Source organism: Bacteroides sp. 1001302B_160321_D4 (assembly GCF_015667765.1).
GTDB classification, from domain to species: Bacteria; Bacteroidota; Bacteroidia; order Bacteroidales; family Bacteroidaceae; genus Bacteroides; species Bacteroides xylanisolvens.
In genome coordinates this window covers 57,672-115,342 of record NZ_JADPLO010000005.1, presented here as the reverse complement: position 1 = coordinate 115,342, position 57,671 = coordinate 57,672, and the positions used below count along the sequence as shown (strand labels likewise).

Below are 57,671 nucleotides of genomic sequence, written 5' to 3'. Positions count from 1 at the left end.
TTATGCGTTTCTGCGTTGATGGAACGGAGGGCGGAAGTTGCCAGCATTTTCAACAACCGTAAAAACGTCATCAAGGGGATTGAAGCGCGAAATGAACTATTCAAGGATGATTTCCCCCGTGAATATCAAACTTGGACGGAAACTGCAAAGACTGACTTTGAAAGCGAATTTAATGGGAATATAGCTGTGGATGCCTTGGAAAAACGTCCTGAAATGGTGATTCTATGGGCGGGATACGCTTTCTCTAAAGATTATTCTACTCCACGGGGGCACATGCATGCTATTGAGGATATTACGGCATCGTTACGTACCGGTGCACCTGTGAACCCGACGGATGGTCCGCAACCGTCTACTTGCTGGACTTGTAAAAGTCCGGATGTTCCCCGTATGATGGAAGCATTGGGTGTCGATTCTTTCTATAATAATAAATGGGGAGCTATGGGGGCCGAAATCGTAAATCCGATTGGCTGCTCTGATTGCCACGACCCGGAAACAATGAATCTTCATATCAGCCGTCCGGCTTTGATTGAAGCTTTCCAACGCCAAGGTAAAGACATCACCAAAGCTACTCCGCAAGAAATGCGTTCATTGGTATGTGCGCAATGTCACGTTGAATATTTCTTCAAAGGTGATGGCAAATACCTGACTTTCCCATGGGATAAAGGTTTCACGGTAGAAGATATGGAGGCTTATTATGATGAGGCCGGGTTCTATGATTATATCCACAAATTGAGTCGTACTCCGATTTTGAAAGCACAGCATCCTGATTATGAGATTGCTCAAATGGGTATTCATGGGCAAAGAGGTGTTTCTTGTGCCGATTGTCACATGCCGTATAAGAGTGAAGGTGGTGTGAAATTCAGCGATCACCATATTCAGAGCCCATTGGCTATGATTGATCGTACCTGTCAGGTTTGCCATCGCGAGAGCGAAGAGACTTTGCGCAATAACGTTTACGAACGCCAACGCAAAGCGAACGAAATTCGTAACCGCTTGGAACAGGAATTGGCGAAAGCGCATATCGAAGCTAAATTTGCTTGGGATAATGGAGCGACAGAAGCTCAAATGAAAGATGTTCTCGCATTGATTCGTCAGGCACAATGGCGTTGGGATTTCGGAGTGGCTTCACACGGCGGCTCTTTCCATGCACCGCAGGAAATTCAGAGAATCCTTTCTCACGGACTCGATCGTGCTATGCAAGCCCGTCTTGCCGTATCCAAAGTATTGGCGAAGAACGGATACACTGGTGATGTTCCGATGCCGGACATCTCGACGAAGGCAAAGGCACAGGAATATATCGGCTTGGATATGGACGCTGAAAGAGCTGCGAAAGAGAAATTCTTGAAAACAACGGTTCCCGCCTGGTTGGAGAAAGCGAAAGAAAATGGACGTTTGGCGCAGATATAAAACAAATATAAGCATAGATATATATGTGGAGCAAACCGTGGAGTTATAAAGAAGGGTTGGCGATTGGCGCAGGATTACTGATAATAGGCATATTGCTGCAAATGACAGTGGGTGCTATTAACTGGGATTTGTTTGCCTGTCCGGTCAACGTGATTGTGCTGCTGGTTTATATCGTTGCCTTGATAGCCATGCACCTTCTTCGTAAACGTGTGTATTTATTCAGTTGGTTAAGCCATTATTCCGCTGCCGTCTCCGCTTTGTTGTGGGTGGTCGGCATGACAGTAGTTATGGGACTTATCCGGCAAGCTCCTTCCGGTCATGCTCCAAATGCTTCAACGGATTTGCTGGGATTCTCACAGATGATTGCATCCTGGCCTTTCGTTCTGCTTTACTTTTGGATGGTCACTGCATTGGGACTGACGATACTTCGTGCCAGCTTTCCTTTTAAGTGGAGACGACTTTCGTTCCTTCTCAATCATATCGGATTATTCGTCGCGTTGATAGCGGCCACTTTAGGAAACGCCGATATGCAACGGTTGAAAATGACAACCCGCATGGGCAATGCCGAATGGCGGGCTACTGACGATAAAGGTCAACTGATTGAACTTCCATTGGCTATCGAACTGAAGGATTTTACTATCGACGAATATCCTCCAAAACTGATGCTGATTGACAACGAAACCGGGCGTACGCTTCCCGAAAAATCTCCTGAACATGTATTGCTGGAAGAGGGAGTGATAAAGGGAACATTACAAGACTGGCAATTGACAATCGAACAATCTATCCCGATGGCAGCTTCTGTGGCTACTGAAGATACCTTGAAGTTTACAGAATTTCATTCGATGGGAGCAACTTATGCTGTTTATCTGAAAGCAGTCAATCAGAAGAATCAAACAACCAAAGAAGGCTGGGTAAGCTGTGGCAGTTTTCTTTTTCCTTATAAGGCAATCCGGCTGGATTCTTTGACCAGTCTTGTGATGCCGGAACGGGAACCGCAGCGATTTGCGTCGGAAGTGAAAATCTATACACAAGAAGGAACGATAACGGAAGGCACCATTGAAGTGAACCGTCCGATGGAGATAGAAGGATGGAAAATCTATCAACTTAGCTACGATGAGACAAAAGGACGATGGAGTGATGTCAGTGTCTTCGAACTGGTTCGCGATCCGTGGCTACCGTTCGTTTACGCAGGAATTATAATGATGATGGCAGGAGCTGTCTGCTTGTTCGTCAGTGCACAAAAGAGAAAAGAGGAGGACAAAGCATGAATTGGGAGTACTTTATATTATTTGCAATAGCTGCACTGGTTTGTTGGGCTTTAGGAGCTTTTGCTGCCTGGAAAGGAACAAAACCGGGATGGGCTTATGGATTTACTTTCTTAGGGTTGGCTATTTTTTTCAGCTTCATTATCGGAATGTGGATTTCATTGGAACGTCCTCCGATGCGAACTATGGGAGAGACCCGGCTGTGGTATTCTTTCTTCCTTCCGTTGGCGGGATTGATAACCTACGTACGTTGGAAGTATAAATGGATTCTTAGTTTCAGTTGCATCCTTTCGTTCGTCTTTATCTGTATCAATATCTTCAAACCGGAGATTCACAATAAAACGTTGATGCCTGCTTTGCAAAGTCCGTGGTTTGCTCCTCATGTCATTGTGTATATGTTTGCTTACGCTATGTTGGGAGCGGCGACGGTGATGGCTGTTTATCTGCTTTGGTTCAAGAAGAAAAAGATTGAACGGAAAGAAATGGATTTGTGCGATAACCTCACTTATGTAGGTCTGGCATTTATGACATTAGGTATGCTTACAGGAGCTATCTGGGCGAAAGAAGCTTGGGGACACTACTGGGCTTGGGACCCGAAAGAAACATGGGCGGCAGCGACTTGGTTTGCTTATCTGGCATATATTCATTTCAGATTGGGAAAGCCATTAAAGGCACGTCCGGCATTGGTTATTTTATTGGTCTCTTTTGTCTTATTACAAATGTGTTGGTATGGAATCAATTATCTTCCGTCCGCACAAGGAGTCAGTGTACATACGTATAATTTAAATTGAAATATCAAATCATTTAAACTGCACTATCAATGAAAACATTTTATTGGTCATTCTTGCTTATGCTATTGCCAAGCATGGCATACACACAAAACACGGAGAAAGAGAATGAATTTACGATGTCTATGCAAATCAGACCTCGTGCAGAGTATCGGAACGGTGCCTTGACTCCACGGGATGAAGGGGTGGCTCCTACGTCCTTCATCAATAACCGCGCGCGTTTGTCGATGGATTATAAACGTTCGGATCTGGAACTGAAGATGTCGGCACAGCATGTAGGTGTCTGGGGACAGGACCCGCAGATTGAAAAGAACGGGCGTTTTATGCTGAATGAGGCTTGGGCAAAGATGAACTTTGGCGAAGGATTCTTTGCCCAACTGGGACGTCAGTCGTTGATTTATGATGATGAACGTATTTTGGGAGGATTGGACTGGAATGTAGCGGGTCGTTACCACGATGCGTTGAAGCTGGGGTATGCCAACAAAAATAATGAAGTGCATTTGATTCTTGCTTTTAATCAGAATAATGACAATAGAACAAGCGGAGGCACTTACTATGATTCTTCTACGGGACAGCCTTATAAGAATATGCAAACCGTTTGGTATCACTATAAGGCGGACAATGTTCCGTTCGGGGCTTCTTTATTGTTTATGAACTTGGGATTGGAAACGGGCGATAAAGCTACGGATGATTCTCACACCCGTTACTTACAAACAATGGGAACCTACCTCACTTATAAGAACAGTAACTGGAATCTGGATGGTGCTTTCTACTATCAGATGGGTAAGAATAAAACTGCTGATAAAGTTTCAGCTTTGATGGGAAGCATACAGGCTGCTTATACGTTTGACCATACATGGGGAGCTGTGGCTAGCTTTGATTATCTAAGTGGTGATAAGGGAAATGGCGGTAAGTACAAAGCTTTCGATCCTCTTTATGGAACTCATCATAAATTCTATGGAGCAATGGATTATTTTTATGCTTCTACCTTTGCGAACGGTTATGCCCCTGGATTGATGGATGCCCGTATCGGAGGCCGTTTCCGTGCTTCTGACAAAGTGGATATGGAACTTAATTATCACTACTTTAGCACAGCCGTAAAGGTTCAGGACTTGAAGAAATATTTAGGTTCGGAAGTCGATTATCAGATAAACTGGTCGATCATGAAAGATGTGAAACTCTCTGCCGGATATTCTTTTATGCGTGGCACGAAGACGATGGACGCTGTGAAAACCGGCAATCATAAAAGCTGGCAGGATTGGGGTTGGCTATCGTTGAATATTAATCCGAAGATATTGTTTGTGAAGTGGTAAATCCAAGGGAATAGATAGAATTTAAATAAAGAGAGAGTTTTTGAAAGTTTTTGAATTTATAAAATCATCCTTACTACAGTATATCTGAAGTGAGGATGATTTTTTGTTTTAACCACTTCTTGATAGCTACACTCTTATTGTTACGTCTGTTGTTACGGATATTTTTCTAAATACGTCGTTACAGGTACTTCTCCAAAGTTGTTTTATCTAAAATCTCGATTCGTTTTCCTTCCATGATGACGAGTCTTTCTTTCATCATCTTATTGATTTCTTTAGATAGAGCAGGGCGTGACACATTTAAATATTCGGCGAGCTGGGATTGGGTGTGCATGATATCTACTACTAATGAGTCTTTTTTCTTATGTTCGTATAGATAGACAATGAACCTTTCCCGTACGGTTTTGCGTGAAAGAGGTTTCAGGCGGGATACAGTACAGATGTTACAATTACCTGCGATACAAAGAAAATTATGAAGAACTTGTGGGTCCTGACTAATTACTTTGAAGGTTGAATCTTTGGTTGCCATAAGTATCACACTGTCCTCAAGAGCAGTGAAAGTAGCCGGCAAAGTATTGTTCGAATTAAAAAGATGAGGAGTGGCGAAGGTACGTGGAGCGATAATGTATTCAATCATCACCTCATTACCTAATCCGTCAATAATATCTGTACGTAGTTTTCCTTCCAAAAGTACAAATAACTTGTTGCAGGGTGTTCCTTGTGTAACGACTATCTCTTTTTTATTAGCCGCATAGATTACAAAATCCAGCTTTTCCAATAAGGACTCTTTGATGTTTAAAGGTAAATCCCTGAATAAGGGGATTTGAAACAGCTTTTCTTTATGTGAGTCGGTCAGTTGTATTTTTTTCATTGTATCATGTTGTCTGTATCACGGGCAAAGATATAAATTATATATTAGTGAAAGAAACTTTCAGAACTATTTGTAGAATAACTATATACAAGAAAGTTGTTAAAACGAATGCAAAATATAGAATCTGTAATTATGGTATCTTTCTCTGTAATTTATCTACATGCAGGATACCTTTATTTGTCTATTTTTGCAACATGAATCATTGATAAAAAGAATTCTGAAAATAAAAAGTAATAAAAGAAAGTTATGGCTAAAAAAGTTTTGATAATTTCGTCCAGTCCACGTAAAGGTGGTAATTCGGATTTGCTTTGTGATGAATTTATGAAAGGTGCTATCGAGGCGGGCAATGAAGTAGAGAAGATTTTTCTGAAAGACAAAACGGTTCATCCTTGTACGGGATGCAGTGTTTGCAGTATGTACGGTAAACCCTGTCCACAGAAAGATGATGCAGCGGAAATCGTGGAGAAGATGATTGCTGCCGATGTGATTGTAATGGCAACCCCGGTTTATTTCTATACTATGTCCGGGCAGATGAAGATTATGATTGACCGCTGTTGCGCACGTTATACGGAAATAACTAATAAGGAATTTTATTTCATTATTGCGGCAGCAGAAAACGATAAAGCAATGATGGAGCGTACTATCGACGGCTTCCGTGGCTTCCTCGATTGCTTGGAAGGACCACAGGAAAAAGGGACGGTCTATGGAATCGGTGCATGGAAAGTAGGAGAGATTAAAGATACTCCCTACATGCAGGAAGCATATAATATGGGAAAGATGGTGTAACTGTTTGTTTTCCATATTAAAGATATTCATAAAGAATATGATAAATGGATTTGTTCGAATATTTGAGATATAGTTTTGAACTTAACTTTTAAAACCTGACGGGAAATCTGGAAAAGACGGTTATGTTTTCCAGATTTTCCCCTTTTTACGATTACTTAATTGACTGGATTGCTTGTTCTGCCACAGAATTATTATAATTTTGTGGCAGAACTTTTTATTTTGTATAATTCGTTTGATAACTAACTAAGTATCATGGGCTATAAAATAACGACTCTTGTGGAGAATTGTGTCTATGGACGTAAATTGCAGGCAGAACATGGTCTTTCTCTATATATCGAGACTCAAGAACATAGATTACTTTTCGATACGGGAGCATCCGACTTGTTTATCCGTAACGCCCGCTTGTTGCATATTGACTTGCAAAAAGTAGATTATTTGATATTATCTCATGGTCACAGCGATCATACGGGCGGACTACGTTATTTTTTGGAATTGAATACGCGGGCAACCGTTGTCTGTAAGCGTGAGGTTTTTTCTCCTAAATTCAAGGATGAACGTGAGAACGGGATGATGCATACACAAAACCTCGATCGTTCCCGTTTCCGCTTTATTACAGAGCAGACCGAACTGCTTCCCGGAGTTTTCCTTTTTCCCTCTATTGATATTATAAATCAGGCAGATACCCATTTTGAACGTTTTTGGGTTCAGCAAGAAGATGGATGCAAAATACCGGATACTTTTCAGGATGAATTGGCGATGGTATTGGTGGAACCGGAAGGATTTTCCGTATTAAGTGCCTGTTCTCATCGGGGAATAACCAATATTTTGCGTACGGTTCAGGCTGCCTTTCCTGAATCTCCTTGTAAGTTACTTCTGGGAGGTTTTCATATCCATAACGCGGAAAAACAAAAATATCAGGTCATTGCAGATTATTTACAGGAATATCTTCCCCGACAGATTGGCGTTTGTCATTGTACGGGAGTGGATAAATATGCCTTCTTTTACAAAGACTTTGGTGACAGCACATTTTATAATTACACGGGAAAACTAATTCAAACCGATTTATCGGAATAAATTTATAATAATTTGATATGAAGAAACTAATAACTTCTTTAGCGCTGGTATTATTAGTATTATCCAGCTATGCAATTACTCCTTTGTGGATGCGTGATGCACGTATTTCACCGGATGGATCAGAAATTGTTTTTTGTTACAAGGGTGACATTTATAAAGTCCCTGCACAAGGAGGAACAGCTGTTCAACTCACCACACAAACCTCTTATGAAGCCAATCCGGTTTGGTCGCCCGATGGCAAGCAAATTGCGTTTGCCAGTGACCGGAATGGAAATTTTGACTTATTTATTATGCCTGCTGACGGAGGTGCCGCCCGGCGATTGACCTATCATTCTGCATCAGAAATACCGTCGGCTTTTACTCCGGATGGAAAGTATGTCTTTTTCTCTGCTTCTATACAGGATCCGGCAAGCAGTGCCCTGTTTCCTACAGGAGCAATGACGGAATTATATAAAGTTCCTGTTGCCGGCGGACGTACCGAGCAAGTGCTGGGCACTCCTGCAGAACTGGTCTGTTTTGATAAAACAGGGAAGAATTTTCTTTATCAGGATCGTAAAGGGTTTGAGGATGAATGGAGAAAGCATCATACTTCTTCCATTACGAGAGATATTTGGTTATATAATACCCAAACGGGAAAACATACGAACCTGACAAACCGGGGAGGAGAGGACCGTAATCCTGTGTATGCACCTGATGGTAATGCTGTCTATTTTTTAAGTGAGCGTGATGGAGGTTCCTTCAATGTGTATACTTTCTCTTTGAATACTCCACAGGAAGTGAAAGCTGTGACTACTTTCAAAACTCACCCGGTACGTTTTTTGTCTGTCAGCGATAAAGGTACCTTATGTTATACCTATGATGGTGAGTTATACACACAGAAGTCTGGTGCACGTCCGGAAAAAGTAAAAGTAGAACTGGTCCGTGATGATGAGCAGCAGCTTGCTACACTTAAATTCTCACAGGGAGCAACTTCCGCTTCTGTATCTCCGGACGGTAAGCAAATTGCTTTTATTGTACGTGGTGATGTGTTTGTGACTTCAACTGATTATGCTACAACCAAGCAAATCACAAATACTCCGGCAAAAGAAGCTGCCGTTTCTTTTGCTCCGGACAACCGGACACTGGTTTATGCCAGTGAGCGAACCGGTAACTGGCAACTTTATACCGCTAAAATAAGTCGTAAGGAAGACCCGAATTTCCCTAATGCCACTCTTATTGAAGAGGAAGTATTACTACCGTCCAAAACGGTAGAACGTGCTTATCCGCAATATTCACCGGATGGCAAAGAATTGGCTTTTATCGAAGACCGTAATCGTTTGATGGTACTCAATTTGAAAACAAAAAAGGTACGTCAGGTAACGGATGGTTCTACATGGTATAACACCGGAGGAGGATTTGATTACGAATGGTCGCCTGATGGTAAATGGTTCACTCTTGAATTTATAGGCAACCGCCACGATCCTTATTCGGATGTAGGCATTGTCAGCGCACAGGGAGGGGCAATTACTAATCTGACAAATAGTGGATATATCAGTGGTGCTCCGCGTTGGGTACTCGATGGGAATGCTATTCTTTTCCAAACCGAACGCTATGGTATGCGTGCGCACGCTTCCTGGGGATCGCAGCAAGATGTGATGTTGGTGTTTCTCAATCAGGATGCTTATGATCGTTACCGTTTGAGTAAGGAAGATTTCGAATTACTCAAGGAATTTGAAAAGGAACAGAAGAAGGCAAAGGAGAAAGACGATGAGAAGACGAAAGACGGAAAGAAGTCTAAGGCGGAAAAAGCAGATAAAGGAAATGTTAACAAGGGAAAGGCTGACAAAGGCAAGTCCGACAAGGAAAAGAGCAAGGTAGATAGCAGCAAAGATAGCGATCAGGAAGAGTCCGCCGAGGATAAGGCAGACCAAAAAGAGATACTTGTCGAGCTGAACGGCATTGAAGACCGTATCGTACGTCTGACTCCCAATTCATCCGACTTGGGTAGTGCCATACTTTCAAAAGACGGGGAAGATCTTTACTATTTCTGTGCGTTCGAAGATGGATATGACCTTTGGAAAATGAATCTCCGTGAAAAAGATACGAAGCGTCTGCACAAACTCAATACCGGTTGGGCATCGTTGATGTTGGACAAAAAAGGAGATATCTTTTTGTTGGGAAGCCGGATTATGCAAAAGATGGATGCCAAGTCGGATGCGTTGAAGCCCATCAGCTATCAGGCTGAAATGAAAATGGATTTGGCTGCCGAACGTGAAACGATGTTTGACCATGTGTACAAACAGCATCAAAAACGCTTCTACAATGTCAATATGCACGGGGTTGACTGGGATGCTATGACTAATGCTTATCGTAAGTTCTTGCCTCATATTGATAACAATTATGACTTTGCAGAATTATTGAGTGAGTGGTTGGGTGAGCTGAATGTTTCACATACCGGAGGACGTTATTCTCCCAAAGGAAAAGGAGATGTCACTTCTAATCTCGGACTCTTGTTCGACTGGGATTATCAGGGAAAAGGAATGCAGATTGCCGAAGTAATAGAAAAAGGTCCGTTCGATCATTCACGTACCAAAGTAAAGGCTGGTTGCATCATTGAAAAGATTAATGGAGAAGAGATAACTCTCGATAATGACATAACCTGCTTGCTGAATAATAAAGCAGGGAAGAAAACATTGATTTCAATCTACAATCCACAAAGTAAAGAGCGTTGGGAAGAAGTGGTGATGCCGGTCACTAACGGGCAACTGAATGGATTGTTATACAAACGTTGGGTAAAACAACGTGCGGCAGATGTTGAAAAATGGTCGAAAGGACGTTTGGGATATGTTCATATTCAGTCGATGGGAGATGACAGCTTCCGTACTGTATACTCGGACATTCTTGGAAAATATAACAACTGCGAAGGCATTGTGATTGATACCCGTTTCAATGGTGGTGGCCGTCTGCATGAAGATATTGAAATACTGTTCAGTGGTCAGAAATACTTCACACAAGTGGTACGCGGACGTGAAGCATGTGATATGCCGAGCCGTCGTTGGAACAAACCTTCCATTATGCTGCAATGTGAAGCTAACTACTCGAATGCACACGGAACTCCGTGGGTATATAAACATCAAAAGATTGGCAAACTTGTCGGTATGCCTGTTCCGGGTACTATGACAAGTGTGTCTTGGGAAACTTTACAAGATCCTTCACTGGTTTTTGGTATTCCTATCGTCGGTTATCGTTTGCCTGACGGCAGTTATTTGGAAAATACCCAATTGGAACCGGATGTAAAGGTTGCCAATAATCCGGAAACAGTAGTCAAAGGAGAGGATACCCAACTAAAGGTGGCTGTGGATGAACTTCTGAAAGAGATAGATAGTCAGAAGAAGTAAATACGAGTATAATTATATCTAAAATAAAGAATCGCTTCTTTGAAAGAATCAATTAGATTCTTACAGAGAAGCGACTTTCTTTTATAGCGATTTTCTTATATTGATCTTTTTATATGACTCCTTTTATAAGGCGTTTATTTTAAATAGATATAGGGCTTACTTCCAGACCGGCAGTAATCTATGGAGGGTTTTTCTAGTCATTATCTTCTGATTCAGGAAGCTGACGATATACCCCGTTATACAAGCGGCAATGAGTGATCCTTCGCGTACTCCCTGAATACCTTGAGTCAGCAGGAGCGAGAGAATCACGGCTAATGTAACCAAAGTAATATCAAAATAAACTTTGAACTTTCCAAATTCCTTGTTATAATGGCGGGATGCATATTTCACAAATGCTTCTGCGCTCATCATGGCTACTCTTGGTTTCAGTTCAAGCACTACTCCGATAGACTGCACCATGCATCCTGTAAGTAATAAAGCAATCGACATACCATAATTAGCGGGATGCAGTTCGCTTGTCAGCATCATATTGAAATCAATGAATGCCGAAAAGATAAAAGAGAACGGTAGTTGAAGAAGAATTTCAATAAGATCCTGTCGGGTTCTATTCTTTCGGATTAACCAGAACTGTCCCAGGATAAGCACCATGTTGATGATAAATGTGCAAGTACCCAACGATAAAGGACTATTCAGGCTTAATACATAATTGATGCTCGATATGGGAGTAGTTCCCAATGCCGAGCGTATAATCAACACGATACCTGCCGCTAAAAAATAGAGTCCGATAACAAACACTAAATACCTCTTAAAAATCTCTTTCATTTCCATGTCTTTTTAACCTCTTTCTATTGATTCCTTTCTCATGTATTGAAAAGGATATGCAAAGGTCTTGTTTTTTACTCTGAAATAGATTATCTAATTCCATACAGTTTTTGTCATATCCGAAACAAATCGTATTTTTACGTCATAAAATAAAGGTGTAAATGGTAAAATCTCGTATATTTGATAATACGCAACTATTGAAGGAGCATCCTGAACTTCCTCATTATAAAGAGGAGGTAGTCTGTTTCCGGAGTGAATATAAAGACAGAAGTTATCCGGCAAATGAATGTTATTTCAATCGGGAGCTTTATATGATATTCGTTCTTGAAGGCCGTTCGGAAATTCTACTGAATGGAGAGTTTATTGCGATAGAACCGAATATGTTACTTATTCATGGAGCAAATTATCTCACAGAACATCTTTATTCAAGTCGGGATATTAAATTTATCACTCTCGCCCTTTCCGAATCTATGCGGACGGACGATTCTTATCTGACACAAATCACGGCAATCCTGTTGGCAACCATGAGGCGGAATAAGCAATATACGATTCAGTTGACAGAGTATGAAGCTCAAATCATCCATAAGGAGCTGGAAGTATTGATGCATCTGATGAATATTGAACATCATTTCCTTTTCCGGCGTATACAGGCAGCCTGCAATTCTCTGTTTTTGGATATAGCAGATTTTCTTTCCCGAAAGACCGTTATCAAAAAAGAGATCAGTCGTAAAGATCATGTTCTGCAAGAATTTCATGCACTCGTTACTCGTAATTTTAGGGAAGAACATTTCGTGAGCTTTTATGCGGATAAACTGGCTATTAGTGAACAGTACCTGGCACGTATTGTACGTCTTGGAACAGGTAAGACTATCAATAGCCTTATTAATGAATTGTTAGTAATGGAAGCGCGTACTTTATTGAGCTCTACCAAATTTACGGTTGGCGAGATTGCTACTAAACTGGGGTTTAGTGATGCAGCCGGTTTTTGTAAGTTCTTTAAAAGAAATGCGGGACAGACTCCGTTGAATTATCGGAAAGGATTATTGATTTGAACGGAAAGGATTGCTGAACTGAATGGGGAATTACTGAACTGAATAGGGAATATAATGAATTTAAATAATAAGTTGGCTGATTTGAATGAAAATGGAAGTAGGTTGATGCAACTGTCCTTAAAGACCGTATACATCAACCTACCTGAATATATAGTGAATGGATTTGATTTTAACCGATCACTGCTGTGATATCTTCTACAATCTGTTCATCCGTCAGATGATTGGCACGGAGAAACTCCTGTATATCATATCGGTCAACAAATTCTTTTTTAGCTCCAAAGTTCAGAACTTTCATGTTTGTAGCACCATAATAACGGGCAATCTTTTCACCGAAACCGCCATCCAATACACCGTCTTCCAACGTAATCACTAATTCGTGATCTGCTTTCAGTTCATCCATCAGTTCGTTGTCTACACCGGTGATGTAACGTGGATTGATGAGTGTTGCATCAATATTGGCTTTTTCTTTCAGAAGTGATGCAACCGACTGTCCCAATCCATAGAACGAACCTAAAGCAAGAATGGCTACTTTCGATCCACGATGCGTCACTTTATAGCGATTGAGAACACTATAATCAGTCTCCACCGGTTCCCCACAAGTAATTACATCTGTTGCCGGCACACGGATAGCAACCGGGTGTTCATTTTGGCGGATACTCCATTCTAGCATAGCAAGATATTCCTCTTTGCAAGTCGGTGCCAGATAAACCATATTAGGAATATTGCTGATGAGCGGAATATCGAAGAAGCAGAGGTGAGTTACATCATTCATTCCGGACAGTGTTCCCCAGAATACCAACAAAACAGCCGGGTTATTATTGATACAGAGGTCTTGCGAAAGTTGATCGTATGAACGTTGGATAAATGTACTATACACTCCGTAAACAGGTTTTCCGCCATTGGCTGCGATACCCGAAGCAAGAGCTACTGCGTGTTCTTCTGCAATACCGACATCTACAAACTGTTTGCCAGCTTCCTTGCGGCGGTCCGGAGTGAATCCGAGAACGGCAGGAGTACCCGAAGTGATTGTCACCACACGAGAATCTTCTTTCATCTTTTTCAGCAGATATTGAGCGGTTACTTCGCTGTAATCTTCTTCCTCATAACTGACTTTTGCTTCTCCGGTTTCCGGATTGAATGGAGTGCGCCAGTGATAAGTCTCTTTATCTTGTTCGGCATGTGCATAACCTTTACCTTTTAAGGTATTAATATGCACTACTATCGGATGCTGAATATCTTTCACTTTGGAGAATGCTTCAATCAACGCCTGTACATCGTTACCGTCATTTACATATATATAGTCCAGTCCCATCGCCTTGAAGAAGTTACATTCGCACTGACCGTTACTGTCACGCAATTCTTTCAGGTTCTTATATAGTCCACCGTGATTTTCGGCAATAGACATCTGATTGTCATTGACAATAATAATCATGTTTGTACCAAGCTCCGCCATATAGTCCAATCCTTCAAATGCTTCGCCGCCACTTAAGGAACCGTCGCCTATCACAGCTATGATATTCTCATTGCCACCGATCAGGTCGCGTCCTTTTGCCAATCCGCTAGCCAGGCTGACGGAAGTGGAAGTATGACCGATAACAAAAAAATCATGCTTACTTTCTTGTGGTTCGGAATAACCGGATACGTTGTCATACTCTGCCGGATAGAGAAAAGCATCTTTCCGTCCGGTCAGCATCTTATGTACATAACTCTGATGCGATACATCAAAAACAATCTTGTCTTCTGGTGAGTTGAATACATAATGTAAAGCGATAGTCGCTTCCACCATTCCGAAATTAGGGCCGAAATGCCCGCCGTGTTCACTCAACTTTTGCAGGAGTGATGCACGGATTTCATTACTTAAATCATTGAGTTCTTTAAACGATAACTTCTTTACGTCTGCAGGAGAGTAAATATTTTCTAAATACATATCAATTTGTTTTTTACGTTTATACCTATTATCTTTATCACACTGCAAAGATACTGCTGATTTTAGATTCGGTTTGTATATAGATTACGGATTATTTTACCTATATTACCGACCTTGGAAAATAGGACTGACGATAAACATAAAAATAGTAGATAATATATATTGGAGGACAACATATATGAATAGTGATTATAAAGTGGGCGATTTAATTTATGATGCAAATATTTATGATGCGATGAATACTAATCTAGATGATTGGTACTTTTATAAGCGATGGCTGCCGGAAAACAAGGATGCCCGGATACTTGAACTTTGTTGTGGTACGGGCAGGCTCACTCTGCCCATTGCAAAGGAAGGATATGATATTACTGGGATTGATTATACCCCTTCAATGCTTGCCCAGGCAAAAATTAAAGCTTCCGAAGCAGGATTAGAAATAAGTTTTATCGAGGCAGATATCAGAACTTTGAATTTGCCGGAAAAATACGACTTTATCTTTATTCCGTTTAATTCAATTCATCATTTATATAAGAATGAAGATTTATTTAAGGTATTTAATGTCGTTAAGAATCACCTCAAAGACGGTGGCTTATTTCTGTTTGATTGTTTTAATCCGAATATCCAATATATAGTTGAAGGTGGAAAAGAGCAGAAAGAAATTGCTGCATATACAACCGATGACGGTAGAGAAGTATTGATAAAGCAGACTATGCGATATGAAAATAAAACTCAGATTAACCGTATCGAATGGCATTATTTTATCAATGGCAAGTTCAACTCTATTCAAAATCTGGATATGAGAATGTTCTTCCCTCAAGAGTTAGATTCATATTTGGAATGGAATGGTTTTCATATTAATCATAAGTATGGCGGATTTGAAGAAGAGGCATTTGACGATAATTCGGCAAAACAGATATTTATTTGTCAATGTGATTTAGTGTATTGAGATTTTATTAATAAATAAGTGAAAATGTAATTTGTCGGCAATCAGTATGGTAGCGTGGTTGCCTAAAGGCCTTTTGGGGCTGTCTTTATCCTTTTGAACTGGAAGTACTCATCAGAATTCTTTTTCAGTTTCGACTTTTCTCATTTTGTTTAATGATTCTTTAGTTACTTCTCGTAATAAATTTGGCGTTCGCTAAAGTAGGAAGTCTGACTTTGGCTTCCTTGGTTTTGATACTTACTTCATTTCCTTAAATAGGTTAGAATAGATATTATAGCAGATTGATAAAAAATAGAATCTGTAATTCGGGTAATAATGTCAGTAATTCATCTACATACAGTCTCTTTATTTCACCCTATTTTTGCAACGTAGAAAATAGATAATCAATTCTTTAATTATTAAAACACAAGAGATATGAAACGGATTTTATTATTAACAACTGTATTTATGATGATGCTTGGAACTAGTTTTTCTTCTGCACAGACAGATGCAGATAACTTTTATAAAAGTGATTTGGTAAGTGTGGAGAAAGTTTCTTTTTCCAACCAGTATAAAATGAAGGTAGCCGGAAATTTGTTTCTGCCTAAGAATATGAAAGAAGGGGACAAATACCCTGCAATCATTGTCGGACATCCAATGGGAGCTGTCAAGGAACAGAGCGCGAATCTTTACGCAACGAAAATGGCCGAACGGGGTTTTGTAACACTCTCCATAGACCTGTCTTTTTGGGGTGAGAGTGAAGGCGAACCGCGTAATGCTGTTCTGCCGGAAGTTTATGCGGAAGACTTTAGTGCCGCAGTTGATTTTTTAGGTACCCGTCCATTTGTTGACCGGAATCTGATTGGAGTAATCGGTATTTGCGGTAGTGGAAGTTTTGCTATCAGTGCAGCGAAAATAGACCCTCGCCTTAAAGCCATTGCGACAATCAGTATGTACAATATGGGTACGGCTAGCCGTAACGGGTTAAAACACTCATTGACATTGGAACAGAGAAAGCAAATAATGGCTGAAGCGGCAGAACAGCGTTATGCTGAATTTTTAGGTGGAGAAACTCAATATACAGGTGGCACCGTACATCAACTGACAGAAAAGTCCAGTCCGATTGAACGGGAGTTCTATGAGTTCTACCGTACACAAAGAGGAGAATTTACCCCCGACGGAGCAACTCCTATGACCACCACTCATCCTACACTTTCAAGCAATGTGAAATTTATGAATTTCTATCCTTTCGAAGATATTGAGACTATTTCACCCCGCCCTATGTTTTTCATCACCGGTGAAAATGCCCACTCACGTGAATTTAGTGAAGACGCTTACCGATTGGCCGCCGAACCTAAAGAACTGTATATAGTACCCGGCGCCGGACACGTAGACCTTTACGACCGTGTAAGCCTTATACCATTTGACAAGCTGGAATCTTTCTTCAAGGAGTATCTGAAGAAATAGTGATAACAGGAAGTGTAAATGTAACTTTTGAAATAACAGATTAAAGAATAAACTAATGGAACAAATAAGAAATAAAGAATATGGAGGCGAACGTCCTCTGTTCGCGACCCACGACCTTCAACTGGAAGATGTAACAATTCACGCCGGTGAATCTGCGTTGAAAGAATGTAGTAATATTATAGCAATCAACTGTCGCTTTGAAGGAAAATATCCTTTTTGGCATACCAACGGATTCATTGTGAAAAACTGTCTCTTTACAGAGGGAGCCCGTGCTGCTCTATGGTACTCTCAAAGTCTGCAAATGGCAGATACCTTGGTAGAAGCACCGAAGATGTTCCGTGAAATGGACGGAATAAAACTCGAAAACGTACAGTTGCCTAATGCTTTGGAAACGTTTTGGTATTGTCGTAATATAGATCTGAAGAACGTACAGATTGATAAAGCGGATTACCTTTTTATACACAGTGAGAATATTAAGATACAAAACTATGCCCAAAACGGGAACTATTCGTTCCAATATTGCAAGAATGTAGAAATCCGTAATGCAGTTATCAACTCCAAAGATGCTTTCTGGAATACGGAAAATGTGACAGTCTATGATTCCGAGCTGAACGGAGAATATCTGGGATGGCATTCTAAAAACTTACGTTTGGTAAATTGCAAGATTTCGGGGACTCAACCGCTTTGCTACGCACATGATCTGGTGATGGAAAATTGTACGATGGCGGAAGATGCTGACCTTGCTTTTGAAAACAGTAGTGTGAAGGCAACGATTAAAAGTCCCGTTCATAGCGTAAAAAATCCTCGTACGGGAAGTATTGTTGCCGAAAGTTTCGGAGCAATCATTTTGGACGAAAACCTTAAAGTGCCGGGAAATTGCGAATTGAAACTTTGGGACGATCTAACCTGTTTTAATTGAAATATGAAGTATAATTTCGATGAAATTATTCCACGCAGAGGAACGAATTCTTATAAATGGGATTCGGCTGAAGATGCGGATGTATTGCCGATGTGGGTAGCTGATATGGATTTCCGTACGGCTCCCCCTGTCGTGGAGGCATTGAAGAAACGGGTGGAACATGGGATTTTCGGTTATGTACGTGTACCTGATGCATACTACGAGGCTGTTGTAAATTGGTTTGCTCGACGGTATGCCTGGCGGATGGAAAAAGAGTGGATTATTTACACCACCGGTGTTGTGCCGGCAATATCTGCTGTTATTAAAGCATTGACACTGCCCGGAGATAAAGTAATGGTGCAGACACCTGTATATAACTGTTTTTTCTCCTCTATCCGTAATAACGGATGCGAGATGATTGCCAATCCTTTGGTATATAGAAACAGGGGCTATCAGATTGACTTAGATGATTTGGAGCGGAAAACTTTAGACCCGAAGGTCAAACTTCTGTTGTTATGCAATCCGCACAATCCTGCCGGAAGAGTGTGGAGCAAGCAAGAATTAAGGCGGATAGGTGAGATTTGTCTTCGAAATAATGTGTTTGTGGTTGCGGATGAAATTCATTGTGAATTGGTATTTCTGGGGCATGAATATACTCCTTTTGCTTCTATATCAGAAGAATTCCTACTGAACTCGGTCACTTTTGTTTCGCCTAGCAAAGCCTTTAATTTGGCAGGACTTCAGATAGCCAATATCATTTCTGCAGATGCCGATGTGCGGGTGCGGATAAATAAAGCGATTAATATGAATGAAGTCTGTGATGTGAATCCTTTTGGAGTGGAGGCGTTGATAGCTGCTTATAATGAGGGTGAAGAATGGCTGGAAGAACTTAAAATCTATTTGTTTGCGAATTACATCTATTTAAAAGGTTATTTCGAGACCTATCTTCCGGAATTTCCTGTAATGATGTTGGAAGGTACGTATTTAGTTTGGGTAGATTGTTCGGTTCTGCATCAGGCGTCAGAGGAAATAGTCAAAGACTTGTTGAAGAAAGAAAAACTTTGGGTGAACGAAGGCAGCTTGTATGGAGAGGCTGGTGAAGGATTTATCCGTATCAATATTGCCTGTCCGCGACAGCGGTTGATAGATGGATTAAACAGATTGAAGCGGGCTTTGAAATAATAAAATAATTGTCAGTTTATTGAGAAATCCCCCTTCTCACTCCCCGTAAATACGAATGAAAAGAAGTAATATGGAAAGTCTGAATTGTTCGAAAGGGAATACGGTAGGTATTGTTGTTGCCTATTTTCTCATTTATGTAGTCTGGGGCTCCACCTATTTTTTTATCGGTGTGGCCTTGAAAGACTTTTCGCCTTTCCTTCTCGGAGCACTCCGGTTTACGGCTGCCGGGATTATACTTCTGGGAATCTGTTATTTGCGGGGAGAACAAATTATAAAGAAAAGCTTGGTAAAACGTTCCGCCGTTAGTGGCATTGTATTGTTGTTTGTAGATATGGCTGTCGTTATGTTGGCGCAACGTTATCTGACCAGTAGCCTTGTAGCCATTATCGCTTCTTCCACGGCTCTTTGGATTTTGCTGTTGGATGTCCCGATGTGGCGTACTAATTTCCGTAATCCACTTACTATAATGGGAGGTTTGATTGGTTTCGGAGGGGTAGTGATGCTTTATGCAGAGCAACTCAATGTCAGATGGTTACATTCGTATAGTGAGCGTGGTATTCTGCTCCTTATTTTCGGGTGCATATCCTGGGCTTTGGGAACGCTATATGCCAAATATCGTTCTTCTCGTGAAGAAAAAGTGAATGCTTTTGCCGGTTCTGCCTGGCAGATGCTTTTTGCCAGTGGAATGTTTTGGCTTTGTGCTGTTATCAATGGAGATGTCCGGGAGGCCGATTTGCGTGAAGTCTCGGTTACAAGCTGGCTCTCCCTGCTTTATTTAGTCTCTTTCGGTTCTTTACTGGCATATTCGGCATACGTTTGGCTGTTGAAAGTGCGTCCGGCTGCGGAGGTAGGGACACATGCTTATGTCAATCCTTTTATTGCTGTTCTTTTAGGAGTCTTTTTAGGAAACGAACAGGTTACTTTTATTCAGGTTTCCGGTTTGCTGGTTATTCTGTTGGGAGTGATGTTGATAAGTCGGAAGCGTAAAGCGCAATAAATAGAAAACGATGTACATCTTATATCATTTCGATAATATAATTCCTTATATTTGTATCAGGATGAATAAACCAATAATTTGAGAAATGAAAACAGAAAAAGAAAAAATGTTGGCGGGAGAAGTTTATGATTGTGCTGATAATGAGTTACTGACCAGATGGCATAAAGCAAAGCAGCTTCAACAGGAGTATAATAATACTCTCACTACTGATGCAGGTAAAATTTCTGATTTATTAGATGAATTAATCGGTTCAAGGGGGGATAATGTCTGGATTAGTGCTCCTTTCTTTGTGGACTATGGTGAGAATATTTATATCGGGAAGAATGTAGAGATTAATATGAATTGCGTTTTTCTTGATTGTAACAAGATTGTTATCGGTGATAATTCGGGGATTGGGCCGGGAGTACATATTTATACTGTTTTTCATTCTACAAAGGCATTGGAAAGAACCTCTGAAAACAGTACTTTTTGGAAGTCACAGACAGCTCCGGTGATTATTGGCAATAATGTGTGGATTGGTGGAGGATGCATCATTCTTCCGGGAGTAACTATTGGCGATAATACAACTATTGGGGCAGGGAGCGTTGTCACAAAGTCTATTCCGGCCAATGTGCTGGCGGTTGGCAATCCGTGTAGAATCCTTAAACAGATAGAGGATTGACGCTTCTTTAATATTCGTATTATCTCGTCAGTAAAAAAGTCACTTGTAATGCTATGTTAAGCACTTCCCGTTCATAACGTAAAAAATACCAGAACGGGGAGTATTAGGGAGAAATGTGTTGATCTAATAATGACGCTATCTGTATTTAAAATGTCAGGTTTGCGTGCGGAATTTATTAGGAGTCATCCCGACAATTCGTTTAAACATTCGGCTAAGATGTTGTGGATACTGGAATCCGATTTCGTAGGCAATCTGACTCGTTGTTTTATCTGAAGACAAGAGTTGTTCTTTTGCCAGTTCAATCATTTTATCCTGAATATATTCGGAGACGGTTTTACCAGTTTGCTTACGAATCATATCGCCAAAGTAGTTGGGAGAAAGAAATACTTTGTCGGCAAAGTATTTGACCGATGGCAATCCTAAATGTTGCGGAGCATCTCCTTCAAAATATTCATTGAGCAGATGTTCGAAGCGGACGATAATATCATTGTTAACTTTGTTTCGGGTTTCAAACTGCCGTTCGTAAAAGCGCATACAGTAATCAAGCAGCAATCTGATATTGGTACAGATGAGGCGGCGACTGTGTCTGTCGATAGCATGGTTTAGTTCGATTACTATTTTTTGCAGGCAATCCATTACTATCTGTCGCTCTTCTTCAGAAAGATGGAGTGCTTCATTGGTTTCGTAAGAGAAGAATGAGTAGTTTTTTATTTCTTGTCCGAGGCTGGTGCCTCGTATGAGGTCGGGATGGAATAGGAGGCCGTGCGCATTGGGCTGAATATTTTGGATCAATTCCAAATCAGTAATTTGCCCGGGGCCAAAACAGACAATGGTTCCGTCTTGATAGTCATAATATTGACGACCGTATTTAATATCACCGCATTTTACATTCTTCAAGAATAGCGCATACACTTCATAGCGAAACCATGCGCGTGTAGGCCATGTGGTGGCCTTGGTGAGATCGATGATGCTGACCAACGGATGTTTGGTTTCAAGTCCGAATATTTCGTTATAACGATTCACGTTATCTATTACAATCATTTCGTCTTTATAATTCTCTTCCATAGCGTTGTCTGCTTTTAGTAGGTTACAAATATAATTCTTTTATCCATAAAATTAGTTCTCCATCTTCAAAATCCATGATTGGGGTATAAATATCCGTAAATCGTCTACATCCGGGGTGGATGATTCCCAGTAACTTTGTAATCGGTAATTTAATACTGAAATTCGAACTATCATAAGTTATCAAGATGAAAAAGTTACTGATTGCTTTTCTATTGTTTGCTGCCGCTATTTCGGCCAGCATCATTAAACCGGTTGAGCAGTTTGCCACCGAAAATAATAAAGTACGGTTGTCTCGCATAACAGTCGATTCGGCACGACTGGAAGAATATAATGCTTATCTGAAGGAAGAAATCGAAGCCTCCATGCGATTAGAACCAGGTGTGCTGGTACTCTATGCCGTAGCGGAGAAAGAACGTCCCCACCATGTGACAATTCTTGAAATTTATGTTGATGAAGCAGCTTATAAAAGCCATATTGCTACGTCTCATTTTCAGAAATATAAAAAAGGAACGCTTGATATGGTGCAGTCGCTCGAACTGGTAGATACCACTCCACTCATTCCCGGGCTGAAGATTAAGTAAATTGAATCAGTAATATTGGTTTCTATATCCGTAATTTGTATCATAAAGAGTTGGAACAGAATAGCTAACTTTGCATTATCAGAGAGTTCATAAATAATAAACCATACGTAGTTATATGAGAAAATTGTTTTTTATTATTGTAACAGCTATCGGAATGATGCAAATCCCGATGCAATCTATAAATGCACAGAATATGAAAAAAGAAGAAGTACCTCAAAACATCAGCGCATTTCCGGTAGGAAAAGCAAATACAGGATTCGAACAATATTTCACGGGTAGATCTTGGCTGGCACCGCTGACTGGTAACAAAGACTTGAATGTACCCATGTCCAACGTTACTTTTGAGCCTGGCTGCCGGAATAATTGGCACAGCCATACGGGTGGACAACTCCTGATTGCCGTCGGCGGTGTGGGATATTATCAGGAACGTGGTAAAGCGGCGCGTCGTTTGCTTCCCGGTGATGTGGTTGAAATTGCTCCAAACATAGAACACTGGCATGGCGCCGCTCCTGATAGTTGGTTCTCACACCTTGCTATCGGATGCAATCCGCAGACCAACCAGAATACATGGTTGGAACGAGTGGATGACCAACAGTATGCCGAAGCAACGAAAGGTAACGTAGCAATCGGACTGCAAGCTACCGATCCTGAATTGGACGATATATTTAGTAATTTTACAAAAGAAGTGCAAGAATACGGTGCACTGGACATTAAAACCCGTCTTATGGTAACATTGGCATCCAATATTGCTTCACAAGCGCAGGCCGAATACCGCATCACACTCGAAAGCGCACTTAATGAAGGCATTACTTCGATAGAAATAAAAGAAATCCTTTACCAGTCAGTAGCCTATGCGGGCATGGCTAAGGTCAGAGATTTTATCGGTATCACCAATGATATATTGCTCGCCCGTGGCGTGCGTCTTCCTTTGGAAGGACAATCGGTTGTATCATCCGAAACACGTTTCAATAAGGGACTGGAGTTGCAGAAATCCATATTTGGTGAACGGATAGAACAGATGCATAAGAACGCCCCTGACAATCAGAAGCACATCCAACGTTACCTCTCCGCCAACTGTTTCGGTGACTATCAGACACGTAGCGGACTGAATGTAAAGACCCGCGAACTGATTACATTCTCGATACTTGTTTCTTTAGGCGGCTGTGAATCGCAGGTAAAAAGTCACATACAGGGAAATGTCAACGTAGGGAATAATAAAGATACGTTGCTGGCAGTCGTAACGCAACTCTTGCCATTTATTGGTTATCCGCGCACACTCAATGCCATAGCCTGTCTGAACGAAGTGATTCCGGAAAAATAATAAAGACATTGATGCATCCCGAAAGGTAACGATTAAAATCTATCCGGGACTTGACAAACGCTTTTTAATGTTGTATATTTGTAGTCCGGGAAAGTATGAAACGAATGAATACTAAATGAAAAAAGAGACGGAATATGGATATGAAATGGATGGAAAATAGTATAATATTACAACGAACTTAGCTCATTCCCTTAGCTTATACTAGGGGATAAGGCAACAAATATAGCCCAAAGGCTGCGAACTTTACAGAGTTCGCAGCCTTTTTTGTAACCTATTATTGAATATATTTTTGCAAATTCAGATTTTAAAGTTTATAATAAACAGGGGGGACGTTTATAATAAACGGTCACAGTATTTATTAATAACGCTCTTTATGTTTATGTGGTAGGTTGTTATCTTTTTTGTATAACCTTTCTCTAAAGGATAGAAACTTGTGCGGTTGTGATAATAATAATTGATATATTGACTGGGTAATTTAATTTTATAAAATATAGTTTCTCCACTATTCTTGTTACTCTATGTTATCTATCAGCTTTGTTTTGAAATGCACCTTGAATACCTGTTTTTATCTGTCGGAAACTTTGCAGGACGAGATAATAAAACCTCATATTTGATGATCGATTCACTGCAAGATTTGTTATCTTTGCAAAGGTTTCATTTATAAAGAGAAGAAGTTATGGATATCATGGACCGTTTGAAAGGGCCTCGGCGCAATCTGCCTATCGGGATACAAAGTTTTGAGAGACTTCGTCGCGACGGCTATTTGTATGTTGACAAAACAGCATTTGTCTACGAACTTGCCTCAACGGGCAATCCGTATTTCCTTAGCCGTCCGCGTCGTTTTGGCAAAAGTCTGCTGCTTTCTACGTTAGAAGCGTATTTCTGTGGAAAGAAAGAGCTTTTTGAAGGACTTGCCATTGAACAGCTCGAAACAGAATGGAACGAACACGCTGTATTGCATCTTGACCTTAATGCCGAGGATTACTCTGAAATAGAAGGATTGAGAAACGGACTTGAATTGCAGCTTCGTAGTTGGGAAAAAGTCTATGGAACCAGTGAGGAAGGTTTGAGTTATTCCGGTCGTTTCATGCAAGTCATTAAAGAAGCTTATCGACAAACAGGTCGTGGCGTAGTTGTTCTTATTGACGAGTACGACAAACCGCTGCTTCGCTCCATGCATAATCCGGAATTACAAGACAAGTTCCGCGAAATGCTCACCGCTTTTTATACTGTACTGAAATCAGCAGACCCCTGGTTGCGCTTCGTCTTTATCACCGGAGTGACCAAATTTGCTCAAATGGGTATATTCAGCACTCTCAACCAACTGATCGATATCAGCTTCGACCCGCAATACAATGCTCTTTGTGGTATGACCCGCCCGGAAATTGAAGCCAATTTCATCCCGGAACTGGAACGGTTGGCAGAAAGGAACGGTTTGACAAAAGAAGATTGTATGGCATACCTTACTCGTATGTATGACGGATATCATTTCAACTATGTCCGTAAGGAAGGTATGTACAATCCGTTCAGCATACTGAATGTGCTTAGGAGCGGGATGTTTGAGAATTACTGGTTTGCCAGCGGAACACCTACTTTCCTAGCCGAAATGCTGAAGAAGACCCATTATGATTTGCGTGAACTGGACGGATTGGAAGTAACTGCCGCCTCTCTTACCGACGACCGTGCTGACGTAAACAACCCTGTGCCGATGATTTATCAAAGCGGATATCTGACCATTAAAGGATATGATACAGAACTGCGTCTCTACAAGCTGGGGTACCCCAATGATGAGGTGAAGTATGGCTTTCTTAATTTTATCACTCCGTTTTATACCTCGTTGGATGAATCGAAAGCCCCCTTCTATATCGGACAGTTTGTAAAAGAACTAAGGGCAGGAGATGTTGAGGCTTTCCTCACCCGCCTTCGTGCGTTCTTTGCTGATTTCCCCTACGAACTGAATGATAAGACAGAGCGTCACTATCAAGTGGTATTCTATCTTGTTTTTAAACTGCTGGGGCAGTTTATTAACGCCGAAGTGCAAAGTGCCCTGGGACGTGCTGACGCTGTGGTGAAAACAGCAAATGCTGTTTATGTCTTCGAATTTAAGCTAAACGGTACCGCAGAAGAAGCATTGGCACAGATTGATAATCGCGGCTATCTCATACCTTATACTACTAATGGTTGCCGTATAGTGAAAATAGGTGCAGAGTTCAGTAAGGAAGAACGTAATTTGAGTCGATGGTTAGTAGAGGAAGAAGGATAGTAGGGAATTGATAATAAAAGTATAGTATATAATTTCAAACCCCAAAAGTAACGCCCAAACGGTAAAAACAGCATCCGTTTGAGCGTTTTTTTTTAGAAATCTTTTTGGAAGGATGAGGAAGGAAACGATAGCTTATATCTTCCATTACTCCGTTCTCTATGCGATATAGACGTTGATTTTAATGTTTCCTTTGACAACTCCCGGTCGATGTTCTATTTTTCATATTTTAGATTGCTCGAAAACACAATAGATGTTAATTGGCTACCAGGCTTGCGAACTAATTTTTAATATGATATGTTGTTTAAAGTGAATAACGAATTAAAAAATGAACTAGAAAGTTAGATATGGACAAATAAAGCATTTCTAATGATTTAGCAGATAAAACATTACATTATAAAACTTATGATTATGAGAAAATCGATTATTTTATTAGCCTTGATATTGGGTGGCGTTACAGCAAATGCCCAATCAGTTGTAGAAGGTACAAAAGTAACAGACAATTGGTCTGTGGAAGTCAATGCCGGTGCAATCACTCCCCTTACTCACAGTGCTTTCTTTAAAAGTATGCGTCCTGCTTTTGGAGTGGGAGTTTCCAAGCAATTAACTCCTATCTTCGGTTTGGGATTCCAAGGAATGGGATACATTAATACTACTCCGAGTAAAACATCTTTCGATGCTTCCGACGTCAGCGTATTGGGTAAAGTCAACCTGATGAACCTGTTTGCTGGTTACAAAGGCGAACCCCGTTTGTTTGAAGTGGAAGCCGTTGCAGGAATGGGCTGGTTACATTATTATGTGAATGGTGATGGAGATCAGAACACTTGGTCTACCCGTTTGGGATTGAATTTCAACTTCAACTTGGGCGAAAGCAAAGCATGGACATTGGGTATCAAACCTGCCATTGTATATGATATGCAAGGCACTTACCCCGAAACAAAGAGCCGTTTCAATGCCAATAACGCAGGTTTCGAATTGACAGCCGGATTGACATATCACTTTAAGACAAGTAACGGAACACATCATTTTGCAAAAGTGAGAGTGTACAACCAAGCTGAAATTGACGGATTGAACTCTTCCATCAATGCGCTTCGTTCGGAAGTGAACAACAAAGACGGTCAGATCAGCAACGCCAACCAGCGCATCAACGGACTGCAAGAAGAACTTGAAGCCTGTCGTACAAAGGTTGTTCCGGTAGAGACAGTAGTGAAAACCGCCCGTGTGCCCGAATCTATCATTACTTTCAGACAAGGTAAATCATCGGTTGACGCTTCCCAACTTCCTAACGTGGAACGTGTAGCTTCATACATGAAGAAATATGCTGACTCAAAAGTAGTTATTAAAGGATACGCTTCTCCGGAAGGTAGTGTGGAGGTCAACGCAAGAATCGCTGCTGCACGTGCAGAGGCTGTAAAAACTATCCTTGTTAATAAATACAAGATTAGTGCATCCCGCATCACTGCTGAAGGTCAGGGCGTAGGCGACATGTTTACCGAACCGGATTGGAACCGTGTAAGTATATGTACGATTGAAGATTAAACAGATAGATTACATAAATAGAATAATGAAGGCTGCCCAAAAGGCAGCCTTTGTTGTATGTACTGGTTTTATAGATAAGCGGCTTATTTTTGAATAAGCCTGAAAGATTAGTAAACAGATTTCTTTGTACATTACATAAAATAGCTATTTTTGCAAGTATTGTTCATGCGCGTTCTGTGTTGAGTGTGCAAATATCAACCATTAAAAACTGTATTATGAAGAGAGTATTCGTTTTTCAAGATTTTAAATCGCAGAAATTCTGGAGTATAGAGGTAGTCGGAACAGATGTTACTGTAAATTATGGTAAGCTGGGGACTGCCGGACAAACACAAGTGAAAAACTACGCAACTACTGAAGAAGCTGAAAAGGCTGCCAACAAACTGATTGCAGAGAAGACAAAGAAAGGTTATGTGGAAACTGCCGAAGAAACGGCACGTGAAATGAAAGTGGAAGCTAAGAAATATACATTGAGCTATGATGAGTATGAAAACGATGTGAAGCTTTTGGATAAGATATTGAAAGACAAGCATCTCTCTGAATATAAGCAAATAACGATTGGCTGTTGGGATTATGAAGGTGATGACTGTTCGGCTTTGTTACAAGGTCTCATTGAAAATAAGGACAAGTTTGCGCAGATAGAAGGCCTGTTCTGGGGTGATATTGAACAGGAAGAACAGGAGATTTCATGGATTGAACAAGCCGACCTTAGTCCGCTGCTCGATAGTATGCCTAAATTGAAGGATCTGAAAATAAAAGGAACAAACAATCTGCGCTTGGGAAAAACTTCACGTCCGGAGTTGCGGTCGCTGGAAATAATCAGTGGTGGTATGCCTACTGAAGTGGTAGAGGACATTCTTGCTTCTGACTTTCCCAATCTGGAAAAACTGATTCTATATGTTGGTGTGGAAGATTACGGATTTGAAGGTGATATTGAGATCTTCCGTCCGCTTTTCTCCAAAGAGCGTTTCCCGAAGCTGACCTATCTGGGGCTTGTTAACTCTGAAGAACAGGACAGCATTGTAGAAATGTTCCTGGAATCGGATATTCTTCCTCAACTTGAAACCATGGATATTTCGGCTGGTACTCTGAAAGATGAAGGTGCACAGTTGTTGCTGGATAATATGGATAAAATCGCTCACTTGAAGTTTATCAATATGCGCTATAATTATTTGAGCAAGGACATGAAGAAACAGTTGCAGAACCTTCCTATGAAAATAGACATTGCCGAAACCGAAGAGGCGGATGAATATGATGGTGAATTGTGGTATTACCCGATGATTACAGAATAGGAGATGCAGATAATCGTTGTCAGCAACTCTTTATCCAAACGTATAGAATATTTTGTTGAAGCAGGTAAGCACTTGCAGACAGAAGTTTGTTTTATGACTTATGAGGAACTTTTTAACTGCTTGCCGCTATTGCGGCAGGCAGTTATCAAACTGGAACCTTGTGTAAGTGATGAAACTGATTTCCTGAAATATGCGCTGTTGAATCAGGCATATAAGGAGACATTGCAACGTTTGAGCGAGATGAGCCTGCCTGATGATGTGTGCTTTTTAAATACTCCTGATGCTTTGTTGCGTGCTCTTGATAAAAAGGAAACAAAAGAAGTTCTGATGGACAAAGGGCTGAAAGTGACTCCGATGTTACCGTCTCCACACTCTTTCGATGAGTTACGGCAGCTTCTTGCCGATTGTGGTAGAGGATGCTTTTTAAAACCCCGTTATGGTTCGGGTGCGGGAGGCATTATGGCGATTCGTTATCAGCCCAACCGGAATAAGTGGGTAGTCTATACTACGCTGCGGCAAGTGGACGGAGTGATTCATAATACCAAACGAATCAATCGTTTGAGCGTGGAAAAAGAGATCATCCCATTGGCAGAAGCTGTGATACAAACAGAAGCTATCCTCGAAGAATGGATTCCTAAAGCACAATTGCAAGGAGAAAATTACGACCTTCGGGTAGTGTGCCGGGAGTCTGAAATAGATTATATCGTTGTGAGATGCAGCAAAGGAAGCATAACGAATCTACACCTGAACAACAAGGCGCATTGGTGGAATGAATTGTCTCTATCCGAAGAGGTGCGGCAACAAATCTATTTTCAATGTCAGGAAGCTGTGCAATCCTTGGATTTGCAGTATGCAGGAGTAGATGTATTGATAGAAAGAGGGACGGATATTCCTTATATAATAGAAGTCAACGGACAAGGAGACCATGTTTATCAGGATATGTTCGCTCATAATTCTATTTATACTCAACAAATAAAAAACATAAAAAAGAAATATAACCATGCAAATAGATGAACTGCCGGCTGGCGAACAGACCCGTCATCCGGAGCTGGATATGAATCAGGTGGTGGGTACTCATGATATATTGATGCTTTGCTTTGACACCTTGCGGTATGATGTCAGCAAAGAGGAAGAAGCGGCCGGAAGAACGCCTGTACTGAACAGCCATGGAGGAGAATGGGAGAAAAGACATGCTCCGGGAAATTTTACTTACCCGTCTCATTTTGCCATCTTTGCCGGATTTCTGCCTTCTCCGGCAGAACCTCATTCGTTGCGTAGCCGTAACTGGTTGTTTTTCCCCGTGCAAGCGGGTACAGGACGTATTCCGCCTAAAGGAAGTTATCCATTTACAGAAGCGACTTTTGTGCAGAGCCTTGCCCATACAGGCTATGAAACGATTTGTATAGGTGGCGTGAACTTCTTTAGCAAGCGTAATGAACTGGGGCGTGTATTCCCCGGTTACTTTACTAAAAGCTATTGGCTGCCTGCCTTTGGATGCACAGCACCCGATAGTACTGAAAAACAGATTGATTTTGCATTGAAAAAACTAGAAAATTATCCGGACGACAAACGGATCTTCATGTATATCAATTTTTCTGCTATCCATTATCCGAACTGTCATTATGTGGAGGGTAAAATGAAAGATGATAAAGAATCACATGCGGCTGCCCTGCAATATATTGACAGTCAGTTACCTCGTTTGTTTCAGGCTTTTCAGAAACGGAGCAATACGCTGGTGATTGCCCTTTCCGATCATGGCACTTGTTATGGTGAAGATGGGTATGAATACCATTGCATATCTCACGAAACGGTTTATACAGTCCCTTACAAACACTTTATTTTAACGAAACAATGAATCAACCGCTACCACGATATGTAGACTATATGTATAGCTATCCACATAAAACTGCCTATCGTCCTTTTCCATCTCCGGTTTCGCTGCTTCCTTATCTGGAGCAGGTGGAAGGGCAGAAGGCATCACTCTATTTCCATATTCCTTTTTGTAGTCATAAATGTGGATATTGTAACCTGTTTTCTCTACAAACCAATCGTGCGGATTATATCGCAACTTATTTGGAAACCCTTCGCAAGCAGGCACAACAATTGTCACCTCTCACCACCGGACTGATCTTTGACAGTTTCGCCATTGGAGGAGGCACGCCGTTGCTCCTCACTGTTTCCCAACTGGAATACTTATTGGAGACGGCTGCCCTGTTCGGAGTGCATCCCTCACATGCTTTTACTTCCATAGAAACATCACCGGAGTATGCTGATCCTGCTCGTTTGACATGGTTGAAACAAGCAGGAGTGGCTCGTATAAGTATCGGTATACAAAGTTTTTTCAATGAAGAGTTAACAGCTTTGAAAAGACGTCCCCGGCAAGACACGATCAATCAGGCGTTGGAAACTATCCGGAAGATGGAATTTCCTTTTTTTAATATCGACTTGATTTACGGAATCAAAGGACAAACAGTGGATAGTTTTCTCTATTCGTTGGAGCAGGCTCTTCTGTTTCAGCCTAACGAACTCTTTATTTATCCGTTATATGTGCGACAGGGAACAGCTATCACGGAGCGGGAACCTGATGATGTCTGTTTCCGGATGTATTGTGCCGCCCGTGATCTGTTGAAAGACAGAGGCTTTCTACAAAAGTCGATGCGGCGTTTTATTCATCATCCGTCTACTGATGCGGAAATCTCCTGTGGAGATGAAGTGATGCTTTCGTGTGGTTCCGGTGGACGTAGTTACTTGGGCCATTTGCATTATGCCACCCGGTATACTGTTTCTCAACACTGCATTGCCGGAGAGATAGATGACTATATGGGCACTGCTGATTTTACAGTAGCTCGCAATGGATTTATTCTCTCTCAAGAAGAACGAAGACAACGTTTCATCATTAAAAATCTGATGTATTATATGGGGCTTGATAAAGCCGAATATGAGCGTCGTTTTGGCGAATCACCGGATGATATTCCATTATTTCGGCAACTGGCAGAACGGCAATGGATAGAAAATACAGATGACCGCATTTGTCTTACTTCCGAAGGAATGGGATACTCTGATTATATTGGTCAGTTGTTCATTACCCCTGAAATAAGAGGGCTGATGGAAACTTATTCTTATTGAACGAAATGGAAATGAAAAACGAGGGGTCTTTACTTTCCATCAAGCGTATCTATTATCGCGGTAAATTGAATAGCTGCAATTATACCTGCTCTTATTGTCCGTTCGGTAAAAAGTCACATCTGACAGCCACTACGCAGGATGAACAGGCGTGGAACCGTTTTATTACGGCTATTGAACAATGGCAAGGAGGCCCGTTGCAGTTATTTATCATTCCTTACGGTGAAGCATTGATACATCGTTATTATCGGAAAGGGATCATTCATTTAGCGGCGTTGCCACAAGTGGCCGGAATTTCCTGTCAGACTAATCTTTCTTTTTCGGCCGATGAATGGCTGGACGAATTTCCGGCTACACCGGCATTGATAAGTAAGATCAAGATTTGGGCCAGCTTTCATCCGGAAATGACTTCAGTAGAAAGTTTTGTCCGGCGACTTCATACACTTTATAATGCAGGAATACAGGTCTGTGCCGGAGCGGTAGGCAATCCGATGGCAAAAAGTGTACTTAGCGATTTGCGAAATGCTCTTTTGCCGGATATTTATTTGTTTATTAATGCTATGCAAGGTTTGAAGTCTCCGTTAAGCATAGAAGATATTCGTTTCTTTACGCAACTGGATAACCTTTTTGAATATGATTTAAAAAACGCTTCGGCTCAATGGACTATCTGTTCGGGAGGGAGAAGTAGTTGTTTTATTGATTGGAAAGGAGATATCTTTGCTTGTCCCCGAAGTCAGGTGAAGATAGGAAATTTTTATCAGAATCAAATGTTGGCCCCCTTGCTTCCTTGTCGGCGGAAGGTCTGTGACTGTTACATTGCTTTCAGTAATTTGACTAATCATCCTTTGCATCGAATAATGGGAGCAGGTGCATTTTGGCGGATCCCGGATAAGCCTTTCATTACTTCCGTGTTTTTTGATGTGGATGGAACACTTACCGATGCCCAGGGAAGGGTTTCGGAAAGTTATGCCCATGCTTTGCGGTACATAGCGCAATTTGTTCCCTTATATCTTGCTACTTCTTTATCTATGCAACAGGCACGGAGAAAGTTAGGCAAGGCTCTTTTCAGCCTGTTTGAAGGAGGGGTGTTTGCCGACGGTGGATTACTGGTATATGGCGGGCAGAGCCGGTGTATGCCGGTTGAATTACTACTGGACATAAACGAAGAATCCGCAAAGATAACGGCGCATAGCTATGAAGGCCAAGTTTATAAGTACAGCATGCTGGTTTATGATAAGGAAGAGAGAATAAATATTCTTTCTCGCTTAAAAGAGAAACCTTATCAGGTGTTTTATAAACCACCTCTTATTACGGTTATCCATAAGGACGTTGACAAACGGAAAGGAGTGCTTCATATATGCAAGGCTTTAGCTTTTCCCCTTGACCAAGTATTGGTTGTCGGAAATTCACTGAAGGATTGGGAGATGATGTCAGTAGTATCTCATTCTTGTGCAGTGATGAACGCCGAACCACTTTTAAAAGAACGTGCCCGCTATACGCTGAATCCGGACCGATTGGCTGCTTTCTTCCGCTTCCGGGAGTAGAAAAGCGGCTGCAATAAAAGCTTCACATTGATACCTGATTGTACCATTCAAAAATAAAAATCAGTTATAATTTGGTAGTTATAAAAACAAAGCCCATATTTGCAGCCCGAAAATAGGGACAGGCATAAAAATCCTCATCGGAGGGTGCTATAATAGATAATTATAGTGCTGGATAAGATGAATGGTGTAAATCATTCGCTTGTCCGGCACTATTTTTTATTGTAACAATTTAAGATAAGAGGTAAAGTAGCGGAGAAACTATGAAAGAGTTAAATTTGACACAAGGAAGTGTTCCGAAGGTATTGCTGCAATTTGCAGTGCCTTTTCTTATTGCCAATGTGCTTCAGGCGCTTTATGGTGGAGCCGACTTGTTTGTTGTGGGGCAATATGATGATTCGGCAAGTGTGGCGGCTGTGGCTATCGGCAGTCAGGTGATGCAGACGATTACAGGTATTATTCTTGGCATTACGACAGGCACAACCGTGCTGATTGCTATCGCTATCGGAGCAAAAGATGACCGGAAAGTAGCTTTTACAATCGGTTCTTCCGTGTGGCTATTTTCAATCGTAGGAGTCTTGCTGACCTTGGTCATGGTGGCATTTCATGGGCAGATAACCGAACTGATGCACACGCCTGCGGAAGCGATGGCTGATACTAAAAACTATATTCTGGTATGTTCGGCTGGTATTCTGTTTATAATAGGGTATAACGTTGTATGTGGTATCCTGCGTGGATTGGGTGATTCAAAGACACCGCTTTATTTTGTAGGCTTGGCATGTGTAATCAACATAATGCTCGATTTTATACTGGTCGGCTATTTCCATTGGGGAGCTACAGGAGCGGCTATTGCTACTGTAACCGCGCAAGGCGTCAGCTTTGGAATAGCGCTTTGGTTCTTATACCGGCATGGATTCCACTTTGATTTCTCACGGAAGGATATCCGTTTGAACCGGAATCTGTCTAAAAAGATCATGGTATTGGGAGCGCCTATTGCTTTGCAAGATGCTTTAATCAATGTTTCATTTCTGATAATCACTGTCATTGTGAATCAGATGGGAGTCATTGCGTCTGCTTCTTTAGGTGTTGTTGAGAAAATCATAGTGTTTGCCATGCTGCCTCCGATGGCTATATCATCGGCTGTGGCAACCATGACTGCACAAAATTACGGGGCGGGACTTATCAAGAGAATGAATAAATGTCTTGCTTCCGGAATAGGGATTGCTCTTGTTTTCGGTGTGTCGGTTTGCGTGTATTCGCAATTCCTGCCGGAGACTCTTACCGCTTTTTTTACGAAAGATGCCGCTGTGGTGGCAATGGCAGCAGAGTACCTGCGGGGATATAGCATCGACTGTATCATAGTCAGTTTCGTGTTCTGTATCAATTCTTATTTCAGCGGACAAGGGAACTCGTTATTCCCGATGATTCACAGTCTGATAGCTACTTTCCTGTTCCGTATACCATTGTCATACTGGTTCAGTCAGATGGATAGCTCGTCGCTGTTTATCATGGGATTTGCTCCACCCATTTCAACGGTGGTTTCATTATTGATTTGTATCTGGTATTTGCGATATACCCAAAGGAAATTATACTTGAGAGGCACATTGATGCCTGCTATGTCGAATTAGGTGTTTTTAAGTGACATATATTAACTAAAATCTATTTTGTATGGAAGCTTATTTGAAGAAACTCTGTTTTGAGTATCAGGTTGATGAGAAAGAAGTGAAAGAGCTGTTGGCTCGTATGGAAATGGTGTATCTGGATAAAGGAGAAACGATTGCATCTGCCACAATGCCCGAGCAGAGCTTGTATATTATTGTTTCCGGCATTCTGCATACATACACGACCCATGAAGGGGAGGACAGAACCATCCGGTTTTTATCTGAAGGGGATGCTGTATTGTGCTATAACTCCAGTCAGTATGCTGTAAAGGCGCTGACGAAATGTGCTGCTTATTACATCAGCGAAGAGGAGATTGAAGAGTTGTGCGCAACATCTATTTCGTTTGCCAACTTGGTTCGTCAACTGATGGAATATCAGTTCTATTTTAAAGAAGAAGAGAATATGAACGTTCGCAAACTGACGGTAAGAGAGAGGTATCTTTCTTTATTGGCAGAAATCCCGGATATTCTGTACAGGGTACCTTTGAAGTATATTACTCATTATCTGGGTGCCGATGTAACTAGTTTGGGATATATGGCTGGAAGTTCTAAATAGGAAATATAACCTGGACATCTATTTTTCTATGTATTCCTTATCAGATGGTTCATTGACTATTCAAAATTGAGTTTGAAAAGTCTTTGGATTATTTGGTAAGGAATATTATTTTTGTATTCCAAATGAAAAACTCAATACCTCGATATACTTTTTATAAGAATAAGTATGGAAGCGAACTTTTGGTCGATGTGGTAGAACTGAAATATGTGAAGAAGTTCTTGGCTGAAAGTGCTATTCACACGTTGAATTATTATGATGTTACTTTTATAACAGAAGGTAAAGGGACGTTTTCTGTCGATAACCAAACCTATGAAGTAACCCCATGTGACGTTCTATTCTCTAAACCGGGAGAAATCCGGAACTGGGATACGCGTCATATCATCAATGGTTATGCGCTGATTTTTGAGGAAGAGTTCTTGTCTTCCCTCTTTAAAGATTCTTTATTTGTACAGCATCTTTCGTTTTTTCAACTGGAAAGCTTTTCATCAAGACTGCATTTGCCCGATGAACTTTATGCCCGTATACTTCAAATTTTGCATCATATAAAGATGGAGATCGACTCGTATCAGCAAAACGATGTGCATGTATTGAGAGCGTTGCTTTATGAAGTCCTGATGTTATTGGACCGGGCTTATCTTAAAATGACTTCGATAGAGGAGGGCAGGAGCAGAGAAGCGTCTAATAACCATGTAAGTAAATTCATGAACTTGGTAAATATCCATTCTAAAGAGCAACATTCGGTTCAGTATTATGCGGATAAACTCTGCATTACTTCAAACTATTTGAATGAGATGGTAACCTCGACAATGGGGTTCAGCGCCAAACAATATATTCAGAATAAAGTGATGGATGAGGCTAAAAGACTGCTCGTTTATACAAACGTCCCTATATCGGATATTGCTTTTGAACTCTGCTTTTCAACGGTCTCCTATTTTATTCGCAGCTTCCGGCAACATACGGGAGAAACTCCATTACTTTATCGGAAAACACATAAACCGTAAAAAGTACTATTTTCCCCTTTCTTTTTATTACGCCGTGTTTCTTCTATTTCTCTACTTTCGCATCAGATAATAACTAACAATAAAAAATGAAATGATGAGAGACGCAGAAAAAACAGTAGGGAACATGATTGATAAGTTGAAAACAGCTTTTATCGGTTCTATAGACAGGGAGGGATTTCCTAATATCAAGGCAATGTTGCAGCCAAGAAAAAGGGAAGGGATAAAAACGATTTATCTGACAACGAATACTTCATCCATGCGTGTGGCGCAATACCGGGAAAACAATCATGCGTGTATTTACTTTTGTGATACAAGATTTTTTAGAGGTGCGATGCTGCGGGGTACAATGGAAGTATTGACAGACAGTGCCAGCAAAGAAATGATTTGGCAGGAGGGTGATACCATGTATTACCCGGAAGGAGTGACAGATCCCGATTATTGTGTATTGAAATTTACGGCAACTTCCGGTAGGTTTTATAGTAATTTCAAATCAGAGAGCTTTATCGTAGAATAGAACTCATAGTACATAAGAGAAGCTAAGAGACAGAACTTTTATAGTCTCAATGTGCTATTTTTAAGATTGTATAAAAGAGTAGCGACTTTAAAAACAATGAACCAGTGAATAAACGGCATAAAATAGTGCAATAATATGCGGAAATGCAGGTCTGTTTCGCATAAAACTACATACGGTATGCATCTTTTCTGGCTGGCAAGGCGTTCGTTCCTCGGTGAGGAGCAAGGTGTTCCTCGGTGTGCGTCGCTACCTTCCTCACCGAGGAACTTGTTTGTCATCGGTGAGGAAGCTGAAACCGGTCTTTTTGAGGGTGGTTTTTCTCTAGTTTGGCATAACTGTTAGACAGGATAGGAATAATAAAAAGAACGGTTATCTTAATATTTTATGTTGAATGGTGAATGAATAATGGAAAATAGCTGCTATTTAGATGATATATGTTCCAAATAATAACAATAAAGAACTTTCTCCCGACAGATGCCGGGCTTTTTTCTATTTTTCTTAAATCGTTATGCTATTGTCTCTCTTCCTGATTGCTTAAATATTCCTTTTTTAAGAATGGTTATTTTTTCATTCATTTTATGCTCCCGGACAGAATCCGTTTTTATAAAATAGATAACTTTCCTCTATCGCATCGGCAGTATCAGCTTCTAATGCATATAATATTTCTTTGCAAAATTCCAGTTGCCCGGTTCCGTTGGCAGTTACAATATTCTCGTCTCTTACAGCTTGTTCATTGATATAGTTCGAATCGCCTGTATATTTATCCCCAGCATACTGTTTTAGATAATTGAGCGTATTGCTGGTATGCTTTACCTCATTAAGGAAACCGTGCATACCCAGAAAAACAGAAGCATTACATATTCCGGCAACTAATTTCTTTTCTTTAATAGCTTTTTCTACAAGTGGAACTATCAATTCGGCTTCAGGTGAGAACCAGTTCATACCGCCAATTAACACCAGCCCCGCATAATCTTCCGCCATATCTTTTAGCCCATAATCAGGCAGCACTCTGAATCCGCCTATTGAACTTACAGGTTCTTGGGTTATTGATAGGGTTTTCACTTTATAACTAATAGGATTTCCGGGCTTGACTCCCTGATTCAAACAGGTAGCTATATATGCGCCTTCCCAGTCGGCGAACCCTTCTAAAATTACAAATATTACTTCTTTCATATATGGTTCTAATTTTTAGTGAGTACAAAGGTGTGATATTTAATTGACTTTTGTAGTAGTAATTGTGGTAAAATCTCGAATAATACATTTAAAATATGATTATTCAATTTACAATAGGAAACTTTTTATCATTCAAAGAGCAATGATGAAGGGCGTGAAGTAAAAACTATAACTTTTTCATTCAGGAAAAATGAATTGGAAGGTACAATACCTTATGGGGGAGTGCGATACGCTCGGAAAAGAAATGACTCAATTAACAGAAGATACATTTTTTGTTGTCAATACACAAACAGGTAAACTTGTCGTCGCAGGTTATTATGATACAAACAATAATAACAAGTATGACAAAACAGATAAGGATGAAATCTTAATCTATAATTTGAAAACCTTGAAGTTAGCTTCGAGAATATGACTTCCGGCTAGATAGCCAACTGTGTACAAAGTAGAAAAGTGAAATAAAAAAGCTCTGTAATCATTGAATTACAGAGCTTTTTCTTTGTTTCGCTTTCTTAAGAAGCGGTGCGTACGGGACTCGAACCCGTGACCCCATGCGTGACAGGCATGTATTCTAACCAACTGAACTAACGCACCAAAATATTCACTAAAGCATCTCTCTCGATTGCGGATGCAAAGGTAGATATTTTTTTGAAACCTGCAATAGCTTCAGTATCTTTTTTCTGAAAAAGTGGGTTTATTAAGAATTATCGTGTACATTTGCAGCTACTAATAAAATAGAAAATAGAATGAAAAATACACCAATTGAACGACATCTGATTGATGAAACTATAAATGAGTTTCAAATTGTCGATTTTTCAAAAGCTACCATTCGGGAAGTGAAAGCTATTGCTTCGAAAGCAGAAGCTGCATCGGGAGTTGAATTTATTAAAATGGAAATGGGCGTTCCGGGACTTCCTCCTTCCGCAGTAGGTGTGAAAGCAGAAATTGAAGCGTTACAAAATGGTATTGCCAGCCTATACCCTGATATCAATGGATTGCCGGAACTGAAAAAAGAAGCGTCCAACTTTATCAAAGCATTTATTAATGTAGATTTAAATCCGGAGGGCTGTGTACCTGTCACCGGCTCAATGCAAGGCACATTCGCTTCATTCCTCACTTGCAGTCAATGCGACGAAAAGAAAGATACGATTTTATTCATCGATCCCGGATTCCCGGTACAGAAACAGCAGTTGGTAGTAATGGGACAAAAGTTCGAAACGTTTGATGTATATGACTACCGCGGAGACAAACTGAAAGAGAAACTGGAAAGCTATCTGAAAAAAGGAAATATATCAGCTATCATTTATTCGAATCCCAATAACCCCAGTTGGATTTGCCTGAAAGAGGAAGAATTGCGGATTATCGGTGAATTGGCTACACAGTATGATGTGATCGTTTTGGAAGACTTGGCTTATTTCGCCATGGACTTCCGCCAGGATTTGAGTAAACCATACCAACCTCCTTTCCAGCCATCAGTTGCCCATTATACAGATAATTATGTATTGCTGATTTCCGGTTCGAAAGCATTCAGCTACGCCGGACAGCGCATTGGAGTGAGCTGTATCTCTGATAAATTATACCACCGAAGCTATCCGGGACTGACCAAACGATATGGCGGCGGTACTTTTGGAACTGTTTTCATTCATCGCGTACTTTATGCACTTTCATCAGGAACGAGTCATTCCGCACAATTCGCCATGGCTGCCATGCTGAAAGCTGCCAACGAAGGACAATATAACTTCCTCAACGAAGTGAAGATCTATGGTGAAAGAGCACAAAAATTAAAAGAAATCTTCCTCCGCCACGGTTTCCACCTGGTATATGACAACGACTTGGGCGACCCGATTGCGGACGGATTCTATTTTACCATCGGATATCCGGGAATGACCAGCGGCGAACTGGCCAAAGAACTGATGTACTACGGAGTGAGCGCTATCTCTTTGGTTACAACAGGAAGCCATCAGGAAGGATTGCGCGCGTGTACCTCTTTTATTAAAGACCATCAGTATGCGCAACTGGATGAAAGAATGAAACTATTTGCTGAAAATCATCCGATAGCCTGATTATTTGACATGAGATATTCATAAAAGCCATTCTTAAAATGAAAAAAAACGGAAAGAGCGATTGTTATTCCGTTTTTTTTCTTACTTTAGTGGCATGAATATCGACTCTGACATATTTAAGATTCAATCGAATAATGTGTTACCATCAAGAGGAAAGATTTTAATATCTGAACCTTTTCTGCGTGACGCAACGTTTGGCAGATCCGTAATTTTACTGGTCGATCATACGGACGAAGGAAGTATGGGATTGGTTATCAACAAACAACTGCCATTATTCCTGAACGATATCATCATGGAATTCAAATATCTGGACGAGATTCCTCTATACAAGGGTGGACCTATTGCCACTGATACTTTATTTTACCTCCATACACTATCAGACATCCCCGGCTCTATCTCTATCAGCAAAGGACTTTATCTGAATGGAGATTTTGATGAAATAAAGAAATATATATTACAAGGAAATAAGATCAGCGAATGTATCCGTTTCTTCCTGGGATATTCCGGATGGGACAGCGAACAGTTGAGCAATGAAATCAGAGAAAACACATGGTTGGTGTCTGAAGAAGAAAAATCATATCTGATGAAAAACAATATCAAAGATATGTGGCGGACTGCTTTAGAGAAACTAGGCAGCAAGTACGAAACGTGGTCACGCTTCCCACAAGTGCCTACTCTCAACTAATATTTTATTTCTTAGGATTCAAACATTGGAGGAGCAATGCATCTTTGTAGCAGCCCTCCACTTGCAGCCAGTTTTTCAATAATCCGCATTGAACGAAGCCACAAGACGTGAACAGCTTTACACAAACGTCATTATCTGTCGTGACATGTGCATAAAGCTGACTTAAAGACAGAAAATCAAAAGCATATTCACAAAGCAGCTTCAATGCGTCGGTGGCATAACCTTGTTGCCGATAATCCTTATGAACGGCAATTCCGACTTCTCCCCGCGAATGAAGGGGAACGAAATCCGTAATATCAATCGTACCAAGTATACACTGGTCGGATTTGCGCACAATCATCAGACGTAATTGCTTATCCGCAAACACATCACACTGCGAACCTTCAATATATTGGCGCAACACATAACGGGAGTATGGAACCGTAAAATTACTGATGTCCCACATCGAAGGATCATTTTCCATCTCATACATTATATCCATATCTTCCGGTTCTACCGCACGAAGATAGATACGATCGTTCATCAAGAAGGACTGTCTCATAGCTTTTCTTCTTTTGCAATGTGAAGTTCGTTACGCAATCTCTTCTCGCTGGGCAGGCAGAAAAGTGACGCCGTGAGGCCAATCAGCATACAGAGGTTACCCGTACTGCTCAACGTCAGGTAGTAACACAAAAGGTTCACCACAATAGCTACTTCAAGCACTCCCAAGCGAACAATGTTCCATTGCACATATCGCTTCAAGGCAAGCGTGATAGTCATGTGATCTATCTTTTTCTTAAGCACCAAGCTAAATAATTTGAGAGAAAGAGGCACACACAAAGCAGTGAGCAAAATGCCGACCGTCTCAAAATAGTAGATAGCCGGTGCGTTATCTACCAAACCTCCTACGGGATAGAGTTCAAACTCTCCTGCCCCAAGCAAAAATGCCGGGAGCACCCAAAAGAAAACATAACTGATATTCAAATTTCTGACAGCTCGTTTTATCTGTTCTTCCATGTTCGTTCTTAAATGATTAATAATGTTTATACAGTTCCGGTAAAAAGCGTCCGGTTCACAATACTGCGTCCTAAAGTCACTTCATCGGCATATTCTAGTTCATCACCAACCGATATGCCACGGGCTATCACACTTAGTTTAACCCCTAGTTTATCCAGCTTGCGATAGATATAGAAGTTGGTAGTATCGCCCTCCATCGTGGTGCTCAATGCCAGAATAACTTCTTTGATTCCACCTTCAGCCACCCGCTGCACCAGGCTTTCAATTTGAAGGTCACTCGGTCCGACTCCGTCCATTGGAGAAATAACCCCACCCAAAACATGATAAAGCCCGCGATACTGCTGGGTTGCCTCTACCGCCATTACATCACGGATATTTTCCACCACACAGACAGTGGAAGCATCCCGTTGCGGATTAGCGCAAATCTGGCAAGTTTCAGTATCGGATATATTATGACACACTTTGCAGTATTTCACCTCACGTTTCAACGTTATGATAGAATTTCCGAAAGCTTCCACCGTAGCCGTATCCTGACGGAGCAGATGCAGAACAAGCCTCATAGCCGTCTTACGCCCGATACCCGGAAGTTTGGAAAATTCGCCGACTGCCTTTTCAAGCAGTATAGAAGGATATTGTTGGTTCATAGATAATATTTGCTGTTCTATCGATAAAACCTTGCAAAGATACAGATTATTGTTTTTAATACCTACAAAAATTGCTACCTTTGCATCTGTTATGATGATACTAGTCACTATTCTTTGCTACTTCGCGGTATTATTACTAATAGCCCGTATCACCGGACGTAAGGGCGGATCGAATGCAGCGTTCTTCAAGGGAGAGAACCAATCACCTTGGTATATAGTCTCTTTTGGAATGATTGGCGCCTCTATCTCCGGAGTCACTTTCGTCTCTGTACCGGGAATGGTGCGCGGAATGGATATGACGTATATGCAAACGGTACTCGGATTTTTCTTCGGATACATGGCCGTAGCCCATATCTTACTTCCTTTATATTATAAGTTGAATCTGACAAGTATCTACGGATATCTCGGCACCCGCATCGGGATGCGTGCCTATCGCACCGGTTCCTTTTTCTTTCTGCTGTCACGCATGTTGGGAACCGCAGCCAAACTTTATCTGGTATGCCTCATTCTCCATACGTATGTATTTCAGGAAATGCACGTTCCCTTTTGGCTGATTGCTGTCGGTTCGGTTGCATTGGTATGGATATATACTCATAAAAGCGGAATAAAGACCATCGTGTGGACAGATACCTTACAAACATTTTGCCTGATTGCCGCTCTGATTTTTATCATCTATTTTACGATCCAAAGATTAGACCTTAATTTCAGCGGCATTGTGCAAACAATCCAAAACAGCGAACACAGCCGTATTTTTGTATTTGACGACTGGATATCCCGACAGAACTTCTTCAAACAGTTTTTCAGTGGTATCTTCATCGTCATCGTAATGACCGGACTGGATCAGGATATGATGCAAAAGAATCTTTCTTGCCGGAACCTCCGGGAAGCACAAAAAAACATGTACTGCTACGGTTTCTCATTCATTCCGCTAAATTTCCTTTTTCTATGCTTGGGAATTCTATTGATAGCGCTAGCGGGACAGATGCAACTCGAACTGCCAGCCATGAATGATGATATACTGCCCATGTTTGCAGCCCAAGGTTATCTGGGACAATCCGTATTGGTACTTTTTACAATCGGCATTATCGCAGCAGCTTTCAGCAACTCGGATTCCGCCCTGACAGCCATGACAACCAGTGTATGCGTAGACCTGCTGAATACGGAAAAAGACACAGAAGAAACGGCACGTCGCAAAAGAGGCAAAGTGCATTTATCGTTATCAGTCTTATTGGCATTCTTCATCTGCCTGGTAGAAATACTCAATAATAAGAGTGTTATTGACGCCATATATATCATCGCCTCCTACACATACGGCCCCCTGCTCGGAATGTTTGCTTTCGGACTTTTTACACGCAGACAAACGAACGACCGGTGGGTTCCTCTCATAGCCATCTTTTCACCCCTGCTCTGCTATCTTGCCGACTGGTGGATTGGAAAAGAAACCGGATATAAATTCGGTTATGAATTGCTAATGTTAAATGGAACGCTTACCTTTGCGGGGTTAATCTGCATGTCTAAAAAAGGGAAAAACGATGTTACAAAGAAATAAATGACAAGAAAATGGAAATAACAAGTGCTGAATTTGTGATTAGCAATACGGACGTGAAGAAATGCCCGGCCGGCATTTTCCCGGAATATGCCTTTATAGGCCGTTCGAATGTGGGAAAATCGAGTCTTATCAATATGTTGACCAGCCGTAAAGGTCTGGCCATGACCTCTTCTACTCCGGGAAAAACGATGTTAATCAACCACTTCCTTATCAATAAGAATTGGTATCTCGTCGACCTTCCGGGATATGGCTATGCCCGACGCGGACAAAAAGGGAAAGACCAGATACGCACCATAATCGAAGATTATATCTTGGAACGGGAACAAATGACCAACCTCTTTGTCCTGATAGACAGCCGGCTGGAACCTCAAAAAATAGACCTCGAGTTTATGGAATGGCTGGGCGAGAACGGTATCCCCTTCTCTATCATCTTTACCAAAGCCGACAAGCTAAAAGGTGGACGTTTAAAAATGAATATCAATGCCTATTTACGTGAGTTGGGCAAACAATGGGAAGAGCTCCCTCCTCACTTCGTATCTTCCTCGGAAGACCGCACAGGACGTGTTGATATACTCAACTACATAGAAAACATAAACAAGGATCTCAATGTTAAATGAAAGAAGAATGAAAATGAAAAAGAGTTTTTTACCTATTGCCTTTATAGCAGTATTTATGCTAATGGCAACTAACAGCCAGGCGCAATCATGGTCCGACTTATTAAATAAGGACAACATTTCAAAAGTAGTAAATGCCATCACCGGAACCACCGAATCTATCGACATGACCGGAACATGGAGCTACAAAGGTTCGGCGGTAGAGTTCGAATCGGATAACTTACTAATGAAAGCAGGCGGAGCTGCCGCAGCCACTATGGCTGAAAATAAGCTGAACGAACAATTAAGCAAAATAGGTATTAAAGACGGCCAGATGAGTTTCACTTTCAATGCCGACAGTACTTTCACCAGCACGGTGGGCAAGAAAACATTGAAAGGCACTTACTCCTACAATGCTTCAACCAAACAAGTTGATTTGAAGTATTTGAAACTTCTGAATCTGCACGCTAAAGTAAATTGCAGTTCCAGCTCACTGGAGTTACTGTTCAACTCGGACAAACTGTTGAAATTAATGGCTTTCATCGGTAGCAAAAGTAGCAGTACCGCACTGAAAACAGTTAGTTCACTGGCCGAAAATTACGATGGAATGATGCTCGGATTCCAGCTCTCAAAATAGCAAAAGAGAATCATTTAATACTATTTCGCACTCCATAAAGTATATTTTAGGGGAAAAGCATTATTTTTGTCGTTTGTAATCAAAAAGAGAAGGAAAAATGAAAAAGATACTTTTTTTAATGACCCTGTTAGTAATGGGCGTAAGCTTTGCATTTGCACAAACAAATGCAGATATCAAGTTTGACAAAACAACTCACGATTTCGGTAAGTTTTCTGAAAACAGCCCGGTTGTCAGTTGCACATTTACCTTTACTAATATCGGCGATGCCCCGCTGGTGATCCATCAGGCTGTAGCCTCTTGCGGATGTACAGTACCCGAATATACAAAGGAGCCCATCATGCCGGGCAAAAAGGGAACAATCAAGGTGACTTATAACGGAACAGGCAAATATCCGGGACATTTCAAAAAATCAATCACCTTGCGTACCAACGCCAAAACAGAGATGGTAAGATTGTATATCGAAGGCGATATGACAGCAAAAGATGCAAAGTAGGAAAAAATAGACTATTACATAAAGGAGAATCTTTCGGTTCTCCTTTTTTTTTGTTTACTTTGAGGACGGAAATGTAAATTAACACATTAGCAAATTATAAAAACTATGAAACAAGAAGAAGACAAATTCACCGGGTTACCCGAGAATGCGTTCAGAGAGTTGAAACCCGGGGAAGTGTACAACCCGTTGATGGGTCCCTCTAAAAATTATCCGGAAGTTAATATCTGGTCAGTAGCATGGGGTATTGCCATGGCAATCCTTTTTTCGGCCGCCGCTGCCTATCTGGGGTTGAAGGTCGGACAGGTATTTGAAGCAGCTATTCCAATTGCGATCATTGCCGTAGGAGTTTCCGGAGCTGCCAAAAGAAAAAATGCGTTGGGCGAAAATGTGATTATCCAGTCTATCGGAGCTTGTTCCGGAGTAATCGTTGCCGGAGCGATCTTCACCCTCCCCGCTCTTTATATTCTCCAAGCTAAATATCCCGAGATGACGGTTACCTTCATGCAGGTATTCATCAGCTCTTTATTGGGTGGCGTATTAGGTATTCTATTCCTGATTCCTTTCCGTAAATACTTCGTCAGCGACATGCATGGAAAATATCCTTTCCCGGAAGCAACAGCCACTACACAAGTGTTGATTTCCGGAGAAAAAGGCGGCAGCCAGGCCAAACCATTATTGATGGCAGGTATGATCGGCGGATTATATGACTTCATCGTAGCGACATTCGGATGGTGGAACGAGAACTTTACCACCCGTGTTTGCAGTGCCGGAGAAATGCTGGCAGAAAAGGCGAAATTAGTATTCAAGGTAAACACCGGTGCCGCTGTGCTTGGTTTGGGATATATCGTCGGACTGAAATATGCTTCCATCATTTGTGCCGGTTCACTGGCTGTGTGGTGGATTATCATTCCGGGAATGTCTGCTATCTGGGGTGACAGTGTACTGAATGCATGGAATCCGGAAATTACCTCTACCGTAGGTATGATGAGTCCGGAAGAAATATTCAAATATTATGCCAAGAGCATCGGTATCGGTGGTATCGCTATGGCGGGTGTGATCGGTATTATCCGTTCCTGGAGCATCATCAAGAGCGCTGTCGGGCTGGCAGCCAAAGAGATGGGCGGTAAAGGGAACGTAGAGAAAAGCATTATCCGTACACAACGGGATCTTTCCATGAAGATTATCGCTATCGGTTCTATCATCACACTGATATTAATCGTATTATTCTTCTATCTCGATGTCATGCAAGGGAATCTGTTGCATACATTGGTAGCCATTGTTTTGGTTGCCGGCATCTCTTTCCTGTTCACCACAGTAGCAGCTAATGCCATTGCGATTGTTGGTACTAATCCGGTTTCGGGAATGACATTGATGACACTGATATTGGCTTCCGTAGTGATGGTAGCTGTCGGACTGAAAGGTCCTTCGGGCATGGTTGCCGCATTGGTTATGGGTGGTGTAGTATGCACCGCGCTGTCGATGGCAGGAGGTTTTATCACCGACTTGAAGATTGGTTACTGGCTCGGAAGTACGCCTGCCAAACAGGAAACATGGAAGTTCTTGGGAACAATCGTATCGGCTGCAACAGTAGGCGGTGTAATGATTATCCTGAATAAGACATACGGATTTACAAGTGGCGCACTGGCTGCTCCGCAAGCAAATGCGATGGCAGCCGTGATCGAACCACTGATGAGTGGTGTAGGTGCACCCTGGTTGTTATATGGCATTGGGGCTGTCTTAGCAATTATTCTGACTCTTTGTAAAATTCCTGCATTAGCTTTCGCATTGGGTATGTTTATTCCATTGGAACTGAATGTGCCGCTGGTAGTGGGTGGAGCAGTGAATTGGTTTGTTACAACACGTAGCAAAGATGCATCTCTGAATACGGAAAGAGGTGAAAAAGGAACCTTACTGGCATCCGGTTTCATTGCCGGAGGTGCATTGATGGGAGTAATCAGTGCCGCGATGCGCTTTGGTGGAATCAATCTGGTTAATGAGGCATGGTTGAACAATACTTGGTCAGAAGTGTTGGCATTAGGAGCGTATGCCTTATTGATTCTTTACTTTATAAAGGCTTCAATGAAAGTTAAATAAATAATTATGAGGAGACTATTATCCATTATAGTATCGCTTGTAACTGCCATATCATTTGCGCAGCAGCCCGTCGAGCTACCTTTGTGGCCCGACGGTGCTCCCAACTCCAGCGGACTAACCGGAGAAGAGCAGGAAACGCGCCCTCATTTTGTCACGAATGTCACACAACCCACCCTGACGGTCTACCATCCGGAAAAGCCGAATGGAATGGCTATTATCATGTGTCCCGGAGGCGGGTATCGTGGACTGGGTATGGATGGAGAGGGGTATGATATGGCTCCCTGGTTCTGCGGACAAGGTATTACCTATATGGTATTAAAATACCGGATGCCGAACGGACATTGGGAAGTCCCCGTATCAGACGCCGAACAAGCCATTCGCATGGTACGTCAACATGCCAAAGAATGGAATGTCAATCCTTACAAGGTAGGATTAATGGGAGCCTCTGCGGGAGGGCATTTAACTGCTACACTCGCCACTCATTATAATTCGGAAACACGTCCGGACTTTCAGATATTACTTTATCCGGTGGTTACAATGATGCAAGTCACCCGTGGAAATACAAGAGCTGCATTGCTCGGTAAAAATCCAACAATGGAACAAATACAGAAGTTCTCTGCCGAATTGCAAGTAACGCCCGATACTCCACAAGCATTTATCGCTCTTACCTCCGACGACCCTTCCGTAGCACCTTATCACGGAGTAAACTATTACCTCGCTTTACAAAAAAATAAAGTTCCGGCAACTCTCCATGTTTATCCTACCGGAGGACATGGCTGGGGATTTCAGGATCATTTTAAATATAAGCAACAATGGACACAGGAATTGGAGAAATGGTTGCGCGACGGCGTTGTATTCCCGGAAAACCCCGAACCCATGTTACGAATCGGAAAATCTTACCTGGGAACTAAATACGTGGCTAACACATTAGATCAAGACGGAGAAGAATCATTAGTGATCCGGACTGATGCCGTAGATTGCCTCACTTTCGTAGAATACACATTGGCACAGGCACTCGGTTCTTCCTTTGCCGACAATCTGCAAAAAATACGTTATCGGGACGGCATCATCAACGGATATCCTTCCCGGTTACATTATACTTCCGAATGGATTGAGAACGGAATCCGCCACGGATTCCTCACCGACATTACTGCCAAAAACAGTGCACATACCCAGAAAATCTCTCTTTCATATATGTCTACCCATCCCAAGCAATATAAAAAATTGGCTGATTCGCCGGAAAATGTACGACAAATGGCCGAATATGAAAAAGCAATCTCCGGAAAAGTCGTACATTGGTTGCCGAAAAGCGAACTGCCGGAAGCCGGATTGCCCTGGATCATGAATGGAGACATTATTGCTATTACAACGAAGATGCCCGGACTGGACATTGCTCATGTAGGAATAGCAGAATATAAAGAGGGAAAACTGCACCTGCTGCACGCTTCTTCTACATTGGGAAAAGTAGTTGTCAGCGATGAACCTCTCAATCACATGCTAAACAACAATAAATCGTGGACAGGCATACGTGTTGTCCGGATGTCTCACTCTAAAAATAACTGATTATGAAACGAGTAAAACATTTCCTTCTCGCCTCGTGCTTATTCCCCACTTTGCTGGGAGCACAAGAAATGGCAAGCGCCTATTTTCTGGAACTTACTCCAGACGCCCAATCGGCAGGTATGGCAGGTACAGGATTAGCTACCACCGATAACGGTAGTACAGCTATTTTTCATAATGCTTCTACCATCGCTTTCTCACAAGAAGTGATGGGTGCGAGTTATTCATACGCTAAGATCAACCAAGATTATGCGCTACATAGCGCCTCTCTTTTCTACCGGATCGGAAGGGAAGGCATACATGGATTTGCTGTAGGTTTCCGGCATTTCAAAGATCCCAAGGTGCTCGATTACCGCCCTCACGCATGGGACTTAGAAGCTGCTTATTTCAGAAATGTAGCCAAAAATCTGTCTCTTTCATTAACGTTCAGATACCTGCAAGCCAAAGCCGCGGAAAGCGCAGACAGCAAGAATAGCGTTTGTCTGGACTTCGGCGCGACCTACTATCGCAATATGGCTCTATTGGACGAAATGGCTTCCTGGAGCATTGGTTTCCAAGCTGCCAACTTAGGTAAAAAGCTGGACGGACAAAAATTACCCGCCAGATTAGGATTGGGAGGTACAATCGACCTGCCATTCAGCATAGAAAACCGTTTGCAAGTGGCTCTCGACTTCAACTATCTGCTCCCCTCTGAAATCCGTCATCTCCAGGCTGGCATAGGAGCTGAATATAATTTCCTGAAATATGGTGTTGTCCGTGCGGGATATCATTTCGGAGACAAAGACAAAGGAGCGGGCAACTACGGCACCCTAGGCTGCGGAATAAACTTCTGGCCGATACGTGCAGACTTCTCATACGCCTTGGCTGATAAAGATTGCTTTATGCGCCGCACCTGGCAACTGGGAGTTGGAATAGTTTTCTAAGCTCCTCTTCGAGGCGTTGCTTCACTTCGTCCATCGGCACATCGTGCTTTAATTCCTGACGAAGAGAAGTGACGCCTTTATCTATAAATCCGCAAGGGTGGATATAACTGAAATAACGTAAATCGGTATTCACATTCAGAGCCAGTCCATGCATCGTGACATAATGGCTGCTCCTCACTCCGATAGCACAAATCTTACGCGCACGAGGCGTATCACCTTCCAACCAGACTCCTGTCGCTTTCTCCAAACGTCCGGCCTCAATGCCATAAAAAGCACATACCCGAATCACCGCTTCTTCCAGCAAATGCACGTACTCTTTCAATCCTAACTGAAATTCTTCCAGGTTTAATATCGGATAACATACCAATTGTCCCGGACCATGATAAGTAATGTCCCCTCCCCGATCAATATGATAAAGGGTGGCATCAATTGCTTTCAGTTGTTCATCACTCAACAACATATTATTTTCTTTCCCGCTACGTCCTAATGTATAAACATGGGGATGTTCGCACATCACAATACGGTTTTCATAACTCTCGCCCTGAACTTTTGCCCGGACAATGTTATCAAACCATTCTGTTTGCCGTTGCCATGCTTCGGCGTATGGTATCAAATTCCAATCAATAAAAACTGTTTTCATAAAAACAAAGGTAAGAAATAAAAAGAAAATGCGTACATTTGTTGGCCTAATATAACACACACAACTATGAAAATGGACTTTCCACAGGTAGACTTGCCTACCGAAGTATTAGCATGGACGAATGTAACAGAAGACATTCTCAATATTTACAAGCAATCTTGTCGGTTGCAAGCATGTATTGTTGCCATCTGTACCGAAGGTTCGATGAAAGCCTCCATCAATCTGCTTGATTACGAAATTCACCCCAATGACTTAATAACATTATTGCCGGGAACAATCATTCAGTTTCGGGAGAGAACAGAAAAAGTATGCCTTTGTTTTGCCGGCTTCTCTGCTCATTGTGCCGGACGGATCAATCTCATGAAGAATATTGGTAACGCATATCCCAAACTGATAGAACAGCCGGTAGTTCCTCTTAATGAAGAAGTAGCCAGTTATCTGAAAGACTATTTTGCTCTATTATCACGGGCCAGTTGCAATGAGAACTTCGAAATGGATTCTGAATTGGTCGAATTGTCTCTTCAGACCATCCTGACAAGCATACGACTGATATATCATAAATTTCCGGGAGAAAACAGCAGTTCGAACCGCAAAAAGGAAATCTGCCGGGAACTGATTCAAGCCATCACCGAGAATTATAAAAATGAACGTCGTGCACAGTTCTACGCAGATAAATTAGGTATATCTCTTCAACATCTAAGCACGACTGTGAGACAAGTGACAGGTAAAAGTGTTTTGGATACCATTGCTTATATCGTTATCATGGATGCTAAAGCCAAACTGAAAGGTACCAATATGACTATCCAAGAGATAGCATATTCTCTAAACTTCCCCAGTGCCTCTTTCTTTGGCAAATATTTCAGAAGATATGTAGGAATGACACCATTGGACTTTAGAAACAGATAATTTTCACGAAGAACGATAGAAAACATAAATGGTGAGTTGTAAAACAATGAACGGTGAATAAATTGCGTATTATCCGCAAAGTATTCACCGTCTATTATTTACATTCGCTGTTCATAAATAACAGCTTGCCATTCATCGTTTACAGCTTACAGGTTCCTGTCTTTTATAGTTCATTTCTCATTTTCGTCCCAAGCTCAACGAATTGAGCACTACGCTCACGCTGGAAAACGCCATTGCGGCACTTGCCAGCATCGGATTCAACAGCAAACCATTCAGCGGGAACAAGATACCGGCAGCAATTGGAATACCGATCAGGTTGTAAATAAACGCCCAGAAAAGATTCTGATGAATCAGTTTGACCGTCTGCTTTGACAACTGGAAGGCTTTAGGAAGCAGCAACAAGTCCGATGTCATCAAAGTCACCATAGCCACGTCCATAGCAATATCAGTTCCTTTTCCCATAGCAATGCTGACGTCAGCCAATGCCAGTGCCTGCGAATCATTGATACCATCGCCCACCATCGCAACCTTCTTTCCCTGCATTTGAAGCTCACGCACAAATTCGGCCTTATCGTCCGGTAGAGCGTCGGCAACAAAACGTTCGATTCCTAAACGGGAAGAAACGGCTAATGCAGTCCGTTGCCCGTCACCCGTCAGCATACAGATGTCAATCCCTTGACGTTTCAGTTCTTTCACCGCTTCGGCAGAAGTAGCCTTTATCGGGTCGGAAACAGCAATGATAGCCAATAATTCGTTTTCACGTCCAAAGTAAATGATGCCGTTACCGTCCGATTCATAGTGAACCAGCATTTCAGCCATCACATCACTTACTGTCGCACTGAAATCTTTTAGGAGTTTATGACTGCCTACCCAGTAAGTATGTCCCTCATACGAGGCTTTAATTCCTTTTCCCGTAATGCTTTCAAAGCTATCCAACACGGCAGGTTTTATTTTTTCTTCGTCCTGAAGCGCAGAGACAATAGCGCCGGCAAGCGGATGCTCCGATTTCATTTCCGCAGCTAAAAGTACATCTTTGAAATGTGGTTCCTGCGACTGCGCCCATAACCATCCGGTAGCTGTAGGATGCCCTTCAGTCAGTGTTCCCGTCTTATCCAGTACAACGACATCTACTTTGCGCATTTGTTCCAAAGCCACTGCATCTTTAATCAGAATATGCTGGCTGGCAGCTTTGCCTATACCCACCATCAATGCAGTAGGTGTAGCAAGTCCCAAAGCACATGGACAAGCAATGACAAGAACAGAAACAGCCGACAAAATACCATAAGAGATATATTCACTACCACCAATGGCGACCCACAATACAAATGTCAGAATAGCAATGCCCAACACGACAGGTACAAAAATCCCCGTAATACGATCGACAATGCGTTGCACGGGAGCTTTGCTGCCCTGTGCTTCCTGCACCATAGCGATAATACGGGCAAGCACGGTTTCGCTGCCTACCTGTGCGGCACGAATGATAAATGAACCACGCTGGTTGATCGTTCCTGCCAATACCTTATCACCTTTCTTCTTTTCTACCGGAACCGGTTCACCGCTAATCATACTCTCATCGACATACGAGTCGCCTTCGGAAAGCTGACCGTCCACAGGTATTTGCTCTCCCGGACGTACAACCACCAAATCACCTACCTGAAGTTTTTCAATCAAGATCTCCTCCTCCACTCCATTGCGCAGAACACGAGCCGCTTTAGGCTGCATTCCCATCAACTTACGAATGGCTGTTGAGGTATTTCCTTTGGCACGTTCCTCCATCAACTTTCCGGTAAGAACGAAAGCGATAATCACCGCAGAAGCCTCATAATAGACATGCGGTTCCAATCCGCGGTCATACCAGAATTCGGGAAAGAAAGTGTTGAACAGACTGAACAGAAAAGCAATGGAAGTACTAAGCGCAACCAAAGTATCCATATTACTCCGTCCTAATTTAGCCTGTTTCCAGGCTCCGGTGAAGAAACCACCTCCGAAAAAGACCATAACAGGGATAGCAAGTACCATTTGAATCTCATTAGAATATGGCACATGCATCAGTATCATGGAATATACCAATAACGGTACTACCAAAATCCACGCACCAATCACCTTCCACTTCAAACGAGTGTAACGCTTATGCTGTTCCTCTTCCCGGCGTTCTTCTTTGTGGGCTTCTTCCACAATCAGATCATAACCTGCCGCAAGCACAGCCGCACGAATCTCTCCGGGAGTCAGCTGCTCTTTCTCATAAGAAACGGTCAATGTATTGGTAGCAAAATTAACGGAAGCCTCAATGACTCCCGGCAATTTTTTTACTGTTTTTTCTACATTATTGGCACATCCTGCACAATGCATATTAAGCACAGGAAATGCCTTTTTTGTTGTGTTACCCATATAATTATTGTTTACGGTCTTCCCCTCCTCTCAAAAAGAAGTTGGGGAAGAACCCTTGTTTGTTTATAGAAACAAGCTAATACAGGTATTTGTTCAATTACTTCTTATCAGCCTTCTGATCGTCTTTCTTTGTTTCTTTTACAAATTCGGCTTCATAACTGAACTTATTAAATCCTGCCTGCAACTTCTTTACATTCGTTTTTTCAGCGTCATACGTAATGGTTACCATTTTCGTTTTTACTTCGGTCGAAATATCCTTCAGCCCTTTCTCAAAACGCATATTGTCCTTTACTTTCTTTTCGCATTTCTCACAGTGCATCTGCGACACTTTAAATACAACAACACGAATATCTTTTGCCAATACAGCTGTTACACTCAAAAGAGCCACCACGCAAGTGGCCATCCATCTTTTTGTTCTCATTTTTCTTATCAGTTTAAAATTAATATTCTTTATTATGCGATCGTTTCTTTCATTCGCTATTTCCTGCTTTTACTCACTATTTCTAGCTAAGTTAAAACGTATTCCGATATATCCTTTTGCTCCGTGCACCGGTCCCCAAATCATGGTAGAATCAAAGTTGTTCCCCCAGGGATTTGCCGCATCGATAATCGGATTCTTTTGTTTGAAATTTGTCAGGTTCTCGCCTCCTAGGTAGATAGACCAACGACGGAAGTAACGGGTCACCTGTAAACTCAACTGTTCAAAACTGCCATAACGACGTTCCCAAGACAACTGTCCGTCTCCCAACTCATAAGGAGTAGGCATCCTGCCACCGCCATTCAGTTGCAGTGTAGCGTCAAACTGCCATATTCCCAGCAGAGTTTGGTAAGAAGCCGTGAGTAGTCCTTTATATTTGCTGGTCAGCGGTTTCTCCATTCGTTCACCTTTGTAGGTCGTTTTTGCATCCGTGAGCCGGTAAGCACCTGTCAGGGTGAATCCTTTGAAAAAAGGATAACTTGCTTCCACCTGGAACACATGCGAATAAGAACGTCCATCCAAATTGTAGAAAGCTACTTCATGAGGGTTGCTATCCATGTCGACTATCACTTGTTTCAGGAAATCCGTATAATAGTATTCCGCATTCACATTCAGCGTTTTGCCGAATATAGGGATATAAGTAGAGACGCTGGCACCGTAGTTCCACGCTTCTTCCATATCCAGGTTCTTTGCTATTTCCACCTTACGACTGCTGGAAAGCAGGTAGTTGTTTTCTGCCAACACATGATTGGTACGGTACCCTTTTCCGGCAGAAAGACGGAAATTCACATATTCATTCGGATTGTATTTAAGATGCGCACGCGGAGTCACGAAGAAACCATGTTCGTTACTGTAATCACCACGCAGACCGGCCATTACCATCCATTTATCATTCAGGTTCAACGTATATTGCACGTAAGCACCGGGAACAGCTTCCTTTTCAAAGGCTTTGAGAGGATTGTCCGTCGTATTTTCCAAACGGTAATGTTGGTCATAAGCGTCATAATTGAAGCTCAATCCAGCGGAGAAACTATTTTGCGGATTAAATTCCGTTTCAAACATCAGCGAAGCATAGACGTTGGTTTGATCCACATTATACAGTTTGCGTCCATACGTAGCATCCTGATTGTGTAAAGTGGTGGAAAGAATCAAAGCCAGGTTCGTATTCTTCTCCTTATTAAAGATATAGGCATTCTTGGTGAAGAATTCATAGCGCTCCGTATCGATCCCTACTTTATACAGGTCACCGGAGTGCATTGTCCCTCCGTGATTGACCTGTCCGCTGGTACGTGTTTCAGAAAGGGCTTTGATACCTGCCTGGAAAACATAATGGTCGCCCATGTATGCCCACCGGTTCCACACATTATACTGTTCTACCTGCGGAATATCCACAAATCCGTCATCGTTGCCATCATGCGCCTTGGTCTCATTTTCGTAATGCACCAGCAGAGAAGTGCTCCATCGTTTGGAAAGTTTCAATGTAGCGTCCGCATTGGCTTCATACCGGTTGGTAGTGCTTGCAAAAAGATTGGCAGACACCCAGTCAGCTTCCGGCAACTGCGGTTTCTTAAATTCTACGTTTATCTGTCCTGTGATGGCTTCATAACCATTCTTCACCGAAGATGTTCCTTTGGAAACCTGTATACTCTGCATCCACGGACCGGGGACATATCCCAATCCATAAGGAGCGGCGGCTCCCCGATAATTCGGAATGTTCTCCGTCAACATCTGCACATAGGTGCCGGACAGCCCCAACAATTTAATTTGTTTGGCTCCTGTTGCCGCATCGGAATAACTCACATCTACTGAAGGGTTCGTCACAAAACTTTCACCCAGATTACAACAAGCGGCTCTACTCAATTCGGCACTGCTTATCATGTCTTCGTTCATCACGCTACTGCGCAATTTCATCGTTCCCAGTTTACGAGTGACAATATTTACTTCATTCAGTTCCACTCCATCACGAAGCACAATATCCAGTTGTTGATTTTTACTGCTCACATGAATCGTGTCATTCTGAAAACCGATAAAGCTGACAATCAGCATGTGGCTTTTGGAAGGTTTAGTGATAGAAAAACTACCATCCTCTTTGGTTGTCACTCCTTGTCCTGTATTCATCCAGAACACATTGGCACCCGGAATAGCCTCCCCGGTACTATCTTTCACTGTTCCCCGTACTTGCGCATATATATTGCCGGCAAATAACAGGAACAGTCCTATTATCATATATTTCATTCTTTCTAAAGTTACTTTCGAGATACAAAATTAATTCATTTCTCATGCAACTTAGTTGCATTCAGTGCTGCTTTACTTTCATGTTCTATTGAAAGCAAAGGATTAAATAAGAAAGAAATAGTGGCTAAATAATGTAGGTGGAATATAACGCCAGCTTCTGCCTCGAGCAGAGAGGTGGCGGAGAGGTCAGACTATCAAATTCTACCGGTTTATCCGCATAGGTCGGAGTCAGCAGATAGCAGAAATGCTCACATAAAAGATCGACTGCCAAAACTGATACGGTCAGTTCCGTAGAGTGTTTCATCAGGTCGAGCTTATAAATCGTAACCGTACAACCTTTTTCTTTGCAGTTTTTCTTTG

Annotated in this window: 51 protein-coding genes and 1 tRNA gene (2 of these 52 cut by a window edge); 38 read left to right on the top strand and 14 right to left on the bottom strand. The window is 41.8% G+C overall.

Annotated features, from left to right (window positions below):
- The 4 genes in view from nrfA to KFO40_RS03415 are tightly spaced (at most 29 nt apart) and all read left to right on the top strand, a layout consistent with a single transcriptional unit that may run on beyond the window.
- Positions 1-1,407, top strand: the 3' portion of a protein-coding gene (nrfA, locus tag KFO40_RS03430) for an ammonia-forming cytochrome c nitrite reductase (RefSeq protein ID WP_008025542.1). Its footprint begins 75 nt before the window's first position; the window shows 1,407 of its 1,482 coding nt (coding positions 76-1,482); its start codon lies beyond the left edge, outside the window; its stop codon occupies positions 1,405-1,407.
- A 23-nt stretch (positions 1,408-1,430) separates the two neighbouring features.
- Positions 1,431-2,675, top strand: coding sequence for a cytochrome c biogenesis protein ResB (locus tag KFO40_RS03425; RefSeq protein WP_211146065.1), 1,245 nt, complete (start codon positions 1,431-1,433; stop codon positions 2,673-2,675).
- Positions 2,672-3,463: a cytochrome c biogenesis protein gene (locus tag KFO40_RS03420; RefSeq protein WP_118219407.1), complete on the top strand. Its 792-nt coding sequence runs from the start codon at positions 2,672-2,674 to the stop codon at positions 3,461-3,463. The genes KFO40_RS03425 and KFO40_RS03420 overlap by 4 nt, the downstream gene beginning before the upstream one ends.
- A gap of 29 nt (positions 3,464-3,492) precedes the next feature.
- On the top strand, positions 3,493-4,773 hold the full coding sequence (locus KFO40_RS03415) for an alginate export family protein (RefSeq protein ID WP_049702493.1): 1,281 nt from the start codon (positions 3,493-3,495) through the stop codon (positions 4,771-4,773).
- A 178-nt stretch (positions 4,774-4,951) separates the two neighbouring features.
- Here KFO40_RS03415 and KFO40_RS03410 read toward each other — a convergent pair whose 3' ends face one another.
- On the bottom strand, positions 4,952-5,641 hold the full coding sequence (locus tag KFO40_RS03410; RefSeq protein ID WP_009039863.1) for a Crp/Fnr family transcriptional regulator: 690 nt from the start codon (positions 5,639-5,641) through the stop codon (positions 4,952-4,954).
- 246 nt (positions 5,642-5,887) lie between these two features.
- On the opposite strand from KFO40_RS03410, the gene KFO40_RS03405 reads away from it, so the two are divergent.
- The 3 genes from KFO40_RS03405 (at position 5,888) to KFO40_RS03395 (ending at position 10,878) form a co-directional block, all read left to right on the top strand.
- The gene (locus tag KFO40_RS03405; RefSeq protein WP_004317688.1) at positions 5,888-6,427 is read left to right on the top strand and encodes a flavodoxin family protein; all 540 of its coding nucleotides are present in this window, start codon (positions 5,888-5,890) and stop codon (positions 6,425-6,427) included.
- A gap of 252 nt (positions 6,428-6,679) precedes the next feature.
- Entirely contained in the window at positions 6,680-7,501 is an 822-nt protein-coding gene (locus KFO40_RS03400; RefSeq protein WP_117810965.1) for an MBL fold metallo-hydrolase, read from the top strand.
- 17 nt (positions 7,502-7,518) lie between these two features.
- On the top strand, positions 7,519-10,878 hold the full coding sequence (locus KFO40_RS03395) for a S41 family peptidase (protein ID WP_049702495.1): 3,360 nt from the start codon (positions 7,519-7,521) through the stop codon (positions 10,876-10,878).
- A gap of 156 nt (positions 10,879-11,034) precedes the next feature.
- On the opposite strand, the gene KFO40_RS03390 is transcribed toward KFO40_RS03395, so the two are convergent.
- On the bottom strand, positions 11,035-11,706 hold the full coding sequence (locus KFO40_RS03390) for a YczE/YyaS/YitT family protein (protein WP_211146064.1): 672 nt from the start codon (positions 11,704-11,706) through the stop codon (positions 11,035-11,037).
- Between the two features lie 155 nt (positions 11,707-11,861).
- On the opposite strand from KFO40_RS03390, the gene KFO40_RS03385 reads away from it, so the two are divergent.
- Complete coding sequence (locus KFO40_RS03385; RefSeq protein ID WP_008025531.1) at positions 11,862-12,752, top strand: helix-turn-helix domain-containing protein; 891 nt, start codon at positions 11,862-11,864, stop codon at positions 12,750-12,752.
- 169 nt (positions 12,753-12,921) lie between these two features.
- Here KFO40_RS03385 and KFO40_RS03380 read toward each other — a convergent pair whose 3' ends face one another.
- A complete protein-coding gene (locus tag KFO40_RS03380) occupies positions 12,922-14,679 on the bottom strand; it encodes a 1-deoxy-D-xylulose-5-phosphate synthase (protein WP_004317697.1) in 1,758 nt (585 codons plus the stop codon).
- Positions 14,680-14,857: 178 nt separating this feature from the next.
- On the opposite strand from KFO40_RS03380, the gene KFO40_RS03375 reads away from it, so the two are divergent.
- The 6 genes from KFO40_RS03375 (at position 14,858) to KFO40_RS03350 (ending at position 20,806) form a co-directional block, all read left to right on the top strand.
- Positions 14,858-15,625, top strand: a complete 768-nt coding sequence (locus KFO40_RS03375; RefSeq protein ID WP_004317699.1) for a class I SAM-dependent methyltransferase — start codon at positions 14,858-14,860, stop codon at positions 15,623-15,625.
- A gap of 411 nt (positions 15,626-16,036) precedes the next feature.
- Positions 16,037-17,068, top strand: coding sequence for an alpha/beta hydrolase (locus tag KFO40_RS03370; RefSeq protein WP_004317701.1), 1,032 nt, complete (start codon positions 16,037-16,039; stop codon positions 17,066-17,068).
- 55 nt (positions 17,069-17,123) lie between these two features.
- On the top strand, positions 17,124-17,987 hold the full coding sequence (locus KFO40_RS03365; RefSeq protein WP_004317703.1) for a DUF3737 family protein: 864 nt from the start codon (positions 17,124-17,126) through the stop codon (positions 17,985-17,987).
- 3 nt (positions 17,988-17,990) lie between these two features.
- Positions 17,991-19,148 carry a MalY/PatB family protein gene (locus KFO40_RS03360; protein ID WP_151922918.1) on the top strand — a complete coding sequence of 386 codons (1,158 nt, stop codon included), beginning with the start codon at positions 17,991-17,993 and terminating at the stop codon, positions 19,146-19,148.
- Between the two features lie 70 nt (positions 19,149-19,218).
- Positions 19,219-20,145 (top strand): EamA family transporter, encoded by a 927-nt coding sequence (locus tag KFO40_RS03355; RefSeq protein ID WP_004317707.1) that lies wholly within the window; start codon positions 19,219-19,221, stop codon positions 20,143-20,145.
- A gap of 85 nt (positions 20,146-20,230) precedes the next feature.
- Positions 20,231-20,806 carry a sugar O-acetyltransferase gene (locus KFO40_RS03350; RefSeq protein ID WP_004317709.1) on the top strand — a complete coding sequence of 192 codons (576 nt, stop codon included), beginning with the start codon at positions 20,231-20,233 and terminating at the stop codon, positions 20,804-20,806.
- Positions 20,807-20,959: 153 nt separating this feature from the next.
- On the opposite strand, the gene KFO40_RS03345 is transcribed toward KFO40_RS03350, so the two are convergent.
- Positions 20,960-21,871, bottom strand: coding sequence for a helix-turn-helix domain-containing protein (locus tag KFO40_RS03345; protein WP_008019676.1), 912 nt, complete (start codon positions 21,869-21,871; stop codon positions 20,960-20,962).
- Positions 21,872-22,056: 185 nt separating this feature from the next.
- Here KFO40_RS03345 and KFO40_RS03340 point away from each other — a divergent pair, with 185 nt between their 5' ends.
- The 13 genes from KFO40_RS03340 (at position 22,057) to KFO40_RS03280 (ending at position 37,257) form a co-directional block, all read left to right on the top strand.
- Positions 22,057-22,452, top strand: coding sequence for a putative quinol monooxygenase (locus tag KFO40_RS03340; RefSeq protein WP_004317713.1), 396 nt, complete (start codon positions 22,057-22,059; stop codon positions 22,450-22,452).
- A gap of 115 nt (positions 22,453-22,567) precedes the next feature.
- Positions 22,568-23,773, top strand: coding sequence for a cupin domain-containing carboxymuconolactone decarboxylase family protein (locus KFO40_RS03335; protein WP_004317715.1), 1,206 nt, complete (start codon positions 22,568-22,570; stop codon positions 23,771-23,773).
- Between the two features lie 676 nt (positions 23,774-24,449).
- Entirely contained in the window at positions 24,450-26,036 is a 1,587-nt protein-coding gene (locus tag KFO40_RS03330; protein WP_117684790.1) for an ATP-binding protein, read from the top strand.
- Positions 26,037-26,438: 402 nt separating this feature from the next.
- Positions 26,439-27,572 carry an OmpA family protein gene (locus KFO40_RS03325; protein WP_004317719.1) on the top strand — a complete coding sequence of 378 codons (1,134 nt, stop codon included), beginning with the start codon at positions 26,439-26,441 and terminating at the stop codon, positions 27,570-27,572.
- Positions 27,573-27,787: 215 nt separating this feature from the next.
- Positions 27,788-28,861, top strand: a complete 1,074-nt coding sequence (locus KFO40_RS03320; protein WP_008020250.1) for an STM4015 family protein — start codon at positions 27,788-27,790, stop codon at positions 28,859-28,861.
- A 3-nt stretch (positions 28,862-28,864) separates the two neighbouring features.
- Complete coding sequence (locus KFO40_RS03315; protein ID WP_004317722.1) at positions 28,865-29,875, top strand: STM4014 family protein; 1,011 nt, start codon at positions 28,865-28,867, stop codon at positions 29,873-29,875.
- Complete coding sequence (locus KFO40_RS03310; RefSeq protein ID WP_211146063.1) at positions 29,862-30,716, top strand: STM4013/SEN3800 family hydrolase; 855 nt, start codon at positions 29,862-29,864, stop codon at positions 30,714-30,716. Before KFO40_RS03315 ends, KFO40_RS03310 begins: the two co-directional genes overlap by 14 nt.
- Entirely contained in the window at positions 30,713-31,987 is a 1,275-nt protein-coding gene (locus KFO40_RS03305; protein ID WP_211146062.1) for an STM4012 family radical SAM protein, read from the top strand. Before KFO40_RS03310 ends, KFO40_RS03305 begins: the two co-directional genes overlap by 4 nt.
- Positions 31,988-31,998: 11 nt before the next feature.
- Complete coding sequence (locus KFO40_RS03300) at positions 31,999-33,528, top strand: STM4011 family radical SAM protein (protein WP_211146078.1); 1,530 nt, start codon at positions 31,999-32,001, stop codon at positions 33,526-33,528.
- A gap of 260 nt (positions 33,529-33,788) precedes the next feature.
- Positions 33,789-35,153, top strand: a complete 1,365-nt coding sequence (locus KFO40_RS03295) for an MATE family efflux transporter (RefSeq protein ID WP_211146061.1) — start codon at positions 33,789-33,791, stop codon at positions 35,151-35,153.
- Positions 35,154-35,193: 40 nt separating this feature from the next.
- Positions 35,194-35,742 (top strand): Crp/Fnr family transcriptional regulator, encoded by a 549-nt coding sequence (locus KFO40_RS03290; RefSeq protein ID WP_009039845.1) that lies wholly within the window; start codon positions 35,194-35,196, stop codon positions 35,740-35,742.
- 122 nt (positions 35,743-35,864) lie between these two features.
- Positions 35,865-36,743 carry an AraC family transcriptional regulator gene (locus KFO40_RS03285; protein ID WP_008771206.1) on the top strand — a complete coding sequence of 293 codons (879 nt, stop codon included), beginning with the start codon at positions 35,865-35,867 and terminating at the stop codon, positions 36,741-36,743.
- A 91-nt stretch (positions 36,744-36,834) separates the two neighbouring features.
- On the top strand, positions 36,835-37,257 hold the full coding sequence (locus KFO40_RS03280; protein ID WP_004317738.1) for a pyridoxamine 5'-phosphate oxidase family protein: 423 nt from the start codon (positions 36,835-36,837) through the stop codon (positions 37,255-37,257).
- Positions 37,258-37,833: 576 nt separating this feature from the next.
- Here KFO40_RS03280 and KFO40_RS03275 read toward each other — a convergent pair.
- Positions 37,834-38,430: a type 1 glutamine amidotransferase family protein gene (locus tag KFO40_RS03275; protein WP_004317740.1), complete on the bottom strand. Its 597-nt coding sequence runs from the start codon at positions 38,428-38,430 to the stop codon at positions 37,834-37,836.
- Between the two features lie 190 nt (positions 38,431-38,620).
- On the opposite strand from KFO40_RS03275, the gene KFO40_RS03270 reads away from it, so the two are divergent.
- The gene (locus tag KFO40_RS03270) at positions 38,621-38,842 is read left to right on the top strand and encodes a hypothetical protein (protein WP_151920775.1); all 222 of its coding nucleotides are present in this window, start codon (positions 38,621-38,623) and stop codon (positions 38,840-38,842) included.
- Positions 38,843-38,947: 105 nt separating this feature from the next.
- Here the strand turns inward: KFO40_RS03270 and KFO40_RS03265 are convergent.
- Positions 38,948-39,021: transfer RNA gene (locus KFO40_RS03265), tRNA-Asp, on the bottom strand.
- Between the two features lie 152 nt (positions 39,022-39,173).
- On the opposite strand from KFO40_RS03265, the gene KFO40_RS03260 reads away from it, so the two are divergent.
- On the top strand, positions 39,174-40,490 hold the full coding sequence (locus tag KFO40_RS03260) for a pyridoxal phosphate-dependent aminotransferase (RefSeq protein ID WP_074557232.1): 1,317 nt from the start codon (positions 39,174-39,176) through the stop codon (positions 40,488-40,490).
- 94 nt (positions 40,491-40,584) lie between these two features.
- Positions 40,585-41,175, top strand: coding sequence for a YqgE/AlgH family protein (locus KFO40_RS03255; RefSeq protein ID WP_087321857.1), 591 nt, complete (start codon positions 40,585-40,587; stop codon positions 41,173-41,175).
- Between the two features lie 4 nt (positions 41,176-41,179).
- Here KFO40_RS03255 and KFO40_RS03250 read toward each other — a convergent pair whose 3' ends face one another.
- From KFO40_RS03250 to recR, 3 genes are read right to left on the bottom strand one after another with little or no spacing between them, the layout of a single operon-like run.
- Positions 41,180-41,716: a GNAT family N-acetyltransferase gene (locus tag KFO40_RS03250; RefSeq protein WP_004300426.1), complete on the bottom strand. Its 537-nt coding sequence runs from the start codon at positions 41,714-41,716 to the stop codon at positions 41,180-41,182.
- Complete coding sequence (locus KFO40_RS03245) at positions 41,713-42,171, bottom strand: hypothetical protein (RefSeq protein WP_087317945.1); 459 nt, start codon at positions 42,169-42,171, stop codon at positions 41,713-41,715. Before KFO40_RS03245 ends, KFO40_RS03250 begins: the two co-directional genes overlap by 4 nt.
- 26 nt (positions 42,172-42,197) lie before the next feature.
- Complete coding sequence (gene recR, locus KFO40_RS03240; RefSeq protein ID WP_004306273.1) at positions 42,198-42,815, bottom strand: recombination mediator RecR; 618 nt, start codon at positions 42,813-42,815, stop codon at positions 42,198-42,200.
- A 91-nt stretch (positions 42,816-42,906) separates the two neighbouring features.
- Here recR and KFO40_RS03235 point away from each other — a divergent pair, with 91 nt between their 5' ends.
- From KFO40_RS03235 to KFO40_RS03205, 7 genes are all read left to right on the top strand, one after another.
- A complete protein-coding gene (locus KFO40_RS03235; protein WP_087321862.1) occupies positions 42,907-44,364 on the top strand; it encodes a sodium:solute symporter in 1,458 nt (485 codons plus the stop codon).
- A gap of 11 nt (positions 44,365-44,375) precedes the next feature.
- Complete coding sequence (gene yihA / locus KFO40_RS03230; protein ID WP_004315890.1) at positions 44,376-44,981, top strand: ribosome biogenesis GTP-binding protein YihA/YsxC; 606 nt, start codon at positions 44,376-44,378, stop codon at positions 44,979-44,981.
- Positions 44,971-45,594: a DUF4923 family protein gene (locus KFO40_RS03225; protein WP_182422550.1), complete on the top strand. Its 624-nt coding sequence runs from the start codon at positions 44,971-44,973 to the stop codon at positions 45,592-45,594. Before yihA ends, KFO40_RS03225 begins: the two co-directional genes overlap by 11 nt.
- A gap of 97 nt (positions 45,595-45,691) precedes the next feature.
- Complete coding sequence (locus KFO40_RS03220) at positions 45,692-46,087, top strand: DUF1573 domain-containing protein (protein WP_004300420.1); 396 nt, start codon at positions 45,692-45,694, stop codon at positions 46,085-46,087.
- Positions 46,088-46,192: 105 nt separating this feature from the next.
- Positions 46,193-48,181 (top strand): OPT family oligopeptide transporter, encoded by a 1,989-nt coding sequence (locus KFO40_RS03215; RefSeq protein ID WP_004300419.1) that lies wholly within the window; start codon positions 46,193-46,195, stop codon positions 48,179-48,181.
- Between the two features lie 6 nt (positions 48,182-48,187).
- Positions 48,188-49,744, top strand: coding sequence for an N-acetylmuramoyl-L-alanine amidase-like domain-containing protein (locus tag KFO40_RS03210; protein WP_118408370.1), 1,557 nt, complete (start codon positions 48,188-48,190; stop codon positions 49,742-49,744).
- A 2-nt stretch (positions 49,745-49,746) separates the two neighbouring features.
- Positions 49,747-50,664, top strand: a complete 918-nt coding sequence (locus tag KFO40_RS03205) for a PorV/PorQ family protein (RefSeq protein WP_117610665.1) — start codon at positions 49,747-49,749, stop codon at positions 50,662-50,664.
- Here KFO40_RS03205 and lipB read toward each other — a convergent pair.
- Positions 50,621-51,304 (bottom strand): lipoyl(octanoyl) transferase LipB, encoded by a 684-nt coding sequence (gene lipB / locus KFO40_RS03200; protein WP_195355625.1) that lies wholly within the window; start codon positions 51,302-51,304, stop codon positions 50,621-50,623. The two genes, KFO40_RS03205 and lipB, sit on opposite strands and share 44 nt — an antisense overlap.
- Before the next feature lie 66 nt (positions 51,305-51,370).
- On the opposite strand from lipB, the gene KFO40_RS03195 reads away from it, so the two are divergent.
- The gene (locus tag KFO40_RS03195; protein WP_004300415.1) at positions 51,371-52,210 is read left to right on the top strand and encodes a helix-turn-helix domain-containing protein; all 840 of its coding nucleotides are present in this window, start codon (positions 51,371-51,373) and stop codon (positions 52,208-52,210) included.
- 177 nt (positions 52,211-52,387) lie between these two features.
- On the opposite strand, the gene KFO40_RS03190 is transcribed toward KFO40_RS03195, so the two are convergent.
- From KFO40_RS03190 to KFO40_RS03175, 4 genes are all read right to left on the bottom strand, one after another.
- Positions 52,388-54,598, bottom strand: coding sequence for a heavy metal translocating P-type ATPase (locus tag KFO40_RS03190; protein WP_151923618.1), 2,211 nt, complete (start codon positions 54,596-54,598; stop codon positions 52,388-52,390).
- Between the two features lie 97 nt (positions 54,599-54,695).
- Positions 54,696-55,019 carry a heavy-metal-associated domain-containing protein gene (locus KFO40_RS03185; RefSeq protein ID WP_004300412.1) on the bottom strand — a complete coding sequence of 108 codons (324 nt, stop codon included), beginning with the start codon at positions 55,017-55,019 and terminating at the stop codon, positions 54,696-54,698.
- A 69-nt stretch (positions 55,020-55,088) separates the two neighbouring features.
- Positions 55,089-57,311: a TonB-dependent receptor gene (locus tag KFO40_RS03180; RefSeq protein WP_151923619.1), complete on the bottom strand. Its 2,223-nt coding sequence runs from the start codon at positions 57,309-57,311 to the stop codon at positions 55,089-55,091.
- A gap of 124 nt (positions 57,312-57,435) precedes the next feature.
- Positions 57,436-57,671 carry the 3' portion of a hypothetical protein gene (locus tag KFO40_RS03175; protein ID WP_009041149.1) on the bottom strand. 163 nt of this gene lie beyond the right edge of the window, so 236 of the gene's 399 nt are visible here — the last part of the coding sequence; its start codon lies beyond the right edge, outside the window; the stop codon is at positions 57,436-57,438.

What these genes read in the sequence shown, in the direction of transcription:
- KFO40_RS03425 (WP_211146065.1), top strand. Translation starts at nt 1,431, where the DNA reads ATGTGGAGCAAACCGTGGAGTTATAAAGAAGGGTTGGCGATTGGCGCA.
- KFO40_RS03420 (WP_118219407.1), top strand. Translation starts at nt 2,672, where the DNA reads ATGAATTGGGAGTACTTTATATTATTTGCAATAGCTGCACTGGTTTGT.
- KFO40_RS03415 (WP_049702493.1), top strand. Translation starts at nt 3,493, where the DNA reads ATGAAAACATTTTATTGGTCATTCTTGCTTATGCTATTGCCAAGCATG.
- KFO40_RS03410 (WP_009039863.1), bottom strand. Translation starts at nt 5,641, where the DNA reads ATGAAAAAAATACAACTGACCGACTCACATAAAGAAAAGCTGTTTCAA.
- KFO40_RS03405 (WP_004317688.1), top strand. Translation starts at nt 5,888, where the DNA reads ATGGCTAAAAAAGTTTTGATAATTTCGTCCAGTCCACGTAAAGGTGGT.
- KFO40_RS03400 (WP_117810965.1), top strand. Translation starts at nt 6,680, where the DNA reads ATGGGCTATAAAATAACGACTCTTGTGGAGAATTGTGTCTATGGACGT.
- KFO40_RS03395 (WP_049702495.1), top strand. Translation starts at nt 7,519, where the DNA reads ATGAAGAAACTAATAACTTCTTTAGCGCTGGTATTATTAGTATTATCC.
- KFO40_RS03390 (WP_211146064.1), bottom strand. Translation starts at nt 11,706, where the DNA reads ATGGAAATGAAAGAGATTTTTAAGAGGTATTTAGTGTTTGTTATCGGA.
- KFO40_RS03385 (WP_008025531.1), top strand. Translation starts at nt 11,862, where the DNA reads ATGGTAAAATCTCGTATATTTGATAATACGCAACTATTGAAGGAGCAT.
- KFO40_RS03380 (WP_004317697.1), bottom strand. Translation starts at nt 14,679, where the DNA reads ATGTATTTAGAAAATATTTACTCTCCTGCAGACGTAAAGAAGTTATCG.
- KFO40_RS03375 (WP_004317699.1), top strand. Translation starts at nt 14,858, where the DNA reads ATGAATAGTGATTATAAAGTGGGCGATTTAATTTATGATGCAAATATT.
- KFO40_RS03370 (WP_004317701.1), top strand. Translation starts at nt 16,037, where the DNA reads ATGAAACGGATTTTATTATTAACAACTGTATTTATGATGATGCTTGGA.
- KFO40_RS03365 (WP_004317703.1), top strand. Translation starts at nt 17,124, where the DNA reads ATGGAACAAATAAGAAATAAAGAATATGGAGGCGAACGTCCTCTGTTC.
- KFO40_RS03360 (WP_151922918.1), top strand. Translation starts at nt 17,991, where the DNA reads ATGAAGTATAATTTCGATGAAATTATTCCACGCAGAGGAACGAATTCT.
- KFO40_RS03355 (WP_004317707.1), top strand. Translation starts at nt 19,219, where the DNA reads ATGGAAAGTCTGAATTGTTCGAAAGGGAATACGGTAGGTATTGTTGTT.
- KFO40_RS03350 (WP_004317709.1), top strand. Translation starts at nt 20,231, where the DNA reads ATGAAAACAGAAAAAGAAAAAATGTTGGCGGGAGAAGTTTATGATTGT.
- KFO40_RS03345 (WP_008019676.1), bottom strand. Translation starts at nt 21,871, where the DNA reads ATGGAAGAGAATTATAAAGACGAAATGATTGTAATAGATAACGTGAAT.
- KFO40_RS03340 (WP_004317713.1), top strand. Translation starts at nt 22,057, where the DNA reads ATGAAAAAGTTACTGATTGCTTTTCTATTGTTTGCTGCCGCTATTTCG.
- KFO40_RS03335 (WP_004317715.1), top strand. Translation starts at nt 22,568, where the DNA reads ATGAGAAAATTGTTTTTTATTATTGTAACAGCTATCGGAATGATGCAA.
- KFO40_RS03330 (WP_117684790.1), top strand. Translation starts at nt 24,450, where the DNA reads ATGGATATCATGGACCGTTTGAAAGGGCCTCGGCGCAATCTGCCTATC.
- KFO40_RS03325 (WP_004317719.1), top strand. Translation starts at nt 26,439, where the DNA reads ATGATTATGAGAAAATCGATTATTTTATTAGCCTTGATATTGGGTGGC.
- KFO40_RS03320 (WP_008020250.1), top strand. Translation starts at nt 27,788, where the DNA reads ATGAAGAGAGTATTCGTTTTTCAAGATTTTAAATCGCAGAAATTCTGG.
- KFO40_RS03315 (WP_004317722.1), top strand. Translation starts at nt 28,865, where the DNA reads ATGCAGATAATCGTTGTCAGCAACTCTTTATCCAAACGTATAGAATAT.
- KFO40_RS03310 (WP_211146063.1), top strand. Translation starts at nt 29,862, where the DNA reads ATGCAAATAGATGAACTGCCGGCTGGCGAACAGACCCGTCATCCGGAG.
- KFO40_RS03305 (WP_211146062.1), top strand. Translation starts at nt 30,713, where the DNA reads ATGAATCAACCGCTACCACGATATGTAGACTATATGTATAGCTATCCA.
- KFO40_RS03300 (WP_211146078.1), top strand. Translation starts at nt 31,999, where the DNA reads ATGAAAAACGAGGGGTCTTTACTTTCCATCAAGCGTATCTATTATCGC.
- KFO40_RS03295 (WP_211146061.1), top strand. Translation starts at nt 33,789, where the DNA reads ATGAAAGAGTTAAATTTGACACAAGGAAGTGTTCCGAAGGTATTGCTG.
- KFO40_RS03290 (WP_009039845.1), top strand. Translation starts at nt 35,194, where the DNA reads ATGGAAGCTTATTTGAAGAAACTCTGTTTTGAGTATCAGGTTGATGAG.
- KFO40_RS03285 (WP_008771206.1), top strand. Translation starts at nt 35,865, where the DNA reads ATGAAAAACTCAATACCTCGATATACTTTTTATAAGAATAAGTATGGA.
- KFO40_RS03280 (WP_004317738.1), top strand. Translation starts at nt 36,835, where the DNA reads ATGATGAGAGACGCAGAAAAAACAGTAGGGAACATGATTGATAAGTTG.
- KFO40_RS03275 (WP_004317740.1), bottom strand. Translation starts at nt 38,430, where the DNA reads ATGAAAGAAGTAATATTTGTAATTTTAGAAGGGTTCGCCGACTGGGAA.
- KFO40_RS03270 (WP_151920775.1), top strand. Translation starts at nt 38,621, where the DNA reads ATGAATTGGAAGGTACAATACCTTATGGGGGAGTGCGATACGCTCGGA.
- KFO40_RS03260 (WP_074557232.1), top strand. Translation starts at nt 39,174, where the DNA reads ATGAAAAATACACCAATTGAACGACATCTGATTGATGAAACTATAAAT.
- KFO40_RS03255 (WP_087321857.1), top strand. Translation starts at nt 40,585, where the DNA reads ATGAATATCGACTCTGACATATTTAAGATTCAATCGAATAATGTGTTA.
- KFO40_RS03250 (WP_004300426.1), bottom strand. Translation starts at nt 41,716, where the DNA reads ATGAGACAGTCCTTCTTGATGAACGATCGTATCTATCTTCGTGCGGTA.
- KFO40_RS03245 (WP_087317945.1), bottom strand. Translation starts at nt 42,171, where the DNA reads ATGGAAGAACAGATAAAACGAGCTGTCAGAAATTTGAATATCAGTTAT.
- recR (WP_004306273.1), bottom strand. Translation starts at nt 42,815, where the DNA reads ATGAACCAACAATATCCTTCTATACTGCTTGAAAAGGCAGTCGGCGAA.
- KFO40_RS03235 (WP_087321862.1), top strand. Translation starts at nt 42,907, where the DNA reads ATGATGATACTAGTCACTATTCTTTGCTACTTCGCGGTATTATTACTA.
- yihA (WP_004315890.1), top strand. Translation starts at nt 44,376, where the DNA reads ATGGAAATAACAAGTGCTGAATTTGTGATTAGCAATACGGACGTGAAG.
- KFO40_RS03225 (WP_182422550.1), top strand. Translation starts at nt 44,971, where the DNA reads ATGTTAAATGAAAGAAGAATGAAAATGAAAAAGAGTTTTTTACCTATT.
- KFO40_RS03220 (WP_004300420.1), top strand. Translation starts at nt 45,692, where the DNA reads ATGAAAAAGATACTTTTTTTAATGACCCTGTTAGTAATGGGCGTAAGC.
- KFO40_RS03215 (WP_004300419.1), top strand. Translation starts at nt 46,193, where the DNA reads ATGAAACAAGAAGAAGACAAATTCACCGGGTTACCCGAGAATGCGTTC.
- KFO40_RS03210 (WP_118408370.1), top strand. Translation starts at nt 48,188, where the DNA reads ATGAGGAGACTATTATCCATTATAGTATCGCTTGTAACTGCCATATCA.
- KFO40_RS03205 (WP_117610665.1), top strand. Translation starts at nt 49,747, where the DNA reads ATGAAACGAGTAAAACATTTCCTTCTCGCCTCGTGCTTATTCCCCACT.
- lipB (WP_195355625.1), bottom strand. Translation starts at nt 51,304, where the DNA reads ATGAAAACAGTTTTTATTGATTGGAATTTGATACCATACGCCGAAGCA.
- KFO40_RS03195 (WP_004300415.1), top strand. Translation starts at nt 51,371, where the DNA reads ATGAAAATGGACTTTCCACAGGTAGACTTGCCTACCGAAGTATTAGCA.
- KFO40_RS03190 (WP_151923618.1), bottom strand. Translation starts at nt 54,598, where the DNA reads ATGGGTAACACAACAAAAAAGGCATTTCCTGTGCTTAATATGCATTGT.
- KFO40_RS03185 (WP_004300412.1), bottom strand. Translation starts at nt 55,019, where the DNA reads ATGAGAACAAAAAGATGGATGGCCACTTGCGTGGTGGCTCTTTTGAGT.
- KFO40_RS03180 (WP_151923619.1), bottom strand. Translation starts at nt 57,311, where the DNA reads ATGAAATATATGATAATAGGACTGTTCCTGTTATTTGCCGGCAATATA.